Source organism: Noviherbaspirillum saxi, assembly GCF_003591035.1.
GTDB classification, from domain to species: Bacteria; Pseudomonadota; Gammaproteobacteria; order Burkholderiales; family Burkholderiaceae_D; genus Noviherbaspirillum; species Noviherbaspirillum saxi.
This window is the reverse complement of the sequence record NZ_QYUO01000002.1, coordinates 517,976-575,646: the sequence shown is the minus strand read 5'-3', so window position 1 is coordinate 575,646 and position 57,671 is coordinate 517,976. Positions and strand designations below refer to the sequence as shown.

Annotated in this window: 45 protein-coding genes, 2 tRNA genes, 3 rRNA genes and 1 pseudogene (2 of these 51 running past the window's edge); 29 read left to right on the top strand and 22 right to left on the bottom strand. The window is 56.8% G+C overall.

From position 1 onward, the window contains the following. The 9 genes from bamA to rpsB form a co-directional block, all read right to left on the bottom strand. Positions 1–1,829 carry the 5' portion of an outer membrane protein assembly factor BamA gene (gene bamA, locus D3871_RS18480; protein ID WP_119770552.1) on the bottom strand. It extends 511 nt beyond the left edge of the window, so 1,829 of the gene's 2,340 nt are visible here — the first part of the coding sequence; it begins with the start codon at positions 1,827–1,829; the stop codon falls past the left edge of the window. A gap of 57 nt (positions 1,830–1,886) precedes the next feature. Continuing rightward, positions 1,887–3,257 carry an RIP metalloprotease RseP gene (gene rseP / locus D3871_RS18475; protein WP_119770551.1) on the bottom strand — a complete coding sequence of 457 codons (1,371 nt, stop codon included), beginning with the start codon at positions 3,255–3,257 and terminating at the stop codon, positions 1,887–1,889. Positions 3,258–3,267: 10 nt separating this feature from the next. Beyond that, positions 3,268–4,437: a 1-deoxy-D-xylulose-5-phosphate reductoisomerase gene (gene ispC, locus D3871_RS18470; protein WP_119770550.1), complete on the bottom strand. Its 1,170-nt coding sequence runs from the start codon at positions 4,435–4,437 to the stop codon at positions 3,268–3,270. Between the two features lie 20 nt (positions 4,438–4,457). Continuing rightward, positions 4,458–5,276 carry a phosphatidate cytidylyltransferase gene (locus D3871_RS18465; RefSeq protein ID WP_119770549.1) on the bottom strand — a complete coding sequence of 273 codons (819 nt, stop codon included), beginning with the start codon at positions 5,274–5,276 and terminating at the stop codon, positions 4,458–4,460. Next, entirely contained in the window at positions 5,276–6,034 is a 759-nt protein-coding gene (gene uppS / locus D3871_RS18460) for a polyprenyl diphosphate synthase (RefSeq protein WP_119770548.1), read from the bottom strand. Before uppS ends, D3871_RS18465 begins: the two co-directional genes overlap by 1 nt. Before the next feature lie 199 nt (positions 6,035–6,233). Next, positions 6,234–6,794 carry a ribosome recycling factor gene (gene frr / locus D3871_RS18455; protein ID WP_119770547.1) on the bottom strand — a complete coding sequence of 187 codons (561 nt, stop codon included), beginning with the start codon at positions 6,792–6,794 and terminating at the stop codon, positions 6,234–6,236. 42 nt (positions 6,795–6,836) lie between these two features. Then, complete coding sequence (pyrH, locus tag D3871_RS18450) at positions 6,837–7,553, bottom strand: UMP kinase (RefSeq protein ID WP_119770546.1); 717 nt, start codon at positions 7,551–7,553, stop codon at positions 6,837–6,839. 283 nt (positions 7,554–7,836) lie between these two features. Beyond that, entirely contained in the window at positions 7,837–8,718 is an 882-nt protein-coding gene (gene tsf / locus D3871_RS18445; protein ID WP_119770545.1) for a translation elongation factor Ts, read from the bottom strand. Positions 8,719–8,842: 124 nt separating this feature from the next. Next, positions 8,843–9,592 carry a 30S ribosomal protein S2 gene (rpsB, locus tag D3871_RS18440; RefSeq protein WP_119770544.1) on the bottom strand — a complete coding sequence of 250 codons (750 nt, stop codon included), beginning with the start codon at positions 9,590–9,592 and terminating at the stop codon, positions 8,843–8,845. Positions 9,593–9,839: 247 nt separating this feature from the next. On the opposite strand from rpsB, the gene map reads away from it, so the two are divergent. The 3 genes from map to D3871_RS18425 are packed head-to-tail and all read left to right on the top strand — an operon-like array spanning position 9,840 to position 13,998. Further along, positions 9,840–10,673 carry a type I methionyl aminopeptidase gene (gene map / locus D3871_RS18435; RefSeq protein WP_119770543.1) on the top strand — a complete coding sequence of 278 codons (834 nt, stop codon included), beginning with the start codon at positions 9,840–9,842 and terminating at the stop codon, positions 10,671–10,673. Positions 10,674–10,675: 2 nt separating this feature from the next. Next, positions 10,676–13,228, top strand: coding sequence for a [protein-PII] uridylyltransferase (locus D3871_RS18430; protein ID WP_119770542.1), 2,553 nt, complete (start codon positions 10,676–10,678; stop codon positions 13,226–13,228). A 23-nt stretch (positions 13,229–13,251) separates the two neighbouring features. Next, on the top strand, positions 13,252–13,998 hold the full coding sequence (locus D3871_RS18425; protein WP_119770541.1) for a pseudouridine synthase: 747 nt from the start codon (positions 13,252–13,254) through the stop codon (positions 13,996–13,998). 21 nt (positions 13,999–14,019) lie between these two features. On the opposite strand, the gene kefC is transcribed toward D3871_RS18425, so the two are convergent. The 5 genes from kefC to D3871_RS18400 form a co-directional block, all read right to left on the bottom strand. Next, complete coding sequence (gene kefC, locus D3871_RS18420) at positions 14,020–15,822, bottom strand: glutathione-regulated potassium-efflux system protein KefC (protein WP_119770540.1); 1,803 nt, start codon at positions 15,820–15,822, stop codon at positions 14,020–14,022. After that, a complete protein-coding gene (gene kefF / locus D3871_RS18415; protein WP_119770539.1) occupies positions 15,812–16,429 on the bottom strand; it encodes a glutathione-regulated potassium-efflux system oxidoreductase KefF in 618 nt (205 codons plus the stop codon). Before kefF ends, kefC begins: the two co-directional genes overlap by 11 nt. A gap of 88 nt (positions 16,430–16,517) precedes the next feature. Next, on the bottom strand, positions 16,518–17,051 hold the full coding sequence (def, locus tag D3871_RS18410; RefSeq protein WP_119770538.1) for a peptide deformylase: 534 nt from the start codon (positions 17,049–17,051) through the stop codon (positions 16,518–16,520). Position 17,052: 1 nt separating this feature from the next. Next, positions 17,053–19,152 carry an NAD-dependent DNA ligase LigA gene (gene ligA / locus D3871_RS18405; protein ID WP_119770537.1) on the bottom strand — a complete coding sequence of 700 codons (2,100 nt, stop codon included), beginning with the start codon at positions 19,150–19,152 and terminating at the stop codon, positions 17,053–17,055. 2 nt (positions 19,153–19,154) lie between these two features. Next, positions 19,155–20,243, bottom strand: a complete 1,089-nt coding sequence (locus tag D3871_RS18400; protein ID WP_119770536.1) for a cell division protein ZipA C-terminal FtsZ-binding domain-containing protein — start codon at positions 20,241–20,243, stop codon at positions 19,155–19,157. Positions 20,244–20,759: 516 nt separating this feature from the next. Between D3871_RS18400 and D3871_RS18395 the strand changes: the two genes are divergently transcribed. Beyond that, positions 20,760–21,002, top strand: a complete 243-nt coding sequence (locus D3871_RS18395) for a hypothetical protein (protein ID WP_119770535.1) — start codon at positions 20,760–20,762, stop codon at positions 21,000–21,002. 83 nt (positions 21,003–21,085) lie between these two features. Here the strand turns inward: D3871_RS18395 and smc are convergent, their stop codons facing one another. After that, positions 21,086–24,616 carry a chromosome segregation protein SMC gene (gene smc, locus D3871_RS18390; RefSeq protein ID WP_119770534.1) on the bottom strand — a complete coding sequence of 1,177 codons (3,531 nt, stop codon included), beginning with the start codon at positions 24,614–24,616 and terminating at the stop codon, positions 21,086–21,088. A gap of 188 nt (positions 24,617–24,804) precedes the next feature. Here smc and dapC point away from each other — a divergent pair, with 188 nt between their 5' ends. From dapC to D3871_RS18345, 10 genes are all read left to right on the top strand, one after another. Continuing rightward, positions 24,805–25,998 (top strand): succinyldiaminopimelate transaminase, encoded by a 1,194-nt coding sequence (dapC, locus tag D3871_RS18385; RefSeq protein ID WP_119771432.1) that lies wholly within the window; start codon positions 24,805–24,807, stop codon positions 25,996–25,998. A 24-nt stretch (positions 25,999–26,022) separates the two neighbouring features. Beyond that, the gene (dapD, locus tag D3871_RS18380) at positions 26,023–26,862 is read left to right on the top strand and encodes a 2,3,4,5-tetrahydropyridine-2,6-dicarboxylate N-succinyltransferase (RefSeq protein WP_119770533.1); all 840 of its coding nucleotides are present in this window, start codon (positions 26,023–26,025) and stop codon (positions 26,860–26,862) included. A 153-nt stretch (positions 26,863–27,015) separates the two neighbouring features. Further along, positions 27,016–28,149, top strand: a complete 1,134-nt coding sequence (locus D3871_RS18375) for a PilT/PilU family type 4a pilus ATPase (protein WP_119770532.1) — start codon at positions 27,016–27,018, stop codon at positions 28,147–28,149. Between the two features lie 4 nt (positions 28,150–28,153). After that, positions 28,154–28,510, top strand: a complete 357-nt coding sequence (locus D3871_RS18370) for an ArsC family reductase (protein ID WP_119770531.1) — start codon at positions 28,154–28,156, stop codon at positions 28,508–28,510. Beyond that, complete coding sequence (dapE, locus tag D3871_RS18365; protein WP_119770530.1) at positions 28,507–29,634, top strand: succinyl-diaminopimelate desuccinylase; 1,128 nt, start codon at positions 28,507–28,509, stop codon at positions 29,632–29,634. The genes D3871_RS18370 and dapE overlap by 4 nt, the downstream gene beginning before the upstream one ends. Before the next feature lie 85 nt (positions 29,635–29,719). Then, positions 29,720–30,610 (top strand): 50S ribosomal protein L3 N(5)-glutamine methyltransferase, encoded by an 891-nt coding sequence (prmB, locus tag D3871_RS18360; RefSeq protein ID WP_119771431.1) that lies wholly within the window; start codon positions 29,720–29,722, stop codon positions 30,608–30,610. Further along, positions 30,607–32,586: an ATP-binding cassette domain-containing protein gene (locus D3871_RS18355; RefSeq protein ID WP_119770529.1), complete on the top strand. Its 1,980-nt coding sequence runs from the start codon at positions 30,607–30,609 to the stop codon at positions 32,584–32,586. The genes prmB and D3871_RS18355 overlap by 4 nt, the downstream gene beginning before the upstream one ends. Before the next feature lie 32 nt (positions 32,587–32,618). Further along, a complete protein-coding gene (locus D3871_RS30540; protein ID WP_199724838.1) occupies positions 32,619–33,707 on the top strand; it encodes a CaiB/BaiF CoA transferase family protein in 1,089 nt (362 codons plus the stop codon). A gap of 19 nt (positions 33,708–33,726) precedes the next feature. After that, positions 33,727–34,311 (top strand): GNAT family N-acetyltransferase, encoded by a 585-nt coding sequence (locus D3871_RS30535; protein WP_199724837.1) that lies wholly within the window; start codon positions 33,727–33,729, stop codon positions 34,309–34,311. After that, a complete protein-coding gene (locus D3871_RS18345) occupies positions 34,308–35,147 on the top strand; it encodes a Rossmann-like and DUF2520 domain-containing protein (RefSeq protein WP_119770528.1) in 840 nt (279 codons plus the stop codon). The genes D3871_RS30535 and D3871_RS18345 overlap by 4 nt, the downstream gene beginning before the upstream one ends. 83 nt (positions 35,148–35,230) lie before the next feature. On the opposite strand, the gene D3871_RS18340 is transcribed toward D3871_RS18345, so the two are convergent. Beyond that, positions 35,231–35,587 carry a hypothetical protein gene (locus tag D3871_RS18340; protein WP_119770527.1) on the bottom strand — a complete coding sequence of 119 codons (357 nt, stop codon included), beginning with the start codon at positions 35,585–35,587 and terminating at the stop codon, positions 35,231–35,233. Positions 35,588–35,792: 205 nt separating this feature from the next. Here D3871_RS18340 and ompR point away from each other — a divergent pair, with 205 nt between their 5' ends. The 12 genes and pseudogenes from ompR (at position 35,793) to D3871_RS18280 (ending at position 47,859) form a co-directional block, all read left to right on the top strand. After that, positions 35,793–36,560, top strand: a complete 768-nt coding sequence (ompR, locus tag D3871_RS18335) for an osmolarity response regulator transcription factor OmpR (RefSeq protein WP_119770526.1) — start codon at positions 35,793–35,795, stop codon at positions 36,558–36,560. Positions 36,561–36,572: 12 nt separating this feature from the next. Then, the gene (locus tag D3871_RS18330) at positions 36,573–37,925 is read left to right on the top strand and encodes an ATP-binding protein (RefSeq protein WP_119771430.1); all 1,353 of its coding nucleotides are present in this window, start codon (positions 36,573–36,575) and stop codon (positions 37,923–37,925) included. 420 nt (positions 37,926–38,345) lie between these two features. After that, positions 38,346–39,326 (top strand): S1C family serine protease, encoded by a 981-nt coding sequence (locus D3871_RS18325; RefSeq protein ID WP_119771429.1) that lies wholly within the window; start codon positions 38,346–38,348, stop codon positions 39,324–39,326. Between the two features lie 27 nt (positions 39,327–39,353). Beyond that, complete coding sequence (locus tag D3871_RS18320; RefSeq protein WP_233575711.1) at positions 39,354–40,370, top strand: AAA family ATPase; 1,017 nt, start codon at positions 39,354–39,356, stop codon at positions 40,368–40,370. Then, on the top strand, positions 40,345–41,280 hold the full coding sequence (locus D3871_RS18315) for a DUF58 domain-containing protein (protein ID WP_119770525.1): 936 nt from the start codon (positions 40,345–40,347) through the stop codon (positions 41,278–41,280). Before D3871_RS18320 ends, D3871_RS18315 begins: the two co-directional genes overlap by 26 nt. Further along, positions 41,277–42,329, top strand: coding sequence for a VWA domain-containing protein (locus D3871_RS18310; protein ID WP_119770524.1), 1,053 nt, complete (start codon positions 41,277–41,279; stop codon positions 42,327–42,329). The genes D3871_RS18315 and D3871_RS18310 overlap by 4 nt, the downstream gene beginning before the upstream one ends. 444 nt (positions 42,330–42,773) lie before the next feature. Beyond that, positions 42,774–43,089, top strand: a pseudogene (locus tag D3871_RS18305) (acetyl-CoA C-acyltransferase); the annotation flags it as partial. Between the two features lie 9 nt (positions 43,090–43,098). Then, on the top strand, positions 43,099–43,872 hold the full coding sequence (locus D3871_RS18300) for an SDR family oxidoreductase (RefSeq protein WP_119770523.1): 774 nt from the start codon (positions 43,099–43,101) through the stop codon (positions 43,870–43,872). A 38-nt stretch (positions 43,873–43,910) separates the two neighbouring features. Next, positions 43,911–45,569: a long-chain fatty acid--CoA ligase gene (locus D3871_RS18295; RefSeq protein WP_119770522.1), complete on the top strand. Its 1,659-nt coding sequence runs from the start codon at positions 43,911–43,913 to the stop codon at positions 45,567–45,569. A gap of 45 nt (positions 45,570–45,614) precedes the next feature. Then, positions 45,615–46,400, top strand: coding sequence for an SDR family NAD(P)-dependent oxidoreductase (locus tag D3871_RS18290; RefSeq protein WP_119770521.1), 786 nt, complete (start codon positions 45,615–45,617; stop codon positions 46,398–46,400). A 302-nt stretch (positions 46,401–46,702) separates the two neighbouring features. Further along, complete coding sequence (locus D3871_RS18285) at positions 46,703–47,278, top strand: chromate transporter (protein WP_233575710.1); 576 nt, start codon at positions 46,703–46,705, stop codon at positions 47,276–47,278. Beyond that, positions 47,275–47,859: a chromate transporter gene (locus D3871_RS18280; protein ID WP_119770519.1), complete on the top strand. Its 585-nt coding sequence runs from the start codon at positions 47,275–47,277 to the stop codon at positions 47,857–47,859. The genes D3871_RS18285 and D3871_RS18280 overlap by 4 nt, the downstream gene beginning before the upstream one ends. A 158-nt stretch (positions 47,860–48,017) precedes the next feature. On the opposite strand, the gene rrf is transcribed toward D3871_RS18280, so the two are convergent. From rrf to D3871_RS18255, 5 genes are all read right to left on the bottom strand, one after another. Further along, positions 48,018–48,130: ribosomal RNA gene (rrf, locus tag D3871_RS18275) — 5S ribosomal RNA — on the bottom strand. A gap of 156 nt (positions 48,131–48,286) precedes the next feature. Continuing rightward, a 23S ribosomal RNA gene (locus D3871_RS18270) occupies positions 48,287–51,164 on the bottom strand. A gap of 296 nt (positions 51,165–51,460) precedes the next feature. Next, a tRNA-Ala gene (locus D3871_RS18265) sits at positions 51,461–51,536 on the bottom strand. A gap of 10 nt (positions 51,537–51,546) precedes the next feature. Further along, positions 51,547–51,623 (bottom strand) — tRNA-Ile (locus tag D3871_RS18260). A 129-nt stretch (positions 51,624–51,752) separates the two neighbouring features. Further along, positions 51,753–53,283, bottom strand: a 16S ribosomal RNA gene (locus tag D3871_RS18255). Together the 16S, 23S and 5S rRNA genes with 2 tRNA genes alongside form the textbook arrangement of a ribosomal RNA operon. Before the next feature lie 125 nt (positions 53,284–53,408). On the opposite strand from D3871_RS18255, the gene D3871_RS29950 reads away from it, so the two are divergent. Both D3871_RS29950 and D3871_RS18250 read left to right on the top strand, forming a co-directional pair. Further along, the gene (locus tag D3871_RS29950; protein WP_147376846.1) at positions 53,409–53,717 is read left to right on the top strand and encodes a hypothetical protein; all 309 of its coding nucleotides are present in this window, start codon (positions 53,409–53,411) and stop codon (positions 53,715–53,717) included. Between the two features lie 518 nt (positions 53,718–54,235). Continuing rightward, positions 54,236–55,366, top strand: coding sequence for an AI-2E family transporter (locus D3871_RS18250; RefSeq protein ID WP_233575709.1), 1,131 nt, complete (start codon positions 54,236–54,238; stop codon positions 55,364–55,366). A gap of 563 nt (positions 55,367–55,929) precedes the next feature. Here the strand turns inward: D3871_RS18250 and D3871_RS18245 are convergent. Continuing rightward, positions 55,930–56,139, bottom strand: coding sequence for a hypothetical protein (locus tag D3871_RS18245; protein ID WP_119770517.1), 210 nt, complete (start codon positions 56,137–56,139; stop codon positions 55,930–55,932). Between the two features lie 386 nt (positions 56,140–56,525). On the opposite strand from D3871_RS18245, the gene glf reads away from it, so the two are divergent. Continuing rightward, positions 56,526–57,671 carry the 5' portion of a UDP-galactopyranose mutase gene (glf, locus tag D3871_RS18240; protein ID WP_119770516.1) on the top strand. Its footprint extends 6 nt past the window's final position, so only the first 1,146 of its 1,152 coding nucleotides appear in the window; the start codon lies at positions 56,526–56,528; its stop codon lies beyond the right edge, outside the window.

Genomic DNA, 57,671 nt, shown 5'->3' with positions numbered 1-57,671 from the left:
TCAAAATTGACACGCTGATAACGGCCGACGGTCGGCACCAGCGCACTGTCACGGCTGTCGCGCTGCCATGCGGCGGTCAGCGGGAAGCTGGTCGTGGTTGCATCGGTACCGTTACCGAAGTCGGTCACATAGCGCTTGTACAGCTCAGGGCTGTCATTGAAGCCAGGCACGCCCGTATAGGTCTGCACCTGAGTGCGTTCGACACCGGCGCCAAAGAATACGGTGTCAACTTCGGAGAACGGCACACCGAACTTGACATTCGCACCCGTGGTCTTCACCACGTAGTCACCGGTATTGACTTCCGGCGGGCGCGTGGTGCGCAGGAAGACTTCATAGCTGCGGCTTACGCCATCATCGGTAAAGTACGGCGCGGTAGTGGAGACGGCAATGGTGCGGTTGCGGCGGCTTGTATTGACGTCAATGCCGAGCGTATTGCCGCTACCGAAAGCATTGGCTTGCTGGATCGAGCCGGTCAGCATCACTTTTTCGCTGCTGGAGAAACCGGCGCCGAGCAGGATGTTACCGGTCGGTTTTTCCGCGACGGTCATGTTGACGTCGACCTGATCGGTCGTGCCTGGCACTTCCGGCGTGTCGATACTGACTTCACGGAAATAGCCGAGACGGTCCACGCGGTCGCGCGATAGGCGGATCTTTTCGCCGTCATACCAGGAGTTTTCAAACTGGCGGAATTCACGGCGCACCACTTCGTCACGCGTCTTGGTGTTGCCCGCGACGTTGATCCGGCGCACATAGACACGCTTGCCGGGATCGATCAATACGGTAAAGTTGACTTCGCGCTTTTCACGGTTGATTTCGGGATTGGCATTGACGTTGGCGAATGCATAGCCGAAGTTGCCGAGACGCTCGGAAATCTTCTTGACGCTGTCAGCCAGCTTTTCGCCGGAATAGACATCGCCGCTTTTCAGCTGAACCAGCGATTTGAGCTCTTCTTCGCGCCCGAACATCTCGCCTTCCAGCTTGACGCCGGATACCGTGTACTTTTCGCCTTCGCTAATGTTGACGGTGATGTAGATATCTTTCTTGTCCGGCGTAATCGACACCTGGGTCGACTCGACCTGCATTTCGAGGTAGCCGCGATTCAGATAGAACGAGCGCAGCGATTCAATATCGCCGGTGAGCTTTTGCTTGGAGTACTGGTCGGCCTTGGTGTACCAGGTGAACCAACCCGGTGTCCGCAGGTTAAGCAAGGCGAGCAATTCCTTTTCCGGGAAGGCCTTGTTGCCGATGATATTGATCTGCTTGATACGCGATACTTCGCCCTCATCGACGGCGAAGCTGACGTTGACGCGATTACGTTCGATCGGCGTGACGGTGGTCGTGATCTGCACGCCATACAGGCCGCGCGACAGATATTGCCGCTTCAATTCCTGTTCGGCACGGTCAACCAGCGCCTTGTCGTAAATACGGGATTCGCCTAGGCCGATATCCTTCAGGGCCTTTGTCAGGGCGTCCTTTTCAAATTCCTTGGTACCGGAAAATTCGACCGCGGCAATCGCCGGGCGCTCTTCCACCATCACGACCAGGACGTCGCCCTCGACCTCGATCCGCACATCCTTGAAGAAGCCGGTTGCGTAGAGCGCCTTGATGGCGGCCGCACCTTTTTCGTCATTGTATGTTTCGCCTACGCGCACCGGCAGGTAGCTGAATACCGTGCCCGCTTCCGTGCGCTGAATGCCTTCCACACGGATATCTTTTACGGTAAACGGATTAACGGCCAGCGCATGCCCGGTACAAAGGGCAAAGGCGGCAATGGCGATCAGGCGGTGAGGAAAGAGGGACGGGGAAAGACGCTCGGATTGTAATTTCATCGGTTACTTTGTTTTCAATGTCCCGGCGCGCCGCCCCACAGGCAGACTGACCGGAACTCAGGACATGAGCCGTACGATGTCGTTAAAGACGGCCACAGCCATCAACGTCATCAATATGCCCACTCCTGCACGCTGGGCAATTTCTCCGAACCGCTCGGGAAGCGCCCGGCCGGTCAAAAGTTCCAGCGAATAATACAGTAAAAGCCCCCCGTCTAAAACCGGGATGGGGAGCAGGTTCATAACGCCCAGGCTAATGCTGATGAACGCAATGAATGTGAGATAGCTGATGATGCCTATGCGTGCGGTTTGCCCGGCGTAATCGGCAATGGTGATCGGTCCTGTGATGTTCTTCCAGGAAACCTCACCGATGAGCATTTTACCAAGCATTTTGAGGGTTAGTACGCTGGTGTCCCAAGTCTTAACGATCGCCTTGCCTACCGCGGGCAATGGCGCATCGCTGGTGGTCACCATTTCAGGAGCAAGCGGAACCTCGGCCTTGATACGGCCGATCGATTGGTTGTCTTTTGCATAAGTTTCGGGGGTGACGGCTATATTGAAAGCTTTGCCGTCGGCATGCACGCCGCGAATCTGCAATGGCTTGCCGGCTGAGCCGCGAACCAGTTCGACAAATGCCAAGCCGTCGCTTACCTGCTTGTCTCCGACGCTGTGGATCACGTCGCCTTCACGCAGGCCTGCTTTCATCGCCGGGCCATCCGGCATGATCTTTCCGAGAACCGCCTTTGGTCGCGCCAGATCGATTCCCAGTTTTACCAGGAAATCGGTTTCGAGATCTTCGGCAACGAGCCCGCTCAAACTCACAGTGACCGTTTCGACGAAAGTGCCGCCGGCCACAGCAGGATTCGGCCGCTGGATGTCGAGCCGAGCTGGCGCCTTGTCCACCGCCAGCTCGGTGAGTTTCCAGCGCAGGTCCGACCAGGCGCGCACCGGCTCGCCATTTACCGCGGTAATCAGATCGCCGCCGCGCAAGCCGGCCTGATAAGCCACACTGGCCTCCGGCATGGCGCGAATCCGGGTCGCCGGCTCGGGGATTCCATAGCAATACAAGCCTGCGAAAACCGCGATGGCGAGCAGAAAATTGGCTAGAGGACCGGCGGCGACGATGGCAATCCGTTTCCACACCGACTGGCGGGTAAACTCGCGCCGCAACTCTTCGGGCGGAAGGGTGGTGACATCCTGTTCGCGTGCATCCAGCATCTTGACGTAGCCGCCGAACGGCAACATGGAGATCGCCCATTCGGTCTGATCCGGTCCGTAACGGCGGGACCAGACGATCTTGCCCATGCCGACGGAAAAACGCAGGACCTTGACCCCGCACCAGCGGGCTACCCAATAGTGTCCGAGTTCGTGGACAACAACCAGGACGGCAAGCGCTACGAGGAATGCGATCACGGTTTGCAGGAAACTCATGGCGGACTACCTATTGAATGAAGGACTGGGCTGCCTCGCGCGCACGGCGGTCTTGTTCCAGCAACGCACCGATATCCGACATATCGCCATGGGGCAGCTTTTCCATGACGCGTTCAATCACGCGGTCAATCGCGCGGAAACCGATTTTGCGCTCCAGAAACGCCTGGACTGCGACCTCGTTTGCCGCATTCAGTATAGCCGGGGCCGTGCCACCGGCCAACAAGGCCTCATACGCCAGGCGCAGGCAGGGAAAGCGGTTGAAGTCCGGGTGGTGGAATGCCAGCTGGCCAATCCGGACGAGATCGACCGGGCCTACGCCGGAGGCGATGCGTTCGGGATAGGCGAGCGCATGCGCGATGGGTGTGCGCATGTCGGGATTGCCCAACTGGGCGAGCACGGAGCCGTCGACGTAGGACACCATGGAGTGAATGACGCTCTGTGGATGAATGACCACTTCGATCTGGCTGGCCTGCGCCCCGAACAACCAGTGCGCTTCGATCACCTCCAGCCCCTTGTTCATCATGGTGGCCGAATCAACCGAAATCTTGCGGCCCATGACCCAGTTTGGATGGGCAACCGCTTCTTCCGGCGTCACATTTTCCAAGGTCTCCACCTCACGGTGCAGGAATGGTCCGCCGGAGGCGGTCAAAAGAATCTTGGCGATGCCATGCTCGGCCGGGATGCGGCCGTAGGCGTGCGGAAGACATTGGAAAATCGCATTGTGCTCGCTGTCTATGGGCAACAGGGTTGCGCCGCTGGCTGCGATTGCTTCCATAAACAGGCGGCCCGACATGACCAGGGCTTCCTTGTTTGCAAGAAGCACTTTTTTGCCGGCCTTTGCGGCCGCAAGCGTTGGAGCCAAACCCGCAGCGCCCACGATCGCGGCCATTACGACGTCGCAATCGGCACCACTGGCCACCTTGCACAACGCCGCTTCGCCATATTCCACCGACGTTGCCAGCCGCCGCTCCTTCAGCAGAGCATCAAGGCGCGCGGCCGCCTCTGCCGAACCGACGACCGCCACATCGGGCTGAAACTGTGCGCACTGCGCGGCCAGTTCCTCGACGCGCTGGTGAGCGGTCAATGCATGCACACGGTAGCGTTCCGGATGGCGCGCAATGACGTCAAGGGTGGAAGCGCCGATGGATCCGGTGGCGCCAAGTATCGTAATTCGCTGCATGCTGCCTTACCTTCGCATTTTCAAAACCATGTACCGAACAGCGCTGCAAGCGGCAAAGTCGGTATCAATGCATCAATCCGGTCCAATACCCCGCCATGGCCGGGCAGCAGGTTGCTGCTGTCCTTCATTCCCGCCCGGCGCTTCAACTGCGACTCGAACAAGTCGCCCACGATACTGGCCGCGACCATTACCGTCATGACCAGGAAGAAGCCACCCCAGCCCCAGCGCATGAGCACCTCCGGTGCAAACGTGTTTGCAAGGATCGGATGCAGGGTCGACAATCCGGCGACAATTAACACTGCTAGCCAGCCACCGATTGCGCCTTCCCAGGATTTTCCGGGAGAAATCGACGGTGCCAGCTTGCGCTTGCCGATCGCCTTGCCGGAAAAGTAAGCCCCAATATCGGCGATCCACACAATGGCCATTATCGACAGCAGGTAAAGCGCAGAGCGCTGAAAGAGTGCGGCAATCGCGACAAAGCAGCCCAGAAGCGCAATTCCGTAAATTCCGTTCAGCAAACGGTTGCCCATTCCTTCGAGCGGCGGCAGGCCCAGCTTCAGCGCCGGCGTCAGGCGTATCGCCCAGATCGCGACGCAGAGCATGAGAAGCAGCCGAGTGGAAGCGGCATCTCCCTTGTATAGAAGGTAGAGAAAGGCGCCAGTCCAGATCAATGCGCCGACGATGGCTTGACGAACCTGAAACAGCCGAAAACTTTCCCACGCAGCAGCCGCAAAGAAGGCGGCGGCAACAGCAGCGAAGAAAGTGAACGACTTGGAAAACAGTACCGATAACAGCAACGCCAGTAATACCAACGCCGTGATGACGCGCGTCTTCAGCATCAGGACGCCTTTTTCTGCTCGGTCACTTGCGCGCTGGTGCGGCCAAACCGGCGTTCGCGCTGTTGATAGGATTCGATTGCGCGGTCGAGGGCGTTGGCGTCAAAGTCCGGCCAATAAGTCTCTGTGAAATAGAATTCGGTGTAGGCAAGCTGCCAGAGCAGGAAATTCGAGATCCGCTCTTCGCCCCCGGTCCGGATAAACAGGTCAGGTTCCGGCGCATAGGCCATCGCAAGGTGAGGGGCGAGCTGATCTTCCGAGAAATCGGAAGCATTCGGGTGATGCACGACCATTTTGCTGATCGCCTGCATGATGTCCCAGCGTCCGCCGTAATTGGCGCACACTGTTACTGTCAGTCGGGAATTGTTTGCAGTGCGACGTTCGGCGCTCGCGATGAGGCGGCGCAACTTGTCATCGAAACGGCTCAGATCGCCCACAACTTTGAGGCGGATTTCGTTGGCGTGCATCTTGGCGACTTCGCGTTCCAGCGCCATGACGAACAGACGCATGAGCAGCGACACTTCTTCCGCAGGACGGCGCCAGTTTTCCGAGCTGAATGCGAACAAGGTCAGGTATTCGATACCGCGTTCGACGCAGGCTTCCACCGTCGCGCGTACCGCTTCGACGCCTTTGGCATGGCCGGCAACGCGCGGCATGAAACGCCTGGTGGCCCAGCGGCCATTGCCGTCCATGATGATGGCGACGTGACGCGGAACGGCGGGAATGTCGGGTACCGCTTGAGTTGAGCTCAGATAGGTCATGTGAGGGCTTAAGCGAAAAAAGGGTTGTCGTGGCGGTGGGTTCGTCTATCGGCTATGCCGATTTGATCCGACTATACACCGTCACGTAAAGCGCACCTTGCTAAATGGCAATGTCCAAGCGCGTCGCCATCACTTTCCCTCAACGCATTTTCTAGTAAGCAATGCATTGAGGGTCTTGCGACTGTTGAGCTCCCTGCACTTACACGGTCAACAGCTCTTTTTCTTTTTCCGTGATCAGTTTATCAACTTCAGCGACAAACTTGTCGGTCAATTTTTGCACATCATCTTGCGCACGACGCTCATCGTCTTCCGAGCACGCCTTATCTTTCAGCAGCTTCTTCAAGGCTTCGTTCGCATCGCGCCGAATGTTGCGGATCGCGACCTTGGCATCTTCGCCTTCGCCTTTGACCAGCTTGACGATTTCCTTGCGGCGCTCTTCGGTAAGCGGTGGGGTCGGCACACGAATCATGTCGCCCTGCGTGGACGGGTTGAGTCCCAGATCGGATTCGCGAATTGCTTTTTCGACCACGGCGACCATTTTCTTTTCCCAGGGCTGCACGCCGATCGTGCGGGCATCGATCAAGGTCACGTTCGCGACCTGACTGATCTGGGTCGGGGTGCCGTAATAATCGACCTGCACATGGTCGAGAATACCGACATGCGCGCGGCCGGTACGTACTTTTGCAAGATCGGCCTTCAGCGTGTCGATCGACTTTTGCATTTTTTGTTCGGCGTTCTTTTTGACGTCAACGACTGTCATGCTGCTCTCCTCAGTTACCAGTTTCAACGAGTAGGACTTGCTTTATACGTGAACCAACGTGCCTTCATCCTCGCCCATGATCACGTTTTTCAGGGCTCCCGGCTTGACGATGGAAAAAACCTTGATCGGCAATTTCTGGTCGCGGCACAACGCGAACGCCGTGGCATCCATGACTTGCAAATGTTTGGCAATCGCTTCGTCAAAGGTGATCGTCGAATAGCGTGTCGCATTGCGGTCCTTGTTCGGATCCGCACTGTACACGCCGTCCACTTTCGTGGCTTTCAGCACGATCTCCGCGCCGATTTCCGAGCCGCGCAGGGCGGCGGCGGTATCGGTAGTAAAGAACGGATTCCCGGTGCCGGCCGCGAATACGACGATTTTGCCTTCTTCCAGATATTGCAGCGCCTTTGGGCGGACGTACGGCTCAACCACCTGTTCGATGGCGATCGCGGACATGACCCGCGCGGTGATTCCCGCCTGGCGCATCGCGTCGGCAAGCGCAAGGGAGTTCATCACGGTTGCCAGCATGCCCATGTAGTCGGCAGTGGCGCGGTCCATCCCTTGTGCGCCGGGCGCTACTCCACGGAAGATGTTTCCTCCGCCAATCACGATTGCCAACTCCACGCCCAGCTTCGCGACTTCTGCCACATCCGCCACCATACGCTCGATGGTCGCGCGATTGATACCATAGGCATCATCGCCCATTAACGCTTCACCTGAGAGTTTGAGGAGGACGCGCTTGTACGCTGGTTTTGTCATGGGCTTGGACTCCTAATAATTGTCCGATTCAAAATGGATTCTGGTCCTCCCGTTCCACTATCTCGAAAGCCCTTACAGGCTGAAGACTGGATGAAATCCGGGAAAGCCGGGGTATGGCCGGATCATCAAGCGTATGGCAATGCAATTTGGCACTACATCCGGTTATTTCCCGGATGAAAGCCAAGTCACTGCCAGACACCAATGACGTGTAGCCGCACGATGGCTGGTGACCAATATGATATCGGCTCACCTAGAAAAACGGGCCTTCCGGCCCGCTTTTTTATTACGCCTGCTTGGCTGCAGCGACTTGCGCTGCGACTTCAGCGGCAAAGTCATCCTGTTTCTTTTCGATACCTTCGCCGACCACGAACATCGTGAAAGATTTCACGGTGGTATTGGCGGTCTTGAGCATCTGCTCAACAGTCTGCTTGTCGTTCTTGACGAACGGCTGGTTGAACAGGGAAACTTCCTTCAGGTATTTCTGAACGGTGCCCTCAACCATCTTGGCGACGATGTCGGCCGGCTTGCCGGACTCGGCTGCCTTCTGGGTAGCAATCGAACGCTCTTTTTCGATCAGATCGGCCGGCACGTCATTCGACGACAGGGCGACCGGTTTCATCGCGGCGATGTGCATTGCGACATCCTTGCCGACTTGCTCTTCACCGCCATCGAACTCGACCATTACACCGATACGGGTGCCATGCAGATAAGAAGTCAGCTTGCCGCCTGTTTCATAGCGCTTGAAACGGCGGATCGACATGTTTTCACCGATCTTGCCGACCAATGCGGCGCGCACTTCTTCCAGCGTCTTTCCTTCGAACGGCAGTGCGGAGAGCGCTGCTACGTCGGCCGGATTGTTTTCCGCGACCAGTTTGGCCGTTGCGTTTGCCAGTGCGAGAAAGTCATCGTTCTTGGTCACGAAGTCGGTTTCGCAGTTCACTTCCACCAGCGCGCCAACGCCACCGGAAATATATGCGGCGACGACGCCTTCGGCCGTGATGCGGGATGCTGCCTTGGATGCCTTGCTGCCCAGCTTGACGCGCAGGATTTCTTCCGCACGGGCCAGATCGCCTTCAGCTTCAGTCAATGCTTTCTTGCATTCCATCATCGGCGCATCTGTCTTTGCGCGCAGTTCGCCAACCATCGCTGCGGTAATTGCCGCCATGTCATTCTCCTCAATTCAATAAGCGTCTATGCGACGCGTTCAATCACAATACGTTCAGGGAGGGTACAAAAAAGGGGCCAACAAAGTCGCCCCTTTTTCAATGCCCAACACGCAGGCGCAGGGCTTAAGCCTGCTCGTTGACCTCAACGAATTCGTCAGCACCGCCCTTGACAGCTTCGAGCACCTCATTGGTCGCGTTTGCACGGCCTTCCAGGATTGCGTCCGCTACGCCGCGAGCGTACAGAGTGATCGCCTTGGACGAGTCGTCGTTGCCAGGAATAACGTAGGTCACGCCTTCCGGGGAATGGTTGGTATCAACCACGCCGATGACCGGGATACCCAGCTTGGCGGCTTCGGTGATGGTGCCCTTGTGGTAACCGACGTCGATGACGAAGATAGCGTCAGGAATGCCGCCCATGTCCTTGATGCCGCCGATGGACTTTTGCAGTTTTTCCATTTCGCGCTGGAACATCAGGCCTTCTTTCTTGCTGAGCTTTTCGACCGAACCGTCTTCCAACGCGGCTTCCATGTCTTTCAGGCGCTTGATGGAAGTCTTGATAGTCTTGAAGTTGGTCAGCATGCCACCCAGCCAGCGCTGGTCAACGTAAGGCATGCCGGCGCGCTGAGCTTCAGCCGCGAGGATGTCGCGTGCCTGACGCTTGGTGCCGACGAACAGGATGGTGCCGCGGTTGGATGCCAGTTGACGGATGTACTTCATCGCCTCCTGGTACATGCCCAGGGTCTTTTCCAGGTTGACGATATGAATCTTGTTGCGATGGCCGAAGATATACGGGGCCATTTTGGGGTTCCAGAAGCGGGTTTGGTGACCGAAGTGGACACCGGCTTCCAGCATTTCGCGCATAGTAACGGACATGATTTCTCCAGGGTTGGGTCTGGAATCCGGCCAGTTACCCCCGCAGCTTGCTGCCAGGGCACCCTTTGCGACCGGATTCGCGATTTAAAAGATTTAGCTCAAAGTCATTTCAAGCTAACCCGAGATTCTACCCCATCTTGGAGATTTTATTCAAGCGACGCGACCGCGCCCTTAGGCGCATGCGCATCCGGTCGTCTATAATTTCACATTGACTATTTTTGCGCTCTCCTGCGCAGTTTGGATTGCCATGGCTTCCATCACGATTAAAACCGAAGACGATATCAAAGGCATGCGCGTTGCCGGCCGACTGGCCGCTGAAGTGCTTGATTACATTGCACCACATGTCAAGCCCGGCATCACGACCGGCGAACTTGACCGGCTTTGCCATGAGTACATGACAAATGTGCAAGGGACAATTCCGGCACCGCTGAATTATTGCCCGCCTGGCTACACGCCTTACCCGAAAGCGATTTGCACTTCGGTCAATGATGTCGTGTGCCACGGAATTCCCGGAGACAAGGCCTTGAAGAATGGCGATGTCGTCAATATCGACATCACTGTGATCAAGGATGGCTATCATGGCGACACCAGCCGCATGTTCTTTGTGGGCGAGCCTTCGATCCTGGCGAAACGTCTGACCGACATCACGTATGAATGCATGTGGCTTGGCATTTCCAAGATCAAGCCGGGTGCACATCTGGGCGATATCGGGTATGTAATCCAGCAACATGCAGAGAAAGCCGGCTATAGCGTCGTACGCGAATTTTGCGGACACGGTATCGGCAAGGTCTTTCATGAAGAACCGCAGGTATTGCATTACGGCCGTCCCGGCACGCTGGAGAAACTAGTTGCCGGGATGATCTTTACCGTGGAACCGATGATCAATGCCGGCAAGCGCGACATCCGAGAAATGGGCGACGGCTGGACAATCAAGACCAAGGACCGCAGCCTGTCGGCACAATGGGAACATACCGTGCTGGTGACAGAAACCGGCTATGAAGTGTTGACCGTGTCGCCGGGCATGCCCTTGCCTCCCGCGTTCATCCAACAATCCGCCGACTCCAGTCCCGTTACAGCCTGACAATGGTATCGCTTGCATTGACGCTCAAGGAGCAGTTGAAAAAAGAGCGTCAGACGGTCATCACCGCATTCCAGTCCGATGGCAAGCCTGAGCAGCTGTTGACTCGCCTGCGCCAGAACGTCGATGCGGCACTGATTCACGCCTGGGAAAGCATAGGACTGCCGGCAAGCGCGGCACTCGTCGCGGTCGGCGGTTACGGCCGCGGCGAACTGTTCCCGCATTCCGACGTGGATGTATTGATTCTGCTGGATGCGGCCGCCGACGAGGCGCTTCGCTCCAAGCTGGAAGAACTGGTCCAATTGTTCTGGGATATCGGACTGGAAATCGGTCACAGCATTCGCACCGTCGATGAATGCCTGACCGAATCGGCCGCCGACATCACGGTACAGACCAGCCTGCTGGAAGCACGCCTGATTACCGGCAACCGCAAGCTGTTCCAGTTCCTGCGCGAACGCTGCAACGCCGCCATCAATCCGCAAGCCTTCTTCCAGGCGAAAACGCTGGAGATGCGGCAGCGCCATGTGAAGTACGAAGATACGCCGTACAGCCTCGAACCGAATTGCAAGGAAAGCCCGGGCGGCTTGCGCGACCTGCAGGTCATCCTGTGGGTTGCAAAAGCAGCGGGCCTGGGCGACTCCTGGCGCAAGCTCGCTGAGCGCGGCCTGATCACAGCCACCGAGGCGCGTCAATTGACGCAGAAGGAACGCGCGTTCAAGGATATCCGTATCCGGCTGCATATCCACACCGGCCGCCGCGAAGACCGGCTGGTCTTCGATGTGCAGACACCGATTGCGGAAAGCTTCGGTTTCCAGACCACCGAAACGCGCCGCGCAAGCGAATATCTGATGCAGCATTACTATTGGGCAGCCAAGGCGGTCACTCAGCTCAATACCATCCTGTTGCAGAACATCGAGGCGCAGCTGTTCCCCGTGCCGGGATCGCCGCAGCCTATCAATGAACGGTTCAACGAAGTCAATGGCCTGATCGACATTGCGCACGACGATACGTTCGAAGCGACGCCGTCCGCCATGCTGGAAGTGTTCCTGCTGCTGGCCCAGCACTCGGAACTACAGGGCATGACTGCGCGCACGCTGCGCGCCCTCTGGCATGCGCGGTTCCGTATCGACAGCCGTTTCCGCCGCGACCCGGCGAACCGTGCACTGTTCCTGCAGATCATCCAGGCGCCGAAAGGCATCACGCATGCCTTGCGCGGCATGAACCAGACCAGCATTCTTGGTCGCTATCTACCCAATTTCCGCCGCATCATCGGACAGATGCAGCACGACCTTTTCCATGTCTATACGGTCGACCAGCACATCCTGATGGTGGTGCGCAATGTGCGTCGCTTCACGATGTCGGAGCATGCACACGAATATCCGTTCTGCAGTCAGCTGATGGCGAATTTTTCCAAGCCGTGGCTGCTGTATATCGCCGCGCTGTTTCACGATATCGCGAAGGGCCGCGGCGGCGATCACTCGCACCTCGGCATGGCCGATGCGCGCAAGTTCTGCCGAGATCATGAAATGTCGAAGGAAGAAACCGAACTGGTGGTATTTCTGGTCGAGCATCACCTGTCGATGTCACAGGTCGCCCAGAAACAGGACTTGTCCGATCCGGACGTGATCCGTGCGTTTGCCAATGTGGTCAGGGATGAGCGGCATCTGACGGCACTGTATCTGCTGACCGTCGCCGATATTCGCGGCACCAGCCCGAAGGTTTGGAATGCATGGAAAGGCAAGCTGCTCGAAGACCTGTACCGGATAACCTTACGCGTGCTGGGCGGTGAAGATCCGTCCACCGATCACGAACTCAAGAACCGCCAGGATGCGGCGCTCAAGACCTTGCGGTTGTACGGCTTGCCGGAAAACGCCCATCAGCTGCTGTGGCAGCAACTCGATGTCGCCTATTTCCTGCGCCATGAAGCGGCCGACATCGCCTGGCAGACGCGTTCGCTGTACAACAAGACCGACAGTCCTTCGCCCGTCGTCAAATGCCGGCTGGCCCCGATAGGCGAAGGTGTACAAGTTGCGGTCTATGTGAAAGACCAGCCCGACCTGTTCGCCCGCATCTGCAGTTACTTCGATCGCAAGAATTTCAGCATCCTGGATGCGAAGATCCACACGACGCGCAACGGCTATGCGCTTGATACCTTTCTGGTCATCGAGCCGGCATTTGCCAACAGCTATCGCGACATCATCAGCCTGGTCGAACACGAATTGACCCGCCTGCTGGAGTCGCAAGGCGAATTGCCGCCGCCGACAGTGGGCCGCTTGTCGCGCCTGTCGCGGACTTTTCCGATCACACCCACCGTCGATCTGCGTCCGGACGAACGCGGTCAGTATTATCTGCTCTCGGTCTCGGCCAACGATCGCACCGGCTTGTTGTACTCGATTGCCAATGTGCTGGCGAAATATCGGGTGAACCTGCATACCGCCAAGATCATGACACTGGGCGAACGCGTGGAAGACGTATTCCTGGTGGACGGTCCGACGCTCAACAATGCCCGTAGCCAGATCCAGCTTGAAACCGACTTGCTGGACGCGCTGCGGATCTGATCCAATTTTTATAGTGATTTTCCATGACTGAACCTGTCCGCCTGTCCAAACGCATGTCCGAACTCGGCTTATGCTCGCGCCGCGAAGCCGACGAATGGATAGAACGCGGCTGGGTACGCGTCGACGGCAAGATCGTGTCCGAACTGGGTAGCAAGGTGCTGCCGCATCAGCGCATCACCGTCGAACGTCAGGCCAGTGCCGAACAGGCGCGTCGCGTCACCGTGCTGATCAACAAACCGATGGGATATGTAAGCGGCCAGGCCGAAGATGGCTACAAGCCGGCGGTTACCTTGATCAATGCCGAAACACGCTGGAAAGAAGACAAGACACCCACGCAATTCCATCCGAGCCAGTTGCGCAGCCTGGTCCCGGCCGGAAGGTTGGACATCGATTCGGTCGGCTTGCTGGTGTTGACACAAGATGGCCGCATTGCCAAGCAATTGATCGGCGAAGACACCTCGATTGAGAAGGAATACCTGGTGCGCGTGCAATACAGCAAGCCGGGACGTCTGCCGGACGCCGATCTCAAACTGCTGAACCATGGCCTATCACTCGACGGTAAAAAACTGCTGCCGGCCAAGGTAAGGTGGCAGAACGAGGATCAACTCAGCTTCATTCTGCGCGAAGGGAAAAAACGCCAGATCCGCCGCATGTGCGAAGCGGTCGGGCTGCGAGTGATCGGACTCAAGCGGGTACGTATCGGCAAGGTGACGCTCGGCGATCTGCCGACCGGGCAATGGCGCTATCTGCGCCCCGATGAAAAATTCTAGGCAGGTCCACTCAAACCAACCTCAATTTTTCCACCCGCCGTCCTTGTCGCCTGACAAAATTTCGGCGTCGCGTGCAAACATGGCTTCCAGCTCTTCGCGCGCCTGCGCCGCCATCGAAATCATCTGGTCCTGATCCTTGTAGATGGGATACACGTTTTGCAGCGTCTTCAGGTTATGCGCGCGAAACTTCATTGCGGCCTGGCGCGCCTGGTAGGCGCCAAAGCCCAGTTGCTGCAGCGCCCGCCGGCCAAGCAGCAAGGCCGCTTCAAAGGTTTCCCTTTCGATGACCGTGACACCGCGATCCATCAGGTCATAGTAGTGCGTGACATTGCGCGCACGCGCGAGGATTGGCAGATGCGGAAATTCCTTCTTCACCGCATCGACCAATGCAATGCTGTCGTCGACGCTGTCGAGCGCGATGATCAATGCCTTCGCTTTTGCCGCTCCAGCGGAGCGCAACAGCTCGATGCGCGTGGCATCGCCATAATAGACCTTCAGTCCAAAGCGACGCAGCAGTTCTATCTGGTCCGGGTCATGATCAAGAACGGTCACGCCTATCCTGTTGGCATGCAACAGGCGGCCGATGATTTGTCCAAATCGGCCAAAGCCGGCAATGATGACCGGCTGCGCCTCGCCGTCGATGGCATCATCGGGACGTGTGCGGGACGCTGCGTAGCGCGGTGCAATGACCTTGTCGTGGAACACCAGCAGCAATGGCGTCGCCACCATGGATAAGGCGACCACCACCATCAGCAGCGACGCCACCTCGTCGGAAAACACCTTGGCAGCGGTCGCGGCGCCAAAGATCACAAACGCAAATTCACCGCCTTGGGACAATAGGATGGCGAAGAAATACTGCTGTCCCGGCAGAATGGAAAACTGCTTGCTGAGGCCATACAGGATGACCGATTTGATCGCGAGAAAACCCGCAACCCATCCGAGCACCTTCCATGGCTGGTCAAGCAAGACGCCGAAATCGATCGACATCCCGACTGCGATGAAAAACAGTCCCAGAAGCAAACCCTTGAACGGTTCGAGGTCGGTTTCCAGCGCATGCCGGTATTCGGAATCGGCCAGCAGCACGCCGGCGAGGAAAGTGCCCAGCGCCATCGACATGCCGACCGACTGCATCAGCAAACCGATCGCGATCACCAGCAACAAGGCGAATGCGGTAAACACTTCGCGTATACCTGCCTTGGCGATCAGGCGAAACAGCGGACGCATCAGATAACGCCCGGCCAGCACGAGACCACCGATGACTGCACAGACTTTGAGCGCAGTCATCCAGCCATTGCCCTCGGTCGCCGCGGCGCCGCCCAGCATCGGCACGATCGCGATCATCGGGATGGCAGCGATATCCTGAAACAGCAATATGGCAAAAGCTGCCGAACCCGCGCCGGTCGTCATCAAGTGACGCTCCTCAAGGGTAGCCAGCGCGATGGCGGTAGAGGACAAAGACAATCCCAGCGCGGCAATCAGCGCCGTCTTCCAGTCAATGCCGAAGGCCAGGCCGGCACCGAACAGCGCAAGTGTAACGAGCGTGACCTGGGCCCCGCCCCAGCCAAAAATCGAGCGGCGCAACGCCCACAGGCGTCGCGGTTCCAGTTCCAGCCCGATCAGGAACAACAGCAGGACCACACCGAATTCGGAAAAGTGAAGAATGTCTTCGACCCCGCTGATCAGCCGCAAACCCCAAGGTCCGATGGCAACGCCGGCCATCAGATAGCCCAGGACCGCGCCAAGTCCGAAACGCTTGGCAAGCGGAACGGTGATCACCGCCGCCGCCAGATAGATCAGCGCATTGACCAGGATGCTATTGCTCATGAGGATTTCCCGGTTGCAGTTCGGGCGCGATGGGATCGCGATCCGATGGCGCGACACATTCCTTCGACCAGGCCGGATAGCTCAGCAGGCGTTCACGGTAAAGTTGCGCTTGCGGCGCCATCTCGGCATCGCTAGCCCGTCTTGATCCATGCACGATCAGCGGCGGCAACCAGCGCAGGCCGCACAATTGCGCGGTCTGCTCGTAAGGCGGAAGAAAGTCGCTGAAATTGCGGCGATGATAGCCGTCCGGCTGATAGGCGGCAGCAGGGCCGCCGGTCGTCGCCACCAGCCACAGGTCTTTGCCTTGCAGCGCATGGCCGTCATGGCCATATGCCCAGCCGTGTTCGAACACCACATCGATCCATTCCTTGAGCAGCGCAGGCATGCTGTACCACTGGACAGGATGCTGGAACACGATCAGCTCGCTCTGCTCCAGCATACGCTGTTCATGTGCGACATCGATATGGAAATCCGGGTACATCTCGTACAGGTCATGCACCTGTACATGAGGTATATCCTCCACATGCTCGCGCAGGCGGCGGTTCACACGTGAGTTGCCGTGCGCAGGGTGGGCATAGAGAATGAGAATCCTGGGTGTCGACGTCATGTTCGGGCGAATGAAGGGCTTACGGGCAACACACGGTTTTCCGCGCGCGGTTCGCCGTGTCGATGACGACAATGGTAAGTCTTTTTCCTCAGTCGTCGCCTGGATCAAGTTCGGGGAACAGAATATCGACGAAGCCGAACTTCGAAAAGTCCTTGATCCGCATTGGATACAGCATGCCGATCAGGTGGTCGCATTCATGCTGGACCACGCGTGCATGAAAACCCTCGACATCGCGGCTGATCGGCTTGCCATCCTGGTCGACGCCTTCGTAATGCAGGCGCAGCCAGCGCGGCACCATGCCGCGCAATCCCGGCACCGAAAGACAGCCTTCCCAGCCGTCTTCGATTTCCTGCGACAAGGGCGTAATGACCGGATTGATCAGCACGGTTTCCGGCACCGGCGGCGCTTCGGGATAGCGCACATTCTGCTTGAAGCCAAAGATCACCACTTGCAGGTTGACGCCGATTTGCGGCGCCGCCAGCCCTGCCCCATTGGCTGCACGCATGGTATCGAACATGTCGTCGATCAGCCTGAGGAGCTCGGGCGTACCGAAGTCGGTCACGGGTTCGGCCTGGCGCAACAGGCGCGGGTCGCCCATCTTCAGGATGTCACGTATCGCCATGTCAGTCTTTCGTCATTGCGTCGTCCGGCGGTTGCTGGCCAAGTAAATCAAGCAATTCCGGTTCGTCGAGGATGGCTACGCCAAGTTCCTGCGCTTTTGTCAGCTTGCTGCCCGCTTCCTCACCGGCAACCACATAGCTGGTTTTCTTCGATACCGAACCGGCGACCTTGCCGCCGGCCGCCTCGATGCGCGCGGCGGCTTCATCACGTGTCAGATTCGGAAGCGTTCCCGTCAGTACAAAGGTTTTTCCGGCGAAAGGCTTGGGTGCTTCCACCATCGGTTCGCTTTCCGGCCAGTGGAGGCCGGCCGCACGCAATTGTTCGATCAATTCCGTATTGAGCGGATCGGACAAAAAGCTGACGATCGAACGTGCGACGACTGGACCGATATCCGCTACTTCCAGCAGCTGCTCTTCCGACGCGCCCAGCAAGGCGTCCAGGTTGCCAAAGTGCCGCGCCAACTCCTTCGCGGTGGCCTCGCCGACATGGCGGATCCCAAGTGCGTAGATGAACCGGGCGAGCGTCGTCGATTTTGACTTCTCCAGCGCTTTCAATACGTTTTGTGCGGACTTCTCGGCCATGCGGTCGAGTTCGGACAGCGCGGTCAGTCCGAGCTTGTACAGGTCTGCCGCGGTCGTGATGATGTGGCGGTCGACCAACTGCTCCACCAGTTGCTCGCCCAAGCCTTCGATATCCAGTGCGCGCCGCGACACGAAATGCAGCAAACCGCCCTTGCGCTGCGCCGGGCATTTGATCCAGCCGCCGGAACAACGCGCTATCGCTTCATCCTCAGGCCGTACGATAGCCGATCCACATACCGGGCAACTCGCCGGCATTACAAAACGGCGCACGTGATCGGGCCGCAGTTCGGGGACGTAAGCGACCACTTCGGGAATTACGTCGCCGGCACGCCGCACGATGACTGAATCGCCGATCTGGATATCCTTGCGATTGACTTCATCTTCGTTGTGCAGGGTGGCATTGGTCACCGTCACGCCACCGACGAATACCGGCACCAGACGGGCGACCGGTGTAATGGCGCCGGTGCGCCCCACCTGCACGCCGATATCCTGCACCACCGTCATCGCTTCCTCGGCCGGAAACTTGTGCGCAATGGCGAATCTCGGCGCGCGCGAAACGAATCCCAGCTTTTGCTGCTGCTCCAGCCGGTCCACCTTGTATACCACGCCGTCGATGTCGTAGGCCAGGCCACGACGCTTGTCGCCTATCGCATGGAAAAATTCAAGCAAGCCCTGGGCACCATGGACCACTGCGCGCTCACGGCACACCGGCAAGCCCATAGACGCATACCAGTCCAGCAAGGCGGAGTGCGAGGCCGGCATGGAGGCTCCTTCGAGCACCCCGATACCATAGGCAAAGAAACGCAGCGTGCGCTGGGCGGTGATCTTTGAATCGAGTTGCCGCAAGCTGCCTGCGGCAGCATTGCGCGGATTGACGAACTCTTTTTGCCCGGCCTCGCGCTGCCGCTCGTTCAGCCGAGCAAAGTCAGCCTTGAACATCAGGACTTCGCCGCGCACTTCCAGTACGGCGGGCGGCGTGTCGGTGTGAAGGCGCAGCGGAACCGCGCGCACGGTACGGATATTGGCGGTCACGTTTTCACCGGTTGCGCCATCGCCACGCGTGGCGGCTTGAACCAGATATCCGTTTTCATAGCGCACGCTGATCGCCAGACCGTCGAACTTGAGCTCGGTGGAATAGGTAATGTCGTCGCCGTTTTGCAAACCCTCATGCACACGGCGGTCGAAGGACACGACATCTTCCTCCCCGAACGCGTTGTTCAGGGACAGCATCGGCAACGCATGCCTGGCCGGTTCGAATTGCGGCAATGGCTTGCCGCCAACGCGTTGGGTCGGGGAATCGGAGGTGACGAGATCGGGATGCGCCAACTCCAGCTCAACCAGTTCGCGGAACATCCTGTCGTATTCCGCGTCCGGAATGCTGGGATTATCAAGCACGTAATACGCATGACTGTGCCGGTTCAATTCCGACTTCAGCCATGCCGCACGTTCCTGCCAGTGATCGGCTTCAGGCCCGCTGGTGGGTGTGGCAGCGGCCGGCGCTCCAAAAATGTCCGCTTGCATCGTCAACTGAACAAACGCGTTGCACGGACTGAACCTGCCGGAATGTTCGACTCTTCCATCTGGGTATAGAACGCAGTGACTTGATCTGCGATTTCGGTTAACGCAGCGTCGGTCAATGGCTGGTTGCCGTCATCCACCACGACGCCATCGAGACGTGCGGCAAGCATGCGAGCGCAGGCGGTCATTGCACCGAAACCGTCGTGCGCGGGAGCGACCCTGGGCACGTCCAGCAGCAGGGTCAGGCGCGAAGTCGTTTCCACAGCGAGGCTGACATTGGTGGAGAGAGAAAACAGTATCCCGCCATCGCCGTCCGGCATGACCAGACGCCCATCGGGGCGCAAATCGAAACCTTGGCGCTCGAGTGCGGTCAGCAGCGTATTGATCGCCCAAGGCTCACCCTTAGCTTGCACATTCACGCTGAGTTGCGCGTCGTACTCGGCGACGAACTGATGCAGCGATCGCGCGCTGGCCATCACGGCTCCCATGTCCGGCACATCCAGTTCAGCATCGATGTCGTCGGCGATCTGGCGCAGGCGCGTGATCAGTTCGGAATACTCGATTTCGTTCAGTGCGCTGCTGCGATTGGCCAGTTGCACGCCGGCAAACAGACCGTAATACAGATTGCCATGAGCCACCGACTCCCAATTGCCGTCTTCACGCTGACCGATGAAATGCACAGGCTTGTTGCCGACATGACGCAAGGTTTGCAGTGTGGGCAGAATTTTTTCGCCGCGCACCGGCGCTTCCAGTTCCAGCGCAATTGCGCAATCGATCAATTCATCGACCGGCAACTCTTTTTGCGGCGCACGGACAGGTACATCAACGGCTGTTGCCGCTGGCGGGGAATCTGTCCCCACGTCAACATCCGCTTGCGCGGCGGCCGTCGGTCCTTGCATCAGACTAGGCTCCTGCCTCTGCGCAGGTTCAGTGTCGCCATTCGCTCCCGGATGCATCAGCACGTCGTCGTGCTCCGAAGCGAAGGCGCGTTGGACCGTCTTCTTTGCCTTGTATTCCTGCCATTTGTTATAGCTGATAACGCCAACGACGATAGTGCCGCCGATCGCCATCAGACTTGCTTGAAGGTCGGTCATGCGTATGTGCCCTTGTTAGGTGTGGGGCGGACGCGCAGCAGGAGGGAATCACTGTCACGGCGTCGCGGAAAATCTGATCGAATCATTTTCGAAATTTACAAAGTTGAAAGCCACCCCGGCCGCGAACTGGAAATCAGGGTAGTGGCCGGCAATAAAGTTGTCAAGGCAGACATATCTTGCTAAAGAGCATCGTTTTTCATGCTTTCCGGAAAAAATGTGCGTATGGAATTGATCATTGCCGAATGCACGGGTTCAGTCCGTTGAGCCGCGTCAATACTCGAAAGGGGCTCGAAATAAAAAATAACAACTATTCCAAAACGTAATTATTGCAGTAGTCGGATAGCAGCCACGGCACGTTTCAGCAGATCGCGATCCGAAACGAGAAAGCATACCAAGATCCTATCGATAATGGAGAAACGCATGAACGTTGATCATGGAGCAAGCACGTTGTCTCGCCCATTCCGCGGCCGGACGGAGCAGACCAAACCGAGGGAAACCAGCTTTCGAGGAGCAACAATGAACACTCATTCCGCCAAATCGAACATCGCCATGTCCGGCTCTAAAGAATTCAAACTGCAGCACTTGGCCATGCTGTCGCTAAGCCCGGTGCTGCGCTCCATTCAACATTGGTGGCTGCAGCGCGCCGAGCGGCATTTCCTGATCTGCGCCGATGTCGAACAGCAGCGCGCGAAAGAAGCGCAGATGAATGTCGCCTATTACCAGAAGCGCGCCGCGCTGGCACGTTCGGCACGTATCTAATACCAGTCCGGAGCTTGAAGGAAGCGACTTCTCCATGCTTCCTTCAACCAGTGCTCTCCGCGACCGTCCTGCCTTTAGCTTCCTTACGCTGCTTCCGCTTCGCTCGCAAAGTTCGTAGCCGACTCCATATCGACCGCCACGATGCGCGATACGCCCTGTTCCTGCATGGTGACGCCGATCAGCTGCTGCGCCATTTCCATTGCAATCTTGTTATGCGAAATGAAGAGGAACTGGGTTTGCGACGACATGCGCTTGACCATATTGCAGAACCGCTCGGTATTGGCATCGTCCAGCGGCGCGTCCACCTCGTCGAGCAGGCAGAACGGCGCGGGATTGAGCTGGAACATCGAGAACACCAGCGCAGTCGCCGTCAATGCCTTTTCACCGCCGGACAACAAGTGGATCGTGGCGTTTTTCTTGCCGGGCGGCTGAGCCATTACCTGCACGCCGGAGTCGAGGATTTCCTCGCCCGTCATGATGAGTTTGGCCTGACCGCCGCCGAACAGAATCGGGAATAGTTCGCCGAAATGCTTGTTGACCTTGTCGAAGGTGTCCTGCAACAGGTCGCGGGTTTCACGGTCGATCTTGTTGATCGCATCTTCCAGCGTGGTAATCGCTTCGGTCAGGTCGGCATGCTGGGAGTCGAGGAAGTTCTTGCGTTCCGATGCCTGCGCCAGTTCATCAAGTGCCGCCAGGTTGACAGCGCCAAGCGCCGCGATGGCATTGGTCAAACGCGTCACTTCGCCCTGCAGATAAGAGGGACGCATGTCGGCGTTCAGCTTTTCGGTCAGCGCCCCTTCATCGGCCTGGGCTTCCGCCAGCTGCTGCGCATACTGTTCCTGGTTCAGGCGCGCGGCCTGTTCCTTCAACTGCAATTCCATGATGCGATCGCGTTGCGGCTGCAGGCTGCGTTCGGACTGCATGCGGGCTTCTTCCGCATGACGCAGTTTTTGCGTCAGCTGGTCGAGTTCATGGCGCGCATCGGCCAGCGCGCGCTCCTGATCCGAGCGCTTGTCGAGCAAGGATTGCAACCCGGCTTGCGCGGCCTGATCGTCCAGGCTTTCCAGTTCAAGGCTGCCTTGCTGCATGCTGGCGAATAGCTGCGCCGACTGTTCCAGCGCGGTGGAAATGCTGCGCTTGAGTTCTTCTATCTTGTTGCGATGGGCTTTTTCGGCGAATTCGGCTTCCTGCGCCGCACGTTCGACATCGCGCAAGCGCTGACGCGCATCGTTAAGCTGCTGCTCTTTTGCCAGGTAATCGGTCTGGCCGTCTTCGTGACTTTCCTGCAAGACGGCGAGTTCGATATCGAGCTGTTCGAACTTGGCTTCCGATTCGGCCTTTGCCTGTTGCTGCTCCGCTTCCTGAGCTGCAATTTCGGCCAGGTCGGTGTCGATCTGGGTGCTGCGCTGATTGAAGCGTTCCTGCACTTCCGACAGCTTCATGACATCGATCTGCAAGCCATGAACCGCCTGCGTCAAGCCGGTCACCCGCTGGCGCAATTCCTGCAGGCGTTGCGTCGCCTGCGATACCGCTGCGTCGGCGCGCACCGCGCGCGACTTCGCTTCATCGGCCAGCATTTGCTGCGCGCGCAGCTGCTTGGTGATGTTGTCGATTTCCTGCTGGCGCGCCAGCATCCCATCCTGCTCGGAATCCGATGCGTAAAAGCGTACGCTGGATTTGCCGATCACATGACCCTGTTTCGTTACGAAGCAGGCGCCGAGCGGCAGCTTGGTGCGATCGACGAATGCGGCATTGACGTCGTCGGCGACGAATACATTGCTCAGCCAGTCCTGCATCAGAGCGCGCAGTCCCGGGTCATTCAGCTGCAGCAGATTGATGAAGGGTTTCAGTCCGGCCGGCCCATCGGCGGGCGCAGCCTGTGCGGTTTCGTTGGGCGTGAACAAAGCCAGCTTGGCCGGTGGCGCATCGCTGAAGAAGGCCTTTGCCCAATCCAGGTTGGATACTTCGAGCGCGGACGTACGTTCGCGCAACACCGATTCGAGCGCGGTTTCCCAGCCTTGGTCGACATGCAGTTTTTGCCACAGCCTGGGCAGGTCGCCGAGTTCATGCTTTTTCAGCCACGGCTGTACCTTGCCTTGCGTCTGCACGTTTTCCTGCAACTGTTTCAGCGCATTCAGGCGGGCTTCAAGCTGCGCATTGTTGGCGGTCTCGGTATTGACCTGCTGCTGCGCAGTGCGGCGTTCTTCTTCGAGTTTGGGCTGCTGTTCCTGCGCGGCTTCCAGTTGCTCGCGCGCCTCTTCCAGCGTTGCCTGCTTTTCTTCGAGCTGCATGCGCAGATTGGTCAGATGTGCGCTGTCCGGCAGCGACATGCCATTCTTTTCCTGCGACAGGCGCTCGCGACGCGTCGTCAGACCGGAAAGGATATTGGAAGCATTGCGCTGATGCGTCGATTCCAGTTCGATCTGCTGCTGGATCTGCATGATCTTGCTGCGCGACTCTGTCGTCTTCAACTGCGCTTCGCGCCATGCCTGTTCCAGCCCCGGAATCAGGTCGTGCTGGTTTTGTGCCGCATGCTGCGCCTGTTCGACGCGCATGCCATGCTCTTCCAGATGCATTTCGGCTTCTGCAAGTTCTTCCTGCTGCTGCTGGCCCTGGCGCTGCCACTGGTCGCGCTGCGCGGTCAGCGAATTCAACTGGGTTTGCAGGCGGCTACGCGATTCGATCACGAACTTGATCTGCGCTTCCAGACTGCCGATCTCGGAATTGGTCTGGTACAGATTGCCCTGCGCGGTATGCATGCGGTCGCCGGCCGCATAGTGCGCCTGGCGCATGTGCTCAAGCTCGGTTTCGATATGGCGCAGCTTCGCGGTCTGCTCTTCGAGGTCGGTCTGCGCCTTTTCGATATCGCGGAAATATTTTTCCTGCTCGGTCTTTGCCTCGTTCTTGCGCAGCAGCCACAGCAGTTTCTGCTTCTCGTCCTGGTCGGCTTGCAGTTCGCGGAATTTCTGCGCGACCGCTGCCTGCGCTTCGAGCTTCTGCAGGTTGGCGTTCAGTTCGCGCAAAATGTCTTCGACGCGGGTCAGGTTTTCGCGGGTGTCCTGCAGGCGGTTTTCGGTTTCACGCCGGCGTTCCTTGTATTTCGACACACCGGCCGCTTCTTCCAGAAAGATGCGCAGATCTTCCGGACGCGCTTCGATGATGCGCGAAATCATGCCCTGACCGATGATCGCGTAGGCGCGCGGACCGAGGCCGGTACCGAGGAAGATATCCTGGATATCGCGGCGGCGCACCGCCTGGTTGTTGATGTAGTAGGTGGAGGTACCGTCGCGGGTCAGCGTGCGCTTGACCGCGATTTCCGCATACTGACTCCATTGTCCGGCGGCACGTCCATCGCTGTTGTCGAACACCAGTTCGACCGAAGCGCGGCCGGCCGGCTTGCGGCTGGTGGAGCCATTGAAAATGACGTCCTGCATCGATTCGCCGCGCAGTTCGGAAGCCTTGGACTCGCCGAGCACCCAGCGCACGGCATCCATGATATTGGATTTGCCGCAGCCGTTCGGGCCGACAACGCCAACCAACTGACCAGGAACCTGAAAATTGGTGGGGTCGACGAAGGACTTGAACCCCGATAATTTAAGAGAAGTTAGACGCACGTTGTCGACTGTTCCAGACTAGTTGAACCAGAACGGGGGCAGCCCCCGAGAAAGGGCCCTATCATATCACTTCAAGTGCGCCGGCCATGGGTTTCCATCCCATGTTGCAAGGCGCATGCGACCGCGGACGGTATAATGTCGCGCTTATTCTTTCAGCATCCCAGCACCCTTCTACCGAGCCCTCCCAAGTGAATCCGCTCTTATCCAAATTACAACCTTATCCCTTTGAAAAGCTGCGTGGCCTGTTCGCAGGCGTGCAACCCGATTCGCGGTATTCGCCGATCAGTCTTGGTATCGGCGAGCCCAAGCATCCGACCCCGGCGTTCATACAGCAAGCCTTGGCGGACAATCTTGGCGGATTGGCAAGCTATCCATCGACCACCGGCTCCGACGCATTGCGTGCGGCCATCGCCGCATGGCTGGAGCGGCGCTACGACTTGCCTGCAATCGATCCTGCAACACAGGTGCTGCCGGTGAACGGTTCGCGCGAAGCGCTGTTTGCCCTGGCGCAGGCCTTGATCGATCCGCGTCCTGATGCGCTGGTCATGTGCCCGAATCCGTTCTATCAAATTTATGAAGGGGCCGCCTATCTGGCCGGCGCGACGCCTTATTTTGTCAATTCCGATCCGGCGCGCAACTTCGCGCCGGATTACAAGAGCGTTCCCGAAGAGATATGGCCCCGCGTGCAACTGCTGTATCTATGCTCGCCTGGCAATCCGACCGGTGCGGTATTGACGCTGGAAGACTGGAAAGAGTTGTTTGCGCTGTCCGACCGCTATGGTTTTGTCATTGCCGCCGATGAATGCTATTCGGAAATCTACTTCAACGCGGTGGCACCGCTGGGTGGGCTGGAAGCCGCGCATCGCCTCGGCCGCACCGGCTACCCACGGCTGATTGCGTTTTCCAGCCTGTCGAAACGCTCGAATGTGCCGGGCATGCGCTCCGGCTTCGTTGCCGGCGACGCCGAGATACTAAAGAAATTCCTGCTGTACCGCACTTACCACGGCAGCGCGATGAGCCCGGCTATCCAGGCCGCTTCCGTCGCAGCGTGGAATGACGAACAGCATGTCGAAGACAACCGCGCGAAATACATCTCCAAGTTCAACCAGGTAACGCCGTTGTTGCAGGAAGTGCTCGATGTCGCCCTGCCCGACGCCGGCTTTTACCTCTGGGCCAAGGTGCCCAAGCTGTCCGACACGGAATTCGCGAAGCGCCTGCATGCCGAATATAATGTGACGGTATTGCCCGGCAGTTATCTTGCGCGCGACGCTCACGGCGCCAATCCGGGACAGAGCCGCATCCGCATGGCCTTGGTGGCCGAAGTGGACGAATGTCTTGAAGCGGCTCGCCGGATTGTCGAATTCACCCAGAAGTTATCCTGATCCACCACCATAAAAGTTCCCTAAATGACTCAACAACTCCAACAGATCATCGACCAGGCATGGGAAAACCGCGCCGATTTTTCGCCCAAATCCGCTCCTGCCGAAGTGCGCGACGCCGTTGCGCATGTGCTTGAACAGCTGAATCAGGGCAGCCTGCGCGTTGCGCAAAAAGACAGCGGCGAATGGGTCGTCAATCAGTGGATCAAGAAGGCCGTTCTGCTGTCCTTCCGGCTCGAAGACAATGTGCCGATGCCGGCCGGCATGGACGGCGCGAACGCGATGCAGTTCTATGACAAGGTGCCGACCAAGTTCGCCAACTACACAGCGGAAGATTTCGCCAAGGGCGGTTTCCGCGTAGTGCCGCCGGCAGTCGCACGCCGCGGCAGCTTCATCGGCAAGAACGTGGTGCTGATGCCGTCCTACGTCAACATCGGCGCCTACGTTGATGAAGGCACCATGGTCGACACCTGGGCCACCGTCGGCTCCTGCGCACAGATCGGCAAGAACGTTCACCTCTCGGGCGGCGTCGGCATTGGCGGCGTGCTGGAACCGATGCAAGCCAATCCGACCATCATCGAAGACAATTGCTTCATCGGCGCGCGTTCGGAAATCGTCGAAGGCGTGATCGTTGAAGAAAACTCCGTGATTTCGATGGGCGTCTATATCGGCCAGTCGACCAAGATCTATGACCGCGCGACCGGCGAAGTCAGCTATGGCCGCATCCCGTCCGGTTCGGTCGTAGTCTCCGGCAGCCTGCCTTCGGCAGACGGCAAGTACAGCCTGTACTGCGCAGTCATCGTCAAGCGTGTCGATGCCAAGACCCGCGCCAAGACGGGCATCAACGAATTGCTGCGCGAAGCCTGATCACGCAATCGATGGATTGCGCCTGGGACGTCATGTTGGCGCGCTCCAGGCGTACCAGGCTGCTGCCCCGCACGGCCTGAACTGCTTTGACAGGGATGGGCATATCCATTCCTGATATCCCGCATATACCGGACGCACCGGATGGAGGCCGACATGGCAATGGATAGACTGTTCCAGTTGATGAAGGATAAAAAGGCATCGGACCTGTTCCTTACCGTGAATTCGCCGATCCACATCAAGATCAACGGACATCTGCTTCCGGTCAACCAGCAAAAGATGGACAACGCGACCATCAAGACCCTGCTGGTCGAAGTCATCTCTGCTGCACAGCTGCAGGAACTGGAAACCCATAATGAACTGAACATGGGTATTCCGGTCACCGGCCTCGGCAGTTTCCGTTTGTCCGCCTTTCGGCAGCGCGGCACGATATCCGCGGTATTTCGCTTTATTCCCGGAGACATTCCACGTCTGGCCGATCTGAACGTACCGCCGGTCCTGGCCGACATCATCATGGAAAAGCGCGGTCTGATCCTGGTAGTCGGTGCGACCGGCTCCGGCAAATCGACCACGATCGCGGCGATGCTCGACCATCGCAATATTCAGAAGACCGGCCATATTCTGACGCTGGAAGACCCGATCGAATTCCTGTTCACCAACAAGAAATCCATCGTCAACCAGCGCGAGATCGGCACCGATGCGGAAAGCCTGAAGGTCGCGCTGAAGAACGCGCTGCGGCAGGCGCCGGACTGCATCCTGATCGGCGAAATCCGCGACAAAGAAACCATGGGCGCGGCGCTTGCCTATGCGCAGTCGGGTCACCTGGTGGTGGCTACGCTGCACGCGAACAACAGCTATCAGGCACTGACACGGATCATCAATTTCTATCCGCTGGAAACCCGCCCCTCGCTGCTGCCGGATCTTGCCGCAACCATCAAGGCCGTGGTCTCGCAGCGCCTGATTGTCGCCAAAGACGGCGGCCGCCGTGCAGCGGTCGAAGTCTTGCTCAATACTCGCCACGTTGCCGAACTGATCGAACAGGGCGAAATCGGGCAGGTCAAGGAAGCAATCGAAAAGAGCATGGCGCCCGGTTCCCAAACTTTCGAGCAAGCCTTGATGCAGTTGATCGAAGACGATGTGATCACGCAGGAAGAAGCGCTTGCCAATGCGGATTCGGCAACCAACCTGTACTGGCTGATCAACAACGCGCAGGGCAAGAAACCGGAGCCGGAACCCGAACCCAAGAAGGACGACGGTCCGACCTTCACGGAATTCACCCTTAACGTTTGAAACAATGGCAATCACTCTCTACGGCATTCCCAACTGCGATACCGTCAAGAAGGCGCGTACCTGGCTCGACCAGAACGGCATTCCTTACAGTTTTCACGACTTCAAGAAAGCGGGCCTGAGCGAAGATATCGTTCATGCCTGGCTTGCGCATGTGCAGTGGGATACGCTGGTTAATCGCAAGGGAACAACCTGGCGCGCGCTGGCTGACGAGCGCAAGGCCTCTGTTATCGACGCCGGCAGTGCAGTCGCGCTCATGCTCGAATCGCCTTCAGTGATCAAGCGCCCGGTGCTGGTCGACGGCAAGTCTGCGCATGTCGGCTTTTCCGATGCGCTGTATCGGCAGGTCTTTGCAACAACATGAGCAGAACCCTCGCGCTGGCAGAAGAATTGATCGGATTGTCGTCGGTAACGCCGGACGACAAGGGTTGCCAGCAGCGCGTGTTGGAATCATTGAAGCGACTCGGCTTCGAATGCGAAATCATTCAGTCCGGGAATGTCACCAACCTATGGGCACGCAAAGGTTCGGCACGCCCGCTACTGGTATTCGCAGGCCATACCGACGTCGTGCCGACCGGCCCGCTGGAACAATGGACATCGCCGCCTTTCGAGCCGACCCGGCGCGACGGCCGTCTGTTCGGCCGCGGTGCAGCCGACATGAAGACGTCGATTGCAGCAATGATCGTCGCAACGGAAGAATTCCTTGCAATGCATCCGACGCATAAGGGCTCGATCGCGTTTCTGCTGACCAGTGATGAGGAGGGCCCTGCGGTGGATGGTACGGTGGTTGTCTGCGAGAGATTAAAGGCGCGCGGCGAACAGCTCGATTACTGCATTGTCGGGGAACCCACTTCCACCGATACCCTGGGTGATGTCATCAAGAACGGCCGGCGCGGCTCGATGTCGGGACGCCTGACCATCAAAGGCGTGCAGGGACACATTGCCTATCCTCAGCTGGCAAAAAATCCCCTCCATCTCGCAGCGCCGGCTTTGGCTGAGCTGGCCACTGAAAGATGGGACGAGGGCAATGAATATTACCTGCCGACTTCCTGGCAGATGTCGAACATCCATGGCGGCACTGGCGCGATCAATGTCATTCCGGGCGAAGTGGTGGTCGATTTCAATTTTCGCTTTTCGACCGCCAGCACGATAGAAGGCTTGCAGCAGCGCGTACACGAAATCTTGAACAAATACGACTTCGGCTACGACATCAAATGGACGATCAGCGGCCGCCCGTTCCTGACGCCGCGCGGTGAATTGAGCGACGCGCTCACTCGCGCCATCAAGAGCGAAACCGGCGTGGATGCGGATTTGTCGACGACCGGCGGCACTTCCGACGGACGTTTCATTGCGCAGATCTGCAAGCAGGTGATCGAGTTCGGTCCACCGAATGCCAGTATTCACAAGATCGATGAAAACATCGAGCTGTGCTTCATCGATCCGCTCAAGAATATTTACCGGCGAACGCTGGAAAACCTGTTGCTATAGCAGGATGGGTCAATGCTGCGCGATCAAGGCGCCAACGACCAAACTCTCTACGGCAGCTTCAATTGAATTTACAAAAGACTTGTTCATGACACCAAACAATTTCACAACCATTCGCGATTTGCTGCGCTACGCGGTTACCCGCTTCAATACGGCCAATCTGTTTTTCGGCCACGGCAGCAGCAACGCCTACGACGAAGCAGCTTATCTGATCCTGCATACGCTCAAGCTGCCGCTCGACAAGCTGGAGCCTTTCCTCGATGCGCACCTGTTGCCGAATGAAACCACGACTGTGCTCCAGGTGATCGAACGCCGTACCACCGAACGCGTTCCAGCCGCCTATCTCACCAATGAAGCATGGCTTGGCCACTACCGTTTCTATGTCGACGAGCGCGTGATCGTGCCGCGCTCCTTTATTGCCGAACTGATTCCGGAACAATTCTCCCCATGGGTGGATGACGCCGAATCGATTACAGAAGTGCTCGAACTTTGCACCGGTTCCGGATGTCTGCCGATCATGCTGGCCGATGCGTTTCCGAATGCACATGTCGATACCGCGGACATTTCCAGCGACGCACTGGAAGTCGCACGGCGCAATGTCAGCGACTATCAGCTGGAAGACCGGATTTCCCTATTCGAATCGGACCTGTACAGCAATTTGCCGAAAAAGAAATACGACCTGATCGTCACCAACCCGCCCTACGTGAATGCGGGCTCGATGGACAAGCTGCCCAAAGAATATCTGCATGAGCCGCAGATCGCGCTCGCGGGCGGCACCGATGGCATGGACCTGGTGCGCAAGATCGTGGCCGGTGCAGCGGAACGCCTGACGAAAAAAGGCGTGCTGATCGTGGAGATCGGCAATGAACGCGCGTTCGCCGAGGCGGCCTTCCCCGACCTGGAACTGACCTGGCTGTCGACCAGCGCCGGCGACGACATGGTTTTCCTGTTGACCGCAGAACAATTGAAGAAGCAATGATACGTTTTCAGCATGTCAGCCTGACCAGAGGCATCAAGCCATTGCTTGAAGATGTAGACCTGACCTTGAACCCAGGGGACAAGATCGGTCTGATCGGTGCCAACGGCGCCGGCAAGTCCAGCCTGTTCGCAATGCTGCGCGGCGAACTGCATGCCGATCTCGGCGAGGTTGACTATCCCGCGAAATGGCGCATGGCCTACGTCGCGCAGGAAACGCCCGCGCTCGACAGACCGGCGATCGAATATGCCATCGACGGCGACGCCACCTTGCGCGAACTCGAAGCTGAACTAGCGCAAATCGAAACCGGTCCGGAAAGCCATGGCGACGGCACCCGCATCGGTGAACTGCATGCGGCGCTGGCCGACGCCGATGCTTATACGGTGCGCTCGCGGGCCGAGCAATTGCTGACCGGTCTGGGCTTCTCGGTCGACCAGATGCAGCAGCCGGTGGCAAGTTTTTCCGGCGGCTGGCGCATGCGTCTCAATCTGGCGCAGGCGCTGATGTGCCCTTCCGATTTGCTGCTGCTGGATGAGCCGACCAACCACCTCGATCTGGATGCAATCATCTGGCTCGAAGACTGGCTCAAGCGTTACGAAGGCACCCTGATCATCATCTCGCACGATCGCGATTTTCTGGATGGCGTGGTCAATGTGATCGTCCATATCGACGATCGCAAACTGAAGCGCTATTCGGGCAATTACTCGTCCTTCGAACGTCAGCGCGCCGCCCATATGGCGCTGACGCAAGCTGCAATCGAAAAGCAGACAAGACAGCGCGCCCACCTGCAATCCTTCATCGACCGTTTCAAGGCCAAGGCGACCAAGGCAAGGCAAGCGCAAAGTCGCATGAAGATGCTGGCAAAGATGGAAGAAGTCGCACCGCTGCGGGCAGCGGCCGAGTTTTCGTTCGAGTTTCGCGAGCCGCTCAGTGCGCCCAATCCGCTCTTGGTGATGGAAGATGTCGTCGCCGGTTACCGCATCGAGCAGGACGATGACGTCATCGACAAGCCTGTCGTTTCCAGCATCAATTTTTCCTTGCAGACCGGTCAGCGTATCGGCTTGCTCGGGGTCAATGGCGCAGGCAAATCGACGGTGGTCAAAACCATCGCAGGCGAACTCGCGCAACTTGTCGGCGACGTGCGTCTGGGTAAAGGACTGTCGATTGGCTATTTCGCGCAGCATCAGGTAGAAATGCTGCGGCATGATGAATCGCCGCTCTGGCACCTTGCGCGTATCGCACCGACGACGCGCGAACAGGAATTGCGCAACTTTCTGGGCGGCTTCAACTTCGGCGGCGAGATGGTGACCAGCAAGATCGCGCCCTTTTCCGGCGGTGAAAAGGCCAGACTGGCGCTTGCGCTGATCGTCTGGCAGCGTCCCAATCTGCTGCTGCTGGACGAACCGACCAACCACCTCGACCTTGAAACGCGCGAAGCCCTGACCATGGCACTCGCCCAGTTCGAAGGAACGTTGGTTCTGGTTTCACACGACCGCCATCTGTTGCGCGCCACCACCGACCAGTTCCTGATCGTGGCGGAGGGAAAATTGCAGCCTTTCGACGGCGACCTCGACGATTACAAGGACTGGCTGTTCAAGACCAAGCTGGGCCGCGTAGATACGCCGTTGCCCGGCCCCGGCAAAACCGCCGGCAAGCCGGAAGCAGATGCGGTTGCCTACGAATCGCGCGACGACCGTCAGGAACGGCGACGCCTGGAAGCCGAGGAACGTCAGCGCTTGTCGGCGCTGAAAAAACCACTCGAGTCGCGCATCAAAAGGCTGGATGAACAAATGGCCAAGCTCAACGCGCGCAAGACCGATGTGGATGCCCGGCTCGCCGATCCTGCGATCTATGATGACGCCAACCGGGAAGCGCTCAAAGCCTTGATACTTGACCAGGCGTATATTGGAAAAGAACTGGAGCAACTCGAAACCGAGTGGCTCGAACAGCAGGATGCGCTCGAACAGTTATCTGCGTGACGGTGCAAGCCTGCACGGATGGAGGAAATCGCATGAGTCAACCGGTCGACAAGCCTTTGCAGGGAATCCGCGTACTCGATCTGACCCGTCTGCTGCCCGGTCCGGTCGCCACCATGCACCTGGCCGACATGGGTGCGACAGTGATCAAGATCGAAGATCCCGGTATCGGCGATTATGCCCGCACGATGGGTCATGTCCGGCATCAGGTGTCGCAATTCTTCGTCGCGGTCAATCGCGGCAAGCAGGAACTGCGGCTCGACCTGAAAAGCGATAGCGATCGCGCAGCGTTCCTTGAACTGGTCGACAGCGCCGATGTCGTGGTGGAAAGTTTTCGGCCCGGTGTGATGGACAAGCTCGGAGTAGGCTGGGCAGTGCTGAAGGAACGCAATCCCCGGCTTGTCATGTGCGCGATCTCGGGCTACGGCCGGGACGGCCCTTTTGCGCAACGTGCAGGGCACGATATCAATTACATCGGCATGGCGGGCATGCTGGAACAAAATGTCGGGCCGGACGGCGTTCCCGCACTCGGCAATCTGCAGGTCGGCGACCTGCTGGGCGGGGCGCAGGCGGCAGTGCAAGGCATACTTGCTGCGCTCGTCGGCGTCAAATGCGGAGGGCCGGGAAGGTTTATCGATGTATCAATGACCGACACGGTGTTCGCTCACAACATCATGCCGCTGGTTGCCGTCAACAACTTCGGCAAGCCGGCGTTACCCGGCTGCGACCTACTGACCGGCGGCGTCCCCTGCTACAACATTTACCGCACCAGCGATGATCGCTTCATGGCCGTCGGCGCGCTGGAACTGAAGTTTTGGGAAGCATGCTGCGACGTGTTGGGCCGACCGGATCTTAAGTCGCGTCACTGGAGTCTTGGACAGGAAATTGGCGGTGACGATGCGATGTCCATCCGGGCCGAGCTGGACGCTATTTTCCTGCGCGAGACGCTCGATGTCTGGACGCAGCGCTTCGACGCGGTAGATTGCTGTGTAACGCCGATCCTGCGTGCCGACGAAGCCTTGTCCCATCCGCTTTTCCGGATACGCGGCATGGCGCAGCAACGCCAGCATCCGACCGAAGGAGAATATTGGGCGACCGGTCCGGCTATCGGTTTCCATGCTTAGGAAGGATACGGAATCAGCTATGGCGCGAACCTTTCCGGAGCTACAGACATCCCGGCTGCGCTTGCGCCGGATTACCGCGCTGGACGCGCCGGCGTTGTTTGACATCCATTCGGACCGCGAATGGATGCGCTGGTATGGGGTCGATCCCTTGACAGATGCCGCCGAGGCCCGCCATCTTGCCGAACTGTTTGCCAGCTGGTTCGATGCGGGCACCGGCTTTCGCTGGGGTCTGGAACGCTTGCAGGATCAACGGCTGATAGGAACCTGCGGACTGTTTCGCTGGAATAGAAGCTGGCGCAATTGCGTGATCGGTTATGAAATCGCGCGTGACTGCCATGGCCAGGGATTGATGCGCGAAGCGCTCGCCGCGATGCTCGACTACGGATTTACGACCATGCGCCTGCACCGGATTCAGGCTGAAACCCATCCCGACAATACAGCATCGATCGACATCGCGACCCGTATGGGATTTCGCTTTGAAGGCGTTCATCGCGAACAGGCATACTGGGACGGGCGCTTTCATGATTTGAACTGCTATTCCTTGCTGGAGCGCGATTGGCAGGCGGTTGATGTGGCAAGGTCTGCAGGGGCCAGCGCGGGATGAGCACGCCACCGACCATGAATATCATCGGCTGCGGCAAGCTGGGCATGACACTCGGGCGGCTGTGGACCACGCACCAGGTATTTGCGATACAAGCAATCATGAACAGGAGTCAGGCCAGCACGGAAAAGGCCATTGCATTCATGCAAGCAGGCGTTGCCGCATCCGATATACGCAATATGCCACCTGCGGATGCATGGCTGATTGCGACCCCGGACGATGATATTGCGTCCAGTTGCGACGCATTGGCTGCAAGCGGCAAGTTAAAACAGGGAGATATCGTCTTTCATTGCAGCGGAGCGTTGCCCTCGTCGATACTTGCAGCTGCAACCCGGGCAGGCGCCGCAATATCCAGTGTGCATCCGATCCGCAGCTTCGCAGATCCCGCGCAAGTCGCAGCAAGCTTCGGCGGCACGTTTTGCGGCATCGAGGGCGACGCCGAGGCGCTAAACGTTTTGCAAGCCGCCTTTGGTGCCATAGGCGCAAGAACAATACCCATCGATGCCAATTTCAAAACCCTGTACCATGCAGCCGCAGTATTCGCATCGAACTACTTGGTGACGGTGCTCGACGTAGCGGTGCAGGCTTACGTCAAGGCGGGGATCCCTGAAGAAGCAGCATTACAGCTCATGGAGCCGCTGGTTCGTGGCACCGTCGACAATGTGTTCCGCCTGGGGACGACCAAGGCACTTACCGGTCCGATTGCACGGGGCGACATTGCAACGGCGGTCAAGCAATATCGCGCGGTCAACACATGGGACGAGCGCCATGGCGTACTGTACAAACAATTGGGAAAATTGACGTCCGATATCGCCGCACGGCGCCGACAGAAGACTTGAGCTTAGTGCGGGATGTCTGTAAGGGATAGGTTGCCAAACCGTTCATGCACTACGAAGAGACGCAGTGCTTAGGCGATTACGGATTACCGTTTGGGAGCATAGATATCATGCCCCACTTCATCGATTTGCCGGCGCAGCGCGCGGCGTTCTTCCGGGCTGAGGCGCCCCTGCCGACGCGAATTGTCAGCAGTCTCGCTACCCCGCCCGTCGTTTGGAGCACCATATCCGCTAGTGTCCTGTCCGTTGAGTTCACGGCCACGGCGGCGATCGCCTTGCACCGGCTGGCCATTGCGATATTCGCCCCGGTCCAGCGCGGCGTTTTGAACCTGGAATGCGCGCACCACCTCGCGCCCCACATAACGGGCTTCACCCGGTTCGGCAAATGCATTGGCCAGACCAAGGATTAAGAGGGAAAATATGCCGATGTGCTCGAGTCGCATTGTCCAAGACCGCTTTACCATCACTATGTACGGGATAGCCCGCAAAGGCCGGATGCACGCCAACGCGAGCCGACCCGATAACCATGAACCCAGTGTATGCTTGATTGTGCGACGCGATAATCCGTGTAAGGTAAAGTTTGTAACACTTTGTAATGGTTTGCGCGAGACATCATCCGGCATTTTTTTCTGACGTTACCATAGCGCCATGAATACGACAAATCTGACAACCAATACGCCCGCCCATGCCCCCAACGGTCACCAGGGCAAGATACTTGTGGTCGATGATGACTTGCGTCTGCGCGACCTGCTGCGGCGGTATCTTGCCGAACAAGGCTTCAATGTCGTGACGGCCGAAAACGCTCAGGCGATGAACAAGCTGTGGATCCGGGAACGCTATGATCTGCTGGTGCTGGACCTGATGCTGCCCGGCGAGGATGGATTGTCCATCTGCCGGCGCCTGCGGGGTGCCGGAGACCAGACGCCGATCATCATGCTGACGGCAAAAGGCGAAGACGTCGACCGCATCGTCGGCCTGGAAATGGGCGCCGACGATTATCTGCCCAAGCCTTTCAATCCGCGCGAACTGGTCGCACGCATCAACGCGGTATTACGCCGCAAGGGACCGGACGAGATTCCAGGCGCTCCGTCTGAAACACCGCAGACTTTCACGTTCGGCGACTTTATCCTGGACCTCGGCACGCGCACCCTGAAAAAAAATGGCGAGTCGATATCGCTGACGACCGGCGAGTTTTCCGTATTGAAGGTGTTTGCGCGGCATGCACGCCAACCGCTCTCGCGCGAAAAATTGATGGAACTCGCGCGCGGCCGCGAATACGAAGTATTCGACCGCAGTCTGGACGTGCAGATTTCACGTTTGCGCAAGCTGATCGAACCCGACCCCTCCAACCCGATCTATATCCAGACGGTCTGGGGATTAGGCTATGTCTTCATCCCCGAAGGCCAACCGCGCTGACGTCCAACCTTGATCCCGCTTATCGGAAACCGTCTTAACTGGCTCAATAGCGGCCTGTTCTGGCGCACCTTCTTCCTGCTCGCCTTCCTGATCGCCGCCAGCATCATGGCTTGGGTGGCGAGCTTTCGCATTGTGGAACGTACCCCGCGCGCGCAGCAAATGGCAGCGCAGGTGATTTCCATTGTCACGATCACCCGCGCGGCCCTCACACATTCGGCACCCGACCTGCGGCGCGAATTGCTGTTCGATCTGGCGAGCAACGAAGGCATCCGTATTTATCCGCTGGAAGGGACCGACGTCGTCGAACCGCCGCCGGACAGCGGTCTGATGCCGGTGCTGGAAACCACCGTGAAGGAACGCCTCGGCCAGAGTACAAAATTTGCCGGCAGCGTCAACGACGTTTCCGGATTCTGGGTCAGTTTCAAGATCGACGAGGATGAATACTGGCTGCGGCTCGATCGCGAGCGGATCGAGGGCGTGTCCAGCATTCAGTGGCTGGGGCTGGCGACCACCACGCTGGTGCTTTCGCTGTTCGGCGCAGTCTTTATCTCGCGGCTCATCAATCTGCCGTTGGCACGTATCACAAGCGCAACGCGCTCGATTGCCAAGGGCCGCAAACCGGATCCGTTGCCGGAACGCGGGCCGGCTGAAATTCGCGAAGCGAACCGCAGCTTCAATCAGATGGTTGCCGACCTCGATCGCGTCGAGTCCGATCGAGCGGTTATCCTTGCGGGCATCTCGCATGATTTGCGCACGCCGCTGGCGCGCATGCAGCTTGAGGTCGAGATGGCAAAGCTGCCGGACGATGCACGCCAGGGCATGCAGTCCGATCTGGCGCAAATGGATGAAATCATTGGCCAGTTTCTCGAATACGCAAAGCCTTCCGACAGGTCGCAAGTCGCAAGCGTGGATTTAAGTTCGCTGTTGCGCGAGTGTGCGCACGAGGCCGAACGTCTGCCGGATGTAAAGGCAAGCGCCAGCATTGCCGACCATGTCAATGTATTTGGTAATGCAACCGACTTGAAGCGGGTCGTCAACAACCTTATCGAAAACGCTCGCCGATATGGAAAAACCGAGGGGAGCGAGCATACCAGTATCAATATCAGCTGCAAGACTCAAGGCACTCAGGCCGTCGTTGAAATAACCGATCACGGTCCTGGCGTACCCGATGCGGAAATCGAAAGGCTGCTACGGCCTTTCACACGTCTCGATACCGCACGCGGGCAGGCAAACGGCGCGGGACTGGGTCTGGCTATCGTCGACCGTATCGTCAAGCGGCATCATGGCGTGATGAAGTTGTCGAACAATCCCACTGGTGGCTTGCAGATCCGGATATCGATACCGGTAACCGGCACACTTGCCTAGGCATGGAGATCGGCGACGCGCGCCTCCTAGCAGTGTTTCGCAAATGCATGTTGGCATTCAGGTCCGACCAGCTTACGGTATATTGGTACTGTGTTTTTCGTTTCCATGCGTTACGCTCCGGATTAAAAAACAGCCATTCAGTCTAGGCGACGCCCTCCGCGATTAGCGTCTTAACGCGCATTACGTTTCACTGCGCGGCCGCAAATATTTCCCATCATCATCTTAGGTCACCGCCCTTTTGCGCTGAGACAAATAAACCTTTGTTCGCCGGTATAAATTCGTTACATGTGACGCGCGCGCGAAACAAATTTCCAACGGCAGCGTCTACGGAAAACGGTTACACGTGTGCTGCCGTTGTTCGCCGTTGTGGCGTTCAGCATCGCAGCTCAGGAGAAGGTGGCCGCAGGCGATGGGCACCAGATGAAAAAAAATCCCCTCTATAGCAAGTCGACCCGGAATCGTCGCGTCGATGCGGCCATGCCGGCAGCTCCGCAAGAGGCAGACGCGCAGGCTACGGGCTCGACCGCATCACCTGTCAAATCAACCGAGCCCATAGCCGAGGACGCGCCTGTCGCACCGCGCCGTACCAGCGGCGTACGAAACTTTGCGACAAAACACGAGCGTCTGCTGCTGGTGCTGGTGTCGGTTCTGTTGAGCAGTACGCTGTTCTATGCTTTCAGTCACCTGCAATCGGCAGAGCGAAAACTGACGCAGCGTGACATCGATGCCGCGGTCATGCATACGCTTGAGCAAAATATTCTGCCGTCGCCGGAAGCAAAGGCTTTCGCCCGCATCCGCCCTTCCGTAGTACGTGTAACGCAGGTAGGCCGCGAAAAAAATAACGATGAAAGCAATCCGACCAAGGCATTGGGAGTCGGCACCGGCGTAGTCGTCGTAGATAGGGGCATCATCCTGACGAACCTGCATGTGGTCGAGGGCAATAACAAGATACAGATCGATTTCGCCGACGGCACCAAGTCGGATGCGGTCATTGTTCAAAAGCAGCCGGAGAACGATCTCGCCGTGCTGCAGGCAAGCACTGTGCCGGATGACCTGATTCCCGCCACATTGCGATCGAGCCAAGGTCTGGCAATCGGCGACAAGGTGGTCGCGGTCGGCTTTCCCTTCAACATCGGACCCTCGGCATCGTCCGGCATCGTCTCCGGCTTGAAGCGCAATTATCAGTCGGACGACGAAGAACGGGTGCTGGCCAATCTGATCCAGTTCGATGCGGCAGCCAATCCGGGAAATTCCGGCGGTCCCCTGATCACAATGAACGGCGAGGTCGTCGGCATCGTGACCGCCATCCTGAGCCCGAATCCGCAAGGCTCCTTCATTGGTATCGGGTTTGCGGTACCGATCGAAACCGCAGCCGCAGCCGCAGGAGAAGCACCATTTTGAAACGCAGCATTCACCAGGCAGAGGCCCATGGAAGACAGAGATAAAATCAGCACCGAAGTGTCCCGCCAGATGGAACGGGTCCTGTACGAGGTCAAACGCGTCGTGGTGGGTCAGGACCATTTTCTTGAACGCGTGCTGGTCGCCATTCTTGCCGGTGGACACTTGCTGGTCGAAGGTGTTCCCGGGCTCGCAAAAACGCTGACAGTCAAAACGCTGGCGCGCACCATTCAGGGCAGTTTCAAGCGCATCCAGTTCACGCCCGATCTGGTCCCCGCCGACCTGATCGGCACCAGGATCTATAATCAGAAGACGAGCGAGTTCACCACCTCGCTCGGTCCGGTTTTTTCCAACCTGATTCTTGCAGACGAAATCAATCGTGCTCCCGCGAAGGTGCAGAGCGCGTTACTGGAAGTCATGCAGGAGTGCCAGGTCACTATCGCGGGCGAGACGCACATGGTGCCCAATCCCTTCCTGGTCATGGCGACGCAGAACCCGATTGAAACCGAAGGCACGTATCCATTGCCCGAAGCGCAAGTCGATCGATTCATGATGAAGGTGCTGGTCCAGTATCCGAGCGAAGAAGAAGAATTCGTGATCGTCAACCGGGTTACCGGTCCGGCACCCGACATTGCGGCAGTCACCACCACCGAGCAACTTGCGCACCTGCAACAGCAATGTCGCGAATGCTATGTCGATCCTTCACTTGTGCATTACGCAGTGCGGTTGGTAGCAGCCACGCGTAATCCGGACCGCTACAACGTGCCCAATCTGGCGCATTACCTGACTTGCGGCGCCAGTCCAAGGGCGTCGATCCATCTGATCGAAGGCGCGCGCGCCTTGGCTCTTTTGCGCGGTCGCAATCATGTCAGACCGGAAGATGTCAGCGACCTGGTTCCGGATGTGCTGCGCCATCGTCTTTCATTGTCTTACGAGGCCTTGGCCGACGCGATCACGCCGGACCATATCATCCATCGCATCATGAAACACATACCAGCACCGGAAAGGATGCTTGAAACCCATGTCAGAGTTGACGCCAGCGCCTGAAGCCGTTCTCCGTCGCATCGAACTGACTGTATTGCGTCAGCTCGATGGCATGCTGCATGGCGATTACCATACCCTGTTCCGCGGAATGGGCATGGACCTTGCGGACTTACGCGAATATCAGTATCACGATGACGTACGGCATATCGACTGGAACGTCACTGCACGGATGCAGACACCCTATGTCCGCGAGTATTATGAAGAACGCGATTTGACCGCATGGTTTTTGCTCGACCTGAGCCCGTCGGAAGATTTTGGTTCGCAGCAAGTCACCAAACGCGCGCAGGCATTGGAACTGGTGGCGCTGCTTGCCAGCATGCTGAGCCGTCACGGTAATCGGGTGGGCGCGCTGTTTTACGGCGGGAATGTCGATACCATTATTCCCGCCGGCAGCGGACGCCGCCATGTTCTGCAAATCCTGCATCGGATGATGACGCGCCAACCGCTTGCGCAATCCAGCGCTACCCGTTTGCAGGACTTGCTTGAAACTTCCGCGCAAATGATGAAACGCCGCTCGCTGGTCTTTGTGATTTCCGATTTCATTTCCCAGCCCGGGTGGGAAAAGCCCTTGGCGCTCCTGGCACAGCGGCATGACATCCTCGCCATGCGTCTGTACGATCCGTTGGAAATGGAATTGCCGGATCTTGGCTTGTTGACGATGCAGGATGCCGAAACCAGCGAACAACTTTTGGTGGACACGCACGACCATGTGTTCCGCAGCCGCTTTACCGCCGCAGTCACGCGGCGCGAAGATGCCTTGCACGAAGCATTTTCCTATGCCGGGGTCGATGTGCTTGAACTGTCGACCGAGGATTCGGTTGTAGATGCGCTGCTGCGTTTTTCCGAAATGCGCAAGGGCCGCAGCCGTCTGATGGCAGGCAGCTCCTTGTCACTGCATGCGGGGCGACGATGACTTTTATCTGGCCAACATTCCTTTGGTGTCTGTTGTGTGTGCCGTTGCTCGTGCTGAGCTATTGGCTACTATTGCGGCGCAGGAAAAAACACGCTGTACGGTATGCCGGCTTGTCGATCATCAAGGAAGCGATGGGCCCGTCGCAGCGGTTCCGACGCCATATTCCGCCGCTACTCTTTCTGATGGCATTCAGCGTGATGCTGCTGGCGATCGCGCGGCCTGCGGCACTGATCACCTTGCCGTCCCAATATGAAACGGTCATTCTGGCTATCGATGTATCGGGCAGCATGCGTGCCAACGACGTGGCGCCGACCCGTATTGCCGCCGCTCAAGCTGCGGTGCGCGGATTCGTTGAACAACAACCGCGCAATACGCGTGTAGGGGTGGTGACCTTTGCCGGCACTGCAGCGCTGACGCAGCCACCCACCGAAAACCGCCAGGATATTCTGGATGCCATCGATCGCATACAGCTGCAGCGCGCCACCGCGATCGGTAGCGGGATACTGGTTTCGCTGAAGGCAATTTTTCCCGACGTCGAGTTCAATCTGAATTCCACCGATCCGCGCCCGGCCGCGCGCGACGGTCCCGGCTCCCGCGCGCTCGGCGACTCACCCAAGGACAAGCGGCCCGATTTCAAGCCGGTGCAACCGGGTTCCTACATGTCCGCCGCAATCATTCTGCTTACCGATGGACAGACGACAACCGGACCGGATCCGGTCGAGTCGTCGATGATGGCCGCCGAGCGTGGCGTACGCGTCTTTACCGTCGGGATAGGAACCATCGAAGGAGAAGTCGTCGCCGGCGAGGGATGGTCGATGCATGTGCGCCTGGATGAGGATTCACTGAAAAAGATTGCGAATGCCACAGGTGCCGAGTACTTCTATGCCGGCACGGCGGATGACTTGAGCAAGGTATACAAAATGCTCAATTCCAAGCTGACGCTGGAACGCAAGGAAACAGAAATCACCGCCCTGTTTGCCGCAGCAGCGGCCTGCCTTGCATTGCTGTCAGCCATGCTATCGATGCTGTGGTTCAATCGTCTGCTCTAACCGCGGCTGCATATTTAATCCTGGTCACCATCGTCCCGCCGACCACCGACATCTATCAAGCCAGAGTGGAAGACCCGGCAAGGATGATTTCATCTCTGTCTGGTTCGTCGCGCCGCCGCCCCATGCGTAACAGCGTGATCCGAAGCGTTGTGCGATGGTACGCCCTGTCTGTGTACGCACAGTGAAACACCAGCTCCGCGATCGTATTAAGCGTGGCCGAGGACGCATATTACTTCGCGATGTGGCGATAGATTACCTCAGAGAAATTACTTTTCTCCCTTGGCATTTGACTTTTGCTGATGGCGTTCTTTACATCAAACGGCACGCCTGTTACGATCAGCTCTATTAGCAGAATCATGTTTCGCTATGCAGAACTAGTGCCTGATTTCCGGCTTTGTACCGGCATGGCATTTATGGAGAAAACCTTCATGCATGACGCTGTAAATGGGCTTAGGACCGGTGGTTGCGATTTCACGCTTACTGGAGCGCAACGGCTTGAAGATGGCGATATCAACTTGTGGGAGTTGAATGAAGCGTTCGCAGTCCAGGTCTTGTACTGCCGCGGTCGCCTCGGCATTCCGGATCAGCGCTTGAATGTCAACGGTGGTGCGATCGCGGTCGGCATCCGTACGGCGTGACCGGTTCGCGGCTGGTCGGGCATACAGTGATTGAAGGCAAGCGTCGCGGTGTTCGCTATGTGGTGGTGACGATGTGCGTCGGCGGCGGTCAAGGTGCTGCCGGTCTGTTCGAAGTCTGCTAGGAGGGCATGATGAGCGTCAAGGAACTGTTCCAGCTTGAAGGTCGGGTTGCATTGGTCACCGGCGGATCACGCGGCTTGGGATTGCAGATGGCGGAAGCGCTTGGCGAAATGGGATGCAAGCTGGTATTAACTGCACGCAAGGCCGATGAGTTGGAACAAGCGCAATCGCATCTCGAACAATCCGGTTATGAAGTGTTAACCATCGTGAACGACTTGGCAAAGACCGATCAGATTCCGGCGATGGTCGACCAGGCCGTGCAGCGTTTCGGTGCGATCGACATTCTGGTCAACAATGCCGGCGCTACCTGGAGCGCACCGGCAGAGGACTATCCCGACGAAGCCTGGCGCAAGGTGCTGGGTCTTAACGTGGACTCGCTGTTTTTCCTCGCACGTGAAGTCGCCCGGCGCAGCATGATTCCGAGAAAGTCGGGCAAAATCCTCAACATCGCATCGGTCGCGGGATTGCGCGGCAGCGCGACGAATGTCAGTACGATTGCCTATCACACCTCGAAAGGTGCTGTTGTCAATTTCACCCGTGCGCTGGCTTCGGAATGGGGGAAATACAATATCAATGTTAATGCGATCTGTCCCGGCTTTTTCCCTTCAAAGATGTCGGCGGGATTGCTTGAAAAGGTTTCCGAGAATGTGATCGCGCGTGCGCCGCTCCATCGTATTGGCGGCGCCGAAGACCTGAAGGGAATCGTCGTCTTTCTCGCGTCGGAAGCGTCGCGTCACATCACCGGCCAGGCGATCGCTGTCGACGGCGGAATCAGTGCCGTGTAAGCCAGGCTTGCAGCATTAACCACTTATCCAAGAAAACCATGTCCGATCGCCATATGGCATTTTGGCCAGGCACGCTGCCAAACCACCTGACTGTGCCGCAGACCAATCTTTTCTACAACGTTGAAGTGTCGGCGGCCCGCTTTCCCGACAAGCCTTATATCCTGTTCTACGACACGCCGATCACCTTCGCGGAATTCCGTGATGAGGCCGAGCGCATTGCCGGCTATCTGCAGCAAGAGTGCAAGGTCAAAAAAGGCGATCGCGTACTGCTCTACCTGCAGAACAGTCCGCAATTCATCCTGGCGTATTACGGCATCCTGCGCGCAAACGCCGTCGTGGTACCGGTCAATCCAATGAATCGCACCAGCGAGCTGCGCCACTATGTCGCCGACACCGGCGCGACCACCGCGATCGTGCCGCAGGATTTGTTTGCGCAAATGTCGCCTTTGCTCGGGGATGGCCTTGAACATATCCTGGTCGCCGCCTATTCCGACTATCTGAAGCAGCCGACCGATTTGGATATGCCAGCCTTCGTCAAGGCGCCACGTGAAGCGCTCGCCGGTCCTGGCGTGACGCTGTGGACCGATATGCTGGTACACAATCTGCGGCCCGGACCGATCACGGCGGGCCCCGACGATCTGTGCGTGATGCCATACACCTCAGGCACGACCGGCAACCCCAAGGGTTGCATGCACACGCATCGCAGTGTCATGTACAGCGTAGTCGCGAGCATGCAATGGTTCGGCAGCCAGCAGGACGCGGTGATGCTGTCGGTGCTTCCATTCTTCCATGTCACAGGAATGCAGGGAAGCATGAGCGGGCCGCTATATCTCGGCAGCACCATTGTGCTGTTACCGCGCTGGGACCGTGAGATCGCCGCCGAATGCATACAGCGTTACCGCGTCACTTCGCTGCAAGTCATTTCCACGATGGTGGTCGATCTGCTTGCCAATCCCAAGATCGGCGATTACGACCTGTCCAGCATCAAGGGCGTTCGCGGCGGTGGTGCGGCAATGCCGGAGGCCGTCGCGCAAAAGCTGAATGACGTGATCGGGGTACCTTACGTCGAAGGCTATGGCATGTCGGAAACGATAGCCGCCACCCATATCAATCCACCGCAAAGACCGAAAAAACAATGCCTCGGCGTTCCGCTGTTTGACGTTGACGCACGGGTGGTCGATCCGAGCGACTTTCATGAATTGCCGACGGGCGAGGTTGGCGAAATCATCGTCAATGCGCCGAATGTCATGCTGGGTTACTGGAATCATCCGGAAGGCACCCGCGAAGCCTTTGTGGAAATAGAGGGCAAACGCTTCCTGCGCACCGGCGATTTGGCAACGACTGATGAAGACGGTTATTTTTTCATGGTCGACAGGCTCAAACGCATGATCAATGCATCTGGTTTCAAGGTATGGCCGGCCGAAGTCGAAGCCTTGATGTACCAGCATCCTGCAATTCAGGAGGCCTGCGTGATCGGCGCACGCGACGCCAAGCGCGGCGAGACGGTGAAGGCAGTGATCGTGTTGCGGGAAGCATATCGCGGCAAGATCGCGGAGAGCGATATCGTGGATTGGGCGCATCAGAACATGGCGGCATACAAGAGCCCGCGCATTGTGCAATTTACGGACGCGCTTCCGAAATCATCGACAGGCAAGATTCAGTGGCGTGAATTGCAGGAAAAAGAAAACGCTACCTGAGGGGCCTGGACAAATAACACGCGTATACAGCAGAGCGGAGACATCATGCGATTTGAAAACAAGGTGGCGATCATTACAGGTGCGGCCAGCGGGATCGGACGTGCGACTGCATTGCGACTGGCACAAGAAGGTGCCTGCGTTGCCCTGGTCGATCGAAATGAAGACGGCTTGACAGAGCTTGCAGCTCAAATCCCCGACGCATCCAAAATCTGGCTGCGCGCTGTCGATATCGCGTGCGAAGAAGAAGTGGAACGCTGCGTCAACGATGTGTTCGTCCGTTTTGGACGCATCGATGCAATGTGCAACAACGCCGGTATCTCGGGGGGCGATTATTCCGCCATTACCGATACCGACACCGGAGTCTGGCATCAGATCCTGGCAGTTAATCTAATGGGTGCCGTTCACTTCAGCAAATATGCTTCGCGCATCATGTGCGAGCAACGGAGCGGCGCAATCGTGAATACTGCTTCAGTGGCCGGGGTACGTTCCGGTGCAGGTGGCAATGCTTATAGTGCGTCGAAGGCTGCAGTGATCAATTTGACGATGACCAGCGCCTGCGATCTGGGGCAATGGAATGTACGGGTCAACGCGGTATGTCCGGGCTTGATCGAGACCGGCATGACTGCGCCGGTATTCGAACGGGCGCGCGCAGCCCAGAAGGAAGACAAGCTTGGCTCGCGCTGCGAACTGCGTCGGTACGGACGTCCGGAGGAAGTAGCTGCCGTCATCGCCTTCCTCGCGAGCGACGATGCGAGCTATGTGACCGGTCAAGCTTTGCCGGTCGACGGTGGCAATACCGCGTCGCTAAATTTGCCGGGGATGAAGGTGTAGAACCTGAGTGGGCATCAGCGCGGATATGCGTTTTTACCGACTCTTTTTTGTCGTGCTCCGCCAAGCTAGCGGAATACGACAAACTTGTTCGGCATTCGCGCCATGAGGCATGGCGACATTGCCTGTGACGCGCAATTGCCATTGCACAGCTCTTCTGCCCTCGAATGCCATACGTAAGAGCTATTCGACCATTCCTGCGTTACACAGCTCCTTCGGTCATTGGCGCTCCAAAGCATGTATCACATTAGGTAAAATGGAGTCTCTCCATACCGCCAATGCGTGCTTTTTCGCGCGCTTCGTCAATGAGTTCCGCAGATAACAAGTCATGCTGTCAGCCCAAATCGCCGGCTGACCTCTTCTTTTCCTTTACTCTTCTCGCATTGCAAGGCTTTGGCGGCGTGTTGGCTGTGGTACAGCACAACCTGGTCGAGCAAAAACGGTGGATGACACGGGAGGAATTCATAGAAGAGTGGGCAGTCGCCCAAATCATGCCAGGACCAAATGTCGTCAACCTCGCTTTGATGATAGGTGGGCGGTATTTCGGCCTGCGTGGCGCGCTTGCGGCGTTGGCGGGCATGATCACCGTTCCCTTGGTCTTGCTGCTTTTGCTGGCCGTCCTGTATGCGCATTTCGCCGGTCACCCTGGCTTGGCCGGAGCATTGCGCGGCATGGGTGCGGTAGCCGCAGGTTTGATCGGCGCGACCGGCCTCAAACTGGCGAGCACCTTGAAAACGCATCCGCTTGGTCAAGCGCTTGCGGTTGGATTCTGTGTATTGGGATTTATCGCGGTGGGCTTGTTTCGCTTACCTCTTATGTATGTGCTGCCGGTTCTCGGCGGCATCGCTTGTCTGCTTACCTACAAAAAAATCAAGCCATGAATACGATGTTGCGATTTACCTTGGAATGGGCCGACTGGCTGAATTTGTTTGCTCAGTATCTGTTGCTGTCACTACTCTCCATCGGCGGCGCGATTTCGACTACTGCAGAAATGCATCGTTTTCTCGTTGATGAACACCATTGGCTGACGCCAAGTCAATTCAACGCTTCTATCGCTATTGCCCAGGCAGCTCCAGGTCCCAATGTTCTTTTCGTTGCTCTCATGGGATGGAATGTCGGCATGAATGCCGGCGGATGGAGCACCGCGCTATTTGGAGTGCTTGTGACCATGGTCGGAATTCTTTTACCAAGCACGACGATGACATATCTCGCGGCTCAATGGGGGCATAAGAATCGCGATCTTAGGCCCGTGCGCGCATTTAAGTCTGGCATGGCACCGATTGTCATTGCACTTCTCTTCTCGACAAGCTGGACACTTGCAAGCTCCAATAGTGTTGATCACGGCGAATGGAAATTATGGCTTGCAGCGATTATTGCGGCACTAGTGATTTGGAAGACAAGAGTACATCTTCTCATTCTATTGCTGATCGGCGCATTACTAGGGTGGTTCGGAATAATTTGACAAAGCCAGTACGGGACGTGCGCAGTTGCCGGAATCGGGAAGCGGAGGTGTATGTGAAGCGGGGAGTGGTGGAACTGTGGAGCGGTGGTGCTTGGTGCGTGGGGTGCGCAAAGTAAAACGCCCCCGGCGGTTAAGCTGGAGGCGTTTTGGGGGTACGAGCCTGACGATGACCTACTTTCACACTGGTTGCAGCACTATCATCGGCGCGAAGTCGTTTCACGGTCCTGTTCGGGATGGGAAGGGGTGGGACCGACTCGCTATGGTCATCAGGCATAACTGGTAGTGTTGCTTGCAGGATCGTTATTGCCAATCCGTCAAACAACGCAATCTGGGAAGAAGTAGTGCGCAGGGGTTCTGCGCTTCTTTTGGCGGGCGTGATGTCCAATCGGGCATACGCTTCATACTTGTGTATAACTACCAAGGTTATAGGGACAAGCCGCACGGGCAATTAGTACTGGTTAGCTTAACGCATTACTGCGCTTCCACACCCAGCCTATCAACGTCCTGGTCTCGAACGACCCTTTAGCAGGCTCAAGGCCTGGGGAAGTCTCATCTTGAGGCAAGTTTCCCGCTTAGATGCTTTCAGCGGTTATCTCTTCCGAACTTAGCTACCCGGCAATGCCACTGGCGTGACAACCGGTACACCAGAGGTTCGTCCACTCCGGTCCTCTCGTACTAGGAGCAGCCCCCCTCAAACTTCCAACGCCCACGGCAGATAGGGACCAAACTGTCTCACGACGTTTTAAACCCAGCTCACGTACCACTTTAAATGGCGAACAGCCATACCCTTGGGACCGGCTACAGCCCCAGGATGTGATGAGCCGACATCGAGGTGCCAAACTCCCCCGTCGATATGAACTCTTGGGAGGAATCAGCCTGTTATCCCCAGAGTACCTTTTATCCGTTGAGCGATGGCCCTTCCATACAGAACCACCGGATCACTATGTCCTACTTTCGTACCTGCTCGACTTGTCAGTCTCGCAGTTAAGCACGCTTATGCCATTGCACTATTAGCACGATGTCCGACCGTACCTAGCGTACCTTCGAACTCCTCCGTTACACTTTGGGAGGAGACCGCCCCAGTCAAACTGCCTACCATGCACTGTCCCCGATCCGGATAACGGACCAAGGTTAGAACCTCAAACAAACCAGGGTGGTATTTCAAGGTTGGCTCCACGGCAACTGGCGTCACCGCTTCATAGCCTCCCACCTATCCTACACAGATTGGTTCAAAGTCCAATGCAAAGCTACAGTAAAGGTTCATGGGGTCTTTCCGTCTAGCCGCGGGTAGATTGCATCATCACAAACATTTCAACTTCGCTGAGTCTCGGGAGGAGACAGTGTGGCCATCGTTACGCCATTCGTGCAGGTCGGAACTTACCCGACAAGGAATTTCGCTACCTTAGGACCGTTATAGTTACGGCCGCCGTTTACTGGGACTTCAATCAAGAGCTTGCACCCCATCATTTAATCTTCCAGCACCGGGCAGGCGTCACACCCTATACGTCCACTTTCGTGTTTGCAGAGTGCTGTGTTTTTATTAAACAGTCGCAGCCACCAGTTTATTGCAACCCCTTCATCCTCAGGCCGCAGGGCCTTCAAACTACCAGGGCGTACCTTATCCCGAAGTTACGGTACCAATTTGCCGAGTTCCTTCTCCCGAGTTCTCTCAAGCGCCTTAGAATACTCATCTCGCCCACCTGTGTCGGTTTGCGGTACGGTCTCGTTAGACTGAAGCTTAGAGGCTTTTCTTGGAACCACTTCCGATTGCTTCGCGGCACGAGGCCACTCGTCGCACACCCTTGAATTCCGCGCCCGGATTTGCCTAAGCGCCTTCTTCGATGCACAAACCGGGACATCCAACACCCGGACAACCTTCCGCGATCCGTCCCCCCATCGCATCTAACGACGGTGCAGGAATATTAACCTGCTTCCCATCAGCTACGCATCTCTGCCTCGCCTTAGGGGCCGACTCACCCTGCTCCGATGAACGTTGAACAGGAAACCTTGGGCTTACGGCGTGCGGGCCTTTCACCCGCATTATCGCTACTCATGTCAGCATTCGCACTTCTGATACCTCCAGCATCCTTTACAAGACACCTTCGCAGGCTTACAGAACGCTCTCCTACCATCTGCATTACTGCAGATCCGCAGCTTCGGTGACTGGCTTAGCCCCGTTACATCTTCCGCGCAGGACGACTCGATCAGTGAGCTATTACGCTTTCTTTAAAGGATGGCTGCTTCTAAGCCAACCTCCTGACTGTTTTAGCCTTCCCACTTCGTTTTCCACTTAGCCAATCTTGGGGACCTTAGCTGGCGGTCTGGGTTGTTTCCCTCTTGACGCCGGACGTTAGCACCCGACGTCTGTCTCCCAAGCTCGCACTCACCGGTATTCGGAGTTTGCAATGGTTTGGTAAGTCGCGATGACCCCCTAGCCATAACAGTGCTCTACCCCCGGTGGTGATACTTGAGGCACTACCTAAATAGTTTTCGGAGAGAACCAGCTATTTCCAAGTTTGTTTAGCCTTTCACCCCTACCCACAGCTCATCCCCTAACTTTTCAACGTTAGTGGGTTCGGACCTCCAGTACCTGTTACGGCACCTTCATCCTGGCCATGAGTAGATCACTTGGTTTCGGGTCTACACCCAGCGACTGAAATCGCCCTGTTCGGACTCGCTTTCGCTACGCCTTCCCTATTCGGTTAAGCTTGCCACTGAATGTAAGTCGCTGACCCATTATACAAAAGGTACGCAGTCACCCCTTGCGAGGCTCCTACTGTTTGTATGCACACGGTTTCAGGATCTATTTCACTCCCCTTCCGGGGTTCTTTTCGCCTTTCCCTCACGGTACTGGTTCACTATCGGTCGATATCGAGTATTTAGCCTTGGAGGATGGTCCCCCCATGTTCAGACAAGGTTTCACGTGCCCCGCCCTACTTGTCGCAAGCCTAGTTCCACAATACCGATTTCGCATACGGGGCTATCACCCTCTGTGGCCGGAGTTTCCAATCCGTTTTGCTATCGCTACTGCTAAATCTTGCAGGCTGTTCCCATTTCGCTCGCCACTACTTTGGGAATCTCGGTTGATTTCTTTTCCTGCAGCTACTTAGATGTTTCAGTTCGCCGCGTTCGCTTCACACACCTATGTATTCAGTGAGTGATGACCCAAAGGGCCGGGTTTCCCCATTCGGAAATCTGCGGATCAATGCGTGTTTGCTCGCTCCCCGCAGCTTATCGCAAGCTACTACGTCCTTCATCGCCTGATATCGCCAAGGCATCCACCATGTGCACTTATTCGCTTGTCCCTATAACGTTGGCTTCTGTCGCCAGAATCCCGTTATAAAGTATGAGTTTGAATATGCCGTAGTCCAGACTACTCGCGTGTCACCACGAGAACTCTTTCCTACCTATGATTGATACAATCACAACCCACCAGTATCTCCCAACGCGCTCATCACAAACGCATCAGTCCATACTGATAAATTCTTTACTACTTCTTCCAGATTGTTAAAGAACAAAAACAGCCAATGATCTCAAAAGATCAAACCTAAATCGCCCGCGCCCCACGGCGCCCCGACTTAGGTTTGATGTCTCAAAGAAGTGGTGGAGGTTGACGGGATCGAACCGACGACCCCCTGCTTGCAAAGCAGGTGCTCTCCCAGCTGAGCTAAACCCCCGAAACTTTGATGGTGGGTCTGGTTGGGCTCGAACCAACGACCCCCGCGTTATCAACACGGTGCTCTAACCAACTGAGCTACAGACCCGTTCGGATCAGTACCTAGCCAAACCCCCGGCAGACTGTATTGCGTGCCGACTGCCGACTTACACTGTTCTTGCTGTCTCTACCAACATACCGATAAGTGTGAACGCTTGACGCGATGGCTTTACTCTAGAAAGGAGGTGATCCAGCCGCACCTTCCGATACGGCTACCTTGTTACGACTTCACCCCAGTCACGAATCCTACCGTGGTAAGCGCCCTCCTTGCGGTTAGGCTACCTACTTCTGGTAAAACCCGCTCCCATGGTGTGACGGGCGGTGTGTACAAGACCCGGGAACGTATTCACCGCGACATGCTGATCCGCGATTACTAGCGATTCCAACTTCATGCAGTCGAGTTGCAGACTACAATCCGGACTACGATACACTTTCTGGGATTAGCTCCCCCTCGCGGGTTGGCAGCCCTCTGTATGTACCATTGTATGACGTGTGAAGCCCTACCCATAAGGGCCATGAGGACTTGACGTCATCCCCACCTTCCTCCGGTTTGTCACCGGCAGTCTCATTAGAGTGCCCTTTCGTAGCAACTAATGACAAGGGTTGCGCTCGTTGCGGGACTTAACCCAACATCTCACGACACGAGCTGACGACAGCCATGCAGCACCTGTGCGCCGGTTCTCTTTCGAGCACTCCCAGATCTCTCCAGGATTCCGACCATGTCAAGGGTAGGTAAGGTTTTTCGCGTTGCATCGAATTAATCCACATCATCCACCGCTTGTGCGGGTCCCCGTCAATTCCTTTGAGTTTTAATCTTGCGACCGTACTCCCCAGGCGGTCAACTTCACGCGTTAGCTGCGTTACCAAGGAAATTAATCCCCGACAACTAGTTGACATCGTTTAGGGCGTGGACTACCAGGGTATCTAATCCTGTTTGCTCCCCACGCTTTCGTGCATGAGCGTCAGTGTTATCCCAGGGGGCTGCCTTCGCCATCGGTATTCCTCCACATATCTACGCATTTCACTGCTACACGTGGAATTCTACCCCCCTCTGACACACTCTAGCCGTGCAGTCACAAATGCCATTCCCAGGTTAAGCCCGGGGATTTCACATCTGTCTTGCACAACCGCCTGCGCACGCTTTACGCCCAGTAATTCCGATTAACGCTCGCACCCTACGTATTACCGCGGCTGCTGGCACGTAGTTAGCCGGTGCTTATTCTTCAGGTACCGTCATTAGCCCAGGATATTCACCCAGACCGTTTCTTCCCTGACAAAAGAGCTTTACAACCCGAAGGCCTTCTTCACTCACGCGGCATTGCTGGATCAGGGTTGCCCCCATTGTCCAAAATTCCCCACTGCTGCCTCCCGTAGGAGTCTGGGCCGTGTCTCAGTCCCAGTGTGGCTGGTCGTCCTCTCAGACCAGCTACTGATCGTCGCCTTGGTAGGCTTTTACCCTACCAACTAGCTAATCAGATATCGGCCGCTCCACGAGCATGAGGCCTTGCGGTCCCCCACTTTCATCCTTAGATCGTATGCGGTATTAGCTAATCTTTCGACTAGTTATCCCCCACTCTAGGGCACGTTCCGATACATTACTCACCCGTTCGCCACTCGCCGCCAGGATTGCTCCCGCGCTGCCGTTCGACTTGCATGTGTAAGGCATGCCGCCAGCGTTCAATCTGAGCCAGGATCAAACTCTTCAGTTCAATCTCTGTTTGTGCCATTGCTGGCAACCTCCGAAGAGGCGTCGCCCACTCAAAATACTGACAAGTAACATCTTGCGATGCTTACCTATATTTCTTCGTGAGCACTTGATACTTGTGTAATGCCAATGGCCGAAACCATCAACCCCACCCCACCAAGCGCCCACACTTATCGGCTGTTAGTTGTTAAAGAACTTTTTACTGCGCTAACGCGCTATCGCTACACCTTACGAATCGTTGTGTTCGTAGGCATTAGCAAAATTTATTACCAAGAGAGTTTTACTGTCACGCTGCGCCGTTTGGCGGCAGTACGAAGAAACCACATCTTAGACACGCTTCGCAACCTAATTGTCTGCGTTGCGTTGTTACGAGGAGCAGCACTATATCAGAACAACTTCGTAACCGCAACGCTTTTGAATTCATCGTTTCTTTTATAAAAACCGAACCTGCATCTTTACAAAATTCAACGCAAAGCATTGCTGGAAATCCCTTCACTTACTTAGCGTAATTTCCACCCATTATCTGATTTACCGTGCCTTCGCAGCGGCGCTTCAGTTTTGCGGGAGGCAAACTATAGCAAAGCGAATGCTCGTGCACAAGTGCCTGAGCCAAATATCTTCAACGTTTTCTGAAGGAGCTTGTGGAGACCAATATAGATGCAATTATTACGATGTGTATAAGAACGCAGATTGCTTAATTTGAGAAAGCAGGGTGCAGACGCACTTTCGGAGTAATGTGACATAGGCGCAGTCGCGCCAGATACCTTGCCTGAGCGATACCGTGCGACGAATATATTGGATGAACGGCAGCCTAGGCAACAGACGGTAGAGGATGACAGGGTCAGGAGGAATTCGCACTAACGGTTGCCGGTTCGTGTCACCAGGCCATTTAACGCTCGCCGAGCCAAACGCACAAAAAGGCCGAACTCTTCAAGCAGTAGGAAGCTACCGCCTCATTGACGGTATCTTCGCAATTATCGATTGACTCCGGTATTTGTTTCTCACAATATTGGCGAATGTCTTATCTTTCTCTGCTTTTTCCCATTCTTTTTGTAGCAGCGCTTGCCCTCCTGCTCAAACATTTTCTTGGTTCGCTCGCATGGGCAGGCTTGCTTGCAGTAATTACATGGCCCCTGCATGAAAAACTATTGAATCGAGGATGGTCGAGGACCGCAAGCGCCGCGCTTATTCTCATGGCGCTTGTCGTCAGCTTTGTCGCACCTTCCGTGTTTCTTTTCAATACCCTCAGCAGCGAACTCTCAACGGTAGAACGGCTAGTGGGGCAATTAAATCAGACTGGGGTTCCGGTTCCGGAATGGTTTGCCCGACTTCCAATGGTTGCCAAGCCGGCCGTGAAATGGTGGGAAGAAAATCTTGCCGTCCCTGGAGGACTGAACACGCTGATTCAAACCACTGCAGGCGATCTTGTCCCTCATCTGAGCAGCGCGCTCAGTACGCTCGGGCCAAGCATACTGGCGAATGCGCTTTACCTTTTCCTGGCACTGCTAACCCTATTTATTCTTTATGTTGAAGGGCCTGCGGTTATTCGCTATGTCGATCGGGCCGGCGAAAGGATCGCTCCCCAGCACTATGCCGTGCTGCGTCGCCTGTTCCCGCTCTCGGTCAGGGGCACGGCACTTGGACTTTGCTCCGTAGCGATATTGGAAGGGATAGTACTTGGCATTGCGTATGCGATTGCTGGTGCTCCTGCCCCTGCGCTGCTTGGCGTCATCACCGGGTATCTTGCGCTTATTCCTGGAGGCGCGCCGCTGTCGTTTACGGCGGTTTCCTTGCTTCTGCTTGGGCAAGGGAATGCGGGCGCAGCCTTGGGTCTGTTCTCATGGGGCGCATTCGAACTGTTTCTGGTCGACAAATTCGTACGTCCCAAACTCATCGGTCAACGCGTGGACCTCCCGTTTCTTGCCGTATTGTTCGGTTTGCTAGGTGGCGTATCAACATTGGGTGTGCTGGGCCTGTTTGTCGGTCCGTTCATGATGGCCGTACTGTTTTGGTGGCTGCGCAGCGGCAACAAGAACAGCGCTGTCGACCCGACTGCGCCTGTAGAGAACGACAAATGGGCAGCATGATTGCTCGGCGTACATACAATCGAAAAGGCAAGCCGCATCATTCGCTTGCGCAAATTCAAACTTTCGTCTGAGTGCGCATTTTCCTACGATAAAAGCCAGCCAATTCCGATTTCCCGCAGTCTATCCCTTCGTTATATTTTTAGCATCACAGCCGATGTATTCGGTTAGATGCATTTATTTTATAAGGGGAAGACATAAGCGATGAAGCCGATGTAGCAAACGATAAGATAGAGATTGATCGCCTGGCTGCCATTGAGGCATGCCGTCGACAACCAGCTTTGCCAGCGAAGGGAGCATGCTGGTTCTGCGACGAGGTTCTGCCGCCAATGAAGAAGTTTTGCGATAGCAATTGCGCTGCTGACTATGAACTGGAACAGGCCGCATGGGCTCGGTCCGGACGTCCTCGGGGGCCAAGCGACATGTACGCTGATTAGACGTCTCTTCGGGTTGGCTGTGCTCACACCCAGGCGCAGTCATCCCAGTGCATGGGCGAAAGTCGGTGTGAATTGGTATGCCAACTGACCTTGTTTGACTCCGATTGCCTGAAAAACACGGAATCCCAGCTATTCAGTCTGGCCTGATACGAAGATTTCCGCTTCAAATATTTCCCGCATCAGCATCATCGTGGAATTCCAATTGTCGGGTTCAACCGGTAAATAGAATAGTCCCGCCTTGTCATCTGGATTCGCCACCACAACATGCGAAACCAGCGTGTTCAGCAGTTCGACTGCTGCTTCGCCGAGCACTTCTTCGACAGCGCGGTTGATTTGCATACGCCTACATGCGCATCCCCCAACCTGATGCCGGCTGTATGAAGCGATAGCTTACTGCTATCCGTCAAGGCAACATTGAGTGTACCGAGTAGACTTGCGGATAAATTATTTCGTCTGACTGATAGAACATCAGTGCGTCTGGATCGCGGCCCATAGTCACGCGTAACTTGATTTGCGCACTGTACCGGGTTCATTGAGAGCTTGTGCCCGGAGAGTATTGAGAACGCGGCAATCACCTTCGCTCCGCCTACAGACCCGCGTCTTGAGATGTGTCAGCCCACTAAGCATTTACATCAGCTGCGTCAGTTTCAACGTGCAAATCATCACTGCCTTGTCATCCATTCCGGGACAAGCTATGTCTTCATTGATTCATGAAGGGAAAGAGTTTGAAAAACATTGCAATTGTCGGAGCCGGTTTTTCCGGTGCAGTGATCGCACACCAGCTTGCAAAAGCCGGGTATAAGCTTGACGTCTTTGATTCACGTCCTCATGTCGCGGGCAATTGCCATTCACGGCGTGATGTCGACACAGGTGTGATGGTGCATACCTATGGTCCGCATATTTTTCATACAAGCAATGAAAAGGTGTGGAACTATGTGCGGCAATTCGATGAGTTCATTCCTTACACCAATCGCGTCAAGGCAATTACCAATGGACGCGTTTTTTCCTTGCCGATCAACCTGCTCACCATCAATCAGTTCTTCGGAAGGACTTTCAATCCACGCGAAGCGGAAGCATTTCTTGCTTCCGTTGGCGACCAAAGCATAGTCGAACCAAAGACTTTTGAAGAGCAGGCCTTACGATTCGTCGGCAAAGACTTGTACGAAGCATTCTTCAAGGGCTATACGACCAAGCAATGGGGCCTGCATCCGTCTGAACTACCCGCGAGCATTTTGAAGCGCCTGCCGGTGCGCTTCAATTACGACGATAATTATTACGCAAGTATGTACCAGGGAATGCCGAGGAACGGCTATACCTTTATCGTGGAAAAAATGCTGGATCAGTCGAATATTGCGCTTCATTTAGGTACTACCTTCGACCGTAAGTCGGCTGGGGAGTACAACCATGTTTTTTATAGCGGACCGATTGATGCCTGGTTCCGCTATAGCCAGGGCCGGCTGGGCTACCGCACACTGGACTTCAAGGCCGAAACGCATGACGGCGATTATCAGGGAAATGCGGTACTCAATTATTGTGACAACGAGGTGCCGTGGACTCGCATCTCCGAGCACAAACATTTCTCGCCTTGGGAAACGCATGAGAAAACGGTCATCTTCAAGGAGTACAGCCGGTTTTGCGAAGAGAACGATACTCCTTACTATCCGATACGCCTGGTGCAGGACAAGTCCCAATTAAAGCAATATATAGAACTGGCACAAGCAGAACGAAATATCACGTTCGTCGGTCGCCTTGGCACTTATCGCTATCTGGACATGCATGTCACCATTGCAGAAGCGCTCGACGTCTCCGAACAATTTCTTGCTCGTGCAGCTAGCGACGGGCGCATGCCGGCATTCACAATCAATCCTTTG

Excerpts from the sequence above, each read along its gene's own strand:
- rseP (WP_119770551.1), bottom strand. The coding sequence starts at position 3,257 with ATGAGTTTCCTGCAAACCGTGATCGCATTCCTCGTAGCGCTTGCCGTC.
- ispC (WP_119770550.1), bottom strand. The coding sequence starts at position 4,437 with ATGCAGCGAATTACGATACTTGGCGCCACCGGATCCATCGGCGCTTCC.
- D3871_RS18465 (WP_119770549.1), bottom strand. The coding sequence starts at position 5,276 with ATGCTGAAGACGCGCGTCATCACGGCGTTGGTATTACTGGCGTTGCTG.
- uppS (WP_119770548.1), bottom strand. The coding sequence starts at position 6,034 with ATGACCTATCTGAGCTCAACTCAAGCGGTACCCGACATTCCCGCCGTT.
- frr (WP_119770547.1), bottom strand. The coding sequence starts at position 6,794 with ATGACAGTCGTTGACGTCAAAAAGAACGCCGAACAAAAAATGCAAAAG.
- pyrH (WP_119770546.1), bottom strand. The coding sequence starts at position 7,553 with ATGACAAAACCAGCGTACAAGCGCGTCCTCCTCAAACTCTCAGGTGAA.
- tsf (WP_119770545.1), bottom strand. The coding sequence starts at position 8,718 with ATGGCGGCAATTACCGCAGCGATGGTTGGCGAACTGCGCGCAAAGACA.
- rpsB (WP_119770544.1), bottom strand. The coding sequence starts at position 9,592 with ATGTCCGTTACTATGCGCGAAATGCTGGAAGCCGGTGTCCACTTCGGT.
- map (WP_119770543.1), top strand. The coding sequence starts at position 9,840 with ATGGCTTCCATCACGATTAAAACCGAAGACGATATCAAAGGCATGCGC.
- D3871_RS18430 (WP_119770542.1), top strand. The coding sequence starts at position 10,676 with ATGGTATCGCTTGCATTGACGCTCAAGGAGCAGTTGAAAAAAGAGCGT.
- D3871_RS18425 (WP_119770541.1), top strand. The coding sequence starts at position 13,252 with ATGACTGAACCTGTCCGCCTGTCCAAACGCATGTCCGAACTCGGCTTA.
- kefC (WP_119770540.1), bottom strand. The coding sequence starts at position 15,822 with ATGAGCAATAGCATCCTGGTCAATGCGCTGATCTATCTGGCGGCGGCG.
- kefF (WP_119770539.1), bottom strand. The coding sequence starts at position 16,429 with ATGACGTCGACACCCAGGATTCTCATTCTCTATGCCCACCCTGCGCAC.
- def (WP_119770538.1), bottom strand. The coding sequence starts at position 17,051 with ATGGCGATACGTGACATCCTGAAGATGGGCGACCCGCGCCTGTTGCGC.
- ligA (WP_119770537.1), bottom strand. The coding sequence starts at position 19,152 with ATGCAAGCGGACATTTTTGGAGCGCCGGCCGCTGCCACACCCACCAGC.
- D3871_RS18400 (WP_119770536.1), bottom strand. The coding sequence starts at position 20,243 with ATGACCGACCTTCAAGCAAGTCTGATGGCGATCGGCGGCACTATCGTC.
- D3871_RS18395 (WP_119770535.1), top strand. The coding sequence starts at position 20,760 with ATGAACACTCATTCCGCCAAATCGAACATCGCCATGTCCGGCTCTAAA.
- dapD (WP_119770533.1), top strand. The coding sequence starts at position 26,023 with ATGACTCAACAACTCCAACAGATCATCGACCAGGCATGGGAAAACCGC.
- D3871_RS18375 (WP_119770532.1), top strand. The coding sequence starts at position 27,016 with ATGGCAATGGATAGACTGTTCCAGTTGATGAAGGATAAAAAGGCATCG.
- D3871_RS18370 (WP_119770531.1), top strand. The coding sequence starts at position 28,154 with ATGGCAATCACTCTCTACGGCATTCCCAACTGCGATACCGTCAAGAAG.
- dapE (WP_119770530.1), top strand. The coding sequence starts at position 28,507 with ATGAGCAGAACCCTCGCGCTGGCAGAAGAATTGATCGGATTGTCGTCG.
- prmB (WP_119771431.1), top strand. The coding sequence starts at position 29,720 with ATGACACCAAACAATTTCACAACCATTCGCGATTTGCTGCGCTACGCG.
- D3871_RS18355 (WP_119770529.1), top strand. The coding sequence starts at position 30,607 with ATGATACGTTTTCAGCATGTCAGCCTGACCAGAGGCATCAAGCCATTG.
- D3871_RS30540 (WP_199724838.1), top strand. The coding sequence starts at position 32,619 with ATGAGTCAACCGGTCGACAAGCCTTTGCAGGGAATCCGCGTACTCGAT.
- D3871_RS30535 (WP_199724837.1), top strand. The coding sequence starts at position 33,727 with ATGGCGCGAACCTTTCCGGAGCTACAGACATCCCGGCTGCGCTTGCGC.
- D3871_RS18345 (WP_119770528.1), top strand. The coding sequence starts at position 34,308 with ATGAGCACGCCACCGACCATGAATATCATCGGCTGCGGCAAGCTGGGC.
- D3871_RS18340 (WP_119770527.1), bottom strand. The coding sequence starts at position 35,587 with ATGCGACTCGAGCACATCGGCATATTTTCCCTCTTAATCCTTGGTCTG.
- ompR (WP_119770526.1), top strand. The coding sequence starts at position 35,793 with ATGAATACGACAAATCTGACAACCAATACGCCCGCCCATGCCCCCAAC.
- D3871_RS18325 (WP_119771429.1), top strand. The coding sequence starts at position 38,346 with ATGAAAAAAAATCCCCTCTATAGCAAGTCGACCCGGAATCGTCGCGTC.
- D3871_RS18320 (WP_233575711.1), top strand. The coding sequence starts at position 39,354 with ATGGAAGACAGAGATAAAATCAGCACCGAAGTGTCCCGCCAGATGGAA.
- D3871_RS18315 (WP_119770525.1), top strand. The coding sequence starts at position 40,345 with ATGTCAGAGTTGACGCCAGCGCCTGAAGCCGTTCTCCGTCGCATCGAA.
- D3871_RS18310 (WP_119770524.1), top strand. The coding sequence starts at position 41,277 with ATGACTTTTATCTGGCCAACATTCCTTTGGTGTCTGTTGTGTGTGCCG.
- D3871_RS18300 (WP_119770523.1), top strand. The coding sequence starts at position 43,099 with ATGAGCGTCAAGGAACTGTTCCAGCTTGAAGGTCGGGTTGCATTGGTC.
- D3871_RS18295 (WP_119770522.1), top strand. The coding sequence starts at position 43,911 with ATGTCCGATCGCCATATGGCATTTTGGCCAGGCACGCTGCCAAACCAC.
- D3871_RS18290 (WP_119770521.1), top strand. The coding sequence starts at position 45,615 with ATGCGATTTGAAAACAAGGTGGCGATCATTACAGGTGCGGCCAGCGGG.
- D3871_RS18285 (WP_233575710.1), top strand. The coding sequence starts at position 46,703 with ATGAGTTCCGCAGATAACAAGTCATGCTGTCAGCCCAAATCGCCGGCT.
- D3871_RS18280 (WP_119770519.1), top strand. The coding sequence starts at position 47,275 with ATGAATACGATGTTGCGATTTACCTTGGAATGGGCCGACTGGCTGAAT.
- D3871_RS29950 (WP_147376846.1), top strand. The coding sequence starts at position 53,409 with ATGGCCGAAACCATCAACCCCACCCCACCAAGCGCCCACACTTATCGG.
- D3871_RS18245 (WP_119770517.1), bottom strand. The coding sequence starts at position 56,139 with ATGCAAATCAACCGCGCTGTCGAAGAAGTGCTCGGCGAAGCAGCAGTC.